Source organism: Streptomyces sp. 4N509B, assembly GCF_052245655.1.
Classification (GTDB): domain Bacteria; phylum Actinomycetota; class Actinomycetes; order Streptomycetales; family Streptomycetaceae; genus Streptomyces.
Window position 1 is genome coordinate 114,485 of the sequence record NZ_JBQQBZ010000006.1, and the last position, 56,088, is coordinate 170,572.

General features: G+C 74.1%; 52 protein-coding genes (1 of these 52 running past the window's edge). 27 read left to right on the forward strand and 25 right to left on the reverse strand.

Annotated features, from left to right (window positions below; genetic code table 11):
• Positions 1-426: the end of a pyruvate, phosphate dikinase gene (gene ppdK, locus ACTWP5_RS09245; RefSeq protein WP_443220391.1), read on the forward strand. It extends 2,202 nt beyond the left edge of the window; only the last 426 of its 2,628 coding nucleotides appear in the window; the start codon falls outside the window, past its left edge; the stop codon is at positions 424-426.
• 386 nt (positions 427-812) lie between these two features.
• Positions 813-1,172 carry a VOC family protein gene (locus tag ACTWP5_RS09250; protein WP_443220301.1) on the forward strand — a complete coding sequence of 120 codons (360 nt, stop codon included), beginning with the start codon at positions 813-815 and terminating at the stop codon, positions 1,170-1,172.
• A 183-nt stretch (positions 1,173-1,355) separates the two neighbouring features.
• Here the strand turns inward: ACTWP5_RS09250 and ACTWP5_RS09255 are convergent, their stop codons facing one another.
• Positions 1,356-1,961 (reverse strand): TetR/AcrR family transcriptional regulator, encoded by a 606-nt coding sequence (locus tag ACTWP5_RS09255; protein ID WP_443220302.1) that lies wholly within the window; start codon positions 1,959-1,961, stop codon positions 1,356-1,358.
• A gap of 203 nt (positions 1,962-2,164) precedes the next feature.
• Between ACTWP5_RS09255 and ACTWP5_RS09260 the strand changes: the two genes are divergently transcribed.
• Positions 2,165-3,337 carry an FAD-dependent monooxygenase gene (locus ACTWP5_RS09260; protein WP_443220303.1) on the forward strand — a complete coding sequence of 391 codons (1,173 nt, stop codon included), beginning with the start codon at positions 2,165-2,167 and terminating at the stop codon, positions 3,335-3,337.
• A 73-nt stretch (positions 3,338-3,410) separates the two neighbouring features.
• Positions 3,411-4,925, forward strand: coding sequence for an MFS transporter (locus tag ACTWP5_RS09265; protein WP_443220304.1), 1,515 nt, complete (start codon positions 3,411-3,413; stop codon positions 4,923-4,925).
• Between the two features lie 85 nt (positions 4,926-5,010).
• On the opposite strand, the gene ACTWP5_RS09270 is transcribed toward ACTWP5_RS09265, so the two are convergent.
• The gene (locus ACTWP5_RS09270) at positions 5,011-5,583 is read right to left on the reverse strand and encodes a dihydrofolate reductase family protein (protein ID WP_443220305.1); all 573 of its coding nucleotides are present in this window, start codon (positions 5,581-5,583) and stop codon (positions 5,011-5,013) included.
• A gap of 193 nt (positions 5,584-5,776) precedes the next feature.
• On the opposite strand from ACTWP5_RS09270, the gene ACTWP5_RS09275 reads away from it, so the two are divergent.
• Positions 5,777-6,085, forward strand: a complete 309-nt coding sequence (locus ACTWP5_RS09275) for a hypothetical protein (protein WP_443220306.1) — start codon at positions 5,777-5,779, stop codon at positions 6,083-6,085.
• 21 nt (positions 6,086-6,106) lie between these two features.
• Positions 6,107-8,314 (forward strand): ATP-binding protein, encoded by a 2,208-nt coding sequence (locus tag ACTWP5_RS09280; RefSeq protein ID WP_443220307.1) that lies wholly within the window; start codon positions 6,107-6,109, stop codon positions 8,312-8,314.
• On the opposite strand, the gene ACTWP5_RS09285 is transcribed toward ACTWP5_RS09280, so the two are convergent.
• The 7 genes from ACTWP5_RS09285 to ACTWP5_RS09315 all read right to left on the reverse strand — a co-directional run bounded on the left by ACTWP5_RS09285 (position 8,296) and on the right by ACTWP5_RS09315 (position 17,697).
• The gene (locus ACTWP5_RS09285) at positions 8,296-9,225 is read right to left on the reverse strand and encodes an oxidoreductase (RefSeq protein WP_443220308.1); all 930 of its coding nucleotides are present in this window, start codon (positions 9,223-9,225) and stop codon (positions 8,296-8,298) included. The two genes, ACTWP5_RS09280 and ACTWP5_RS09285, sit on opposite strands and share 19 nt — an antisense overlap.
• A 49-nt stretch (positions 9,226-9,274) precedes the next feature.
• Positions 9,275-11,635, reverse strand: coding sequence for a beta-xylosidase/alpha-l-arabinosidase (locus tag ACTWP5_RS09290; protein WP_443220309.1), 2,361 nt, complete (start codon positions 11,633-11,635; stop codon positions 9,275-9,277).
• Between the two features lie 51 nt (positions 11,636-11,686).
• Positions 11,687-12,511, reverse strand: coding sequence for a carbohydrate ABC transporter permease (locus tag ACTWP5_RS09295; protein WP_443220392.1), 825 nt, complete (start codon positions 12,509-12,511; stop codon positions 11,687-11,689).
• A 131-nt stretch (positions 12,512-12,642) separates the two neighbouring features.
• Positions 12,643-13,608: a carbohydrate ABC transporter permease gene (locus ACTWP5_RS09300; RefSeq protein ID WP_443220310.1), complete on the reverse strand. Its 966-nt coding sequence runs from the start codon at positions 13,606-13,608 to the stop codon at positions 12,643-12,645.
• On the reverse strand, positions 13,589-14,896 hold the full coding sequence (locus tag ACTWP5_RS09305) for an extracellular solute-binding protein (RefSeq protein WP_443220311.1): 1,308 nt from the start codon (positions 14,894-14,896) through the stop codon (positions 13,589-13,591). The genes ACTWP5_RS09300 and ACTWP5_RS09305 overlap by 20 nt, the downstream gene beginning before the upstream one ends.
• 218 nt (positions 14,897-15,114) lie before the next feature.
• A complete protein-coding gene (locus ACTWP5_RS09310) occupies positions 15,115-16,392 on the reverse strand; it encodes an extracellular solute-binding protein (RefSeq protein ID WP_443220312.1) in 1,278 nt (425 codons plus the stop codon).
• Between the two features lie 213 nt (positions 16,393-16,605).
• Complete coding sequence (locus tag ACTWP5_RS09315) at positions 16,606-17,697, reverse strand: LacI family DNA-binding transcriptional regulator (RefSeq protein WP_443220313.1); 1,092 nt, start codon at positions 17,695-17,697, stop codon at positions 16,606-16,608.
• 194 nt (positions 17,698-17,891) lie between these two features.
• On the opposite strand from ACTWP5_RS09315, the gene ACTWP5_RS09320 reads away from it, so the two are divergent.
• Together ACTWP5_RS09320 and ACTWP5_RS09325 are read left to right on the forward strand one after the other, a co-directional pair.
• Entirely contained in the window at positions 17,892-18,968 is a 1,077-nt protein-coding gene (locus ACTWP5_RS09320) for an endo-1,4-beta-xylanase (protein ID WP_443220314.1), read from the forward strand.
• A 232-nt stretch (positions 18,969-19,200) separates the two neighbouring features.
• Positions 19,201-20,604 carry an endo-1,4-beta-xylanase gene (locus ACTWP5_RS09325; protein ID WP_443220315.1) on the forward strand — a complete coding sequence of 468 codons (1,404 nt, stop codon included), beginning with the start codon at positions 19,201-19,203 and terminating at the stop codon, positions 20,602-20,604.
• A gap of 105 nt (positions 20,605-20,709) precedes the next feature.
• Here the strand turns inward: ACTWP5_RS09325 and ACTWP5_RS09330 are convergent, their stop codons facing one another.
• A complete protein-coding gene (locus tag ACTWP5_RS09330) occupies positions 20,710-21,519 on the reverse strand; it encodes a TetR/AcrR family transcriptional regulator (protein ID WP_443220316.1) in 810 nt (269 codons plus the stop codon).
• A 184-nt stretch (positions 21,520-21,703) separates the two neighbouring features.
• On the opposite strand from ACTWP5_RS09330, the gene ACTWP5_RS09335 reads away from it, so the two are divergent.
• On the forward strand, positions 21,704-22,105 hold the full coding sequence (locus ACTWP5_RS09335) for a nitroreductase family deazaflavin-dependent oxidoreductase (RefSeq protein WP_443220393.1): 402 nt from the start codon (positions 21,704-21,706) through the stop codon (positions 22,103-22,105).
• Between the two features lie 107 nt (positions 22,106-22,212).
• Here ACTWP5_RS09335 and ACTWP5_RS09340 read toward each other — a convergent pair whose 3' ends face one another.
• On the reverse strand, positions 22,213-22,521 hold the full coding sequence (locus tag ACTWP5_RS09340) for a DUF6881 domain-containing protein (protein WP_443220317.1): 309 nt from the start codon (positions 22,519-22,521) through the stop codon (positions 22,213-22,215).
• Positions 22,522-22,679: 158 nt separating this feature from the next.
• Between ACTWP5_RS09340 and ACTWP5_RS09345 the strand changes: the two genes are divergently transcribed.
• The 3 genes from ACTWP5_RS09345 to ACTWP5_RS09355 all read left to right on the forward strand — a co-directional run bounded on the left by ACTWP5_RS09345 (position 22,680) and on the right by ACTWP5_RS09355 (position 26,867).
• On the forward strand, positions 22,680-23,378 hold the full coding sequence (locus tag ACTWP5_RS09345; protein ID WP_443220318.1) for a helix-turn-helix domain-containing protein: 699 nt from the start codon (positions 22,680-22,682) through the stop codon (positions 23,376-23,378).
• A gap of 208 nt (positions 23,379-23,586) precedes the next feature.
• On the forward strand, positions 23,587-24,324 hold the full coding sequence (locus ACTWP5_RS09350; protein WP_443220319.1) for an HAD family hydrolase: 738 nt from the start codon (positions 23,587-23,589) through the stop codon (positions 24,322-24,324).
• Complete coding sequence (locus tag ACTWP5_RS09355) at positions 24,321-26,867, forward strand: glycoside hydrolase family 65 protein (protein ID WP_443220320.1); 2,547 nt, start codon at positions 24,321-24,323, stop codon at positions 26,865-26,867. The genes ACTWP5_RS09350 and ACTWP5_RS09355 overlap by 4 nt, the downstream gene beginning before the upstream one ends.
• 129 nt (positions 26,868-26,996) lie before the next feature.
• Here ACTWP5_RS09355 and ACTWP5_RS09360 read toward each other — a convergent pair whose 3' ends face one another.
• Positions 26,997-27,881: a universal stress protein gene (locus ACTWP5_RS09360; RefSeq protein WP_443220321.1), complete on the reverse strand. Its 885-nt coding sequence runs from the start codon at positions 27,879-27,881 to the stop codon at positions 26,997-26,999.
• Positions 27,882-28,062: 181 nt separating this feature from the next.
• Here ACTWP5_RS09360 and ACTWP5_RS09365 point away from each other — a divergent pair, with 181 nt between their 5' ends.
• Positions 28,063-29,229 carry an endo-1,4-beta-xylanase gene (locus ACTWP5_RS09365; RefSeq protein WP_443220322.1) on the forward strand — a complete coding sequence of 389 codons (1,167 nt, stop codon included), beginning with the start codon at positions 28,063-28,065 and terminating at the stop codon, positions 29,227-29,229.
• Between the two features lie 54 nt (positions 29,230-29,283).
• Here the strand turns inward: ACTWP5_RS09365 and nirD are convergent, their stop codons facing one another.
• The 3 genes from nirD to ACTWP5_RS09380 are packed head-to-tail and all read right to left on the reverse strand — an operon-like array spanning position 29,284 to position 33,744.
• A complete protein-coding gene (gene nirD / locus ACTWP5_RS09370) occupies positions 29,284-29,694 on the reverse strand; it encodes a nitrite reductase small subunit NirD (RefSeq protein ID WP_443220323.1) in 411 nt (136 codons plus the stop codon).
• The gene (gene nirB, locus ACTWP5_RS09375) at positions 29,694-32,366 is read right to left on the reverse strand and encodes a nitrite reductase large subunit NirB (RefSeq protein ID WP_443220324.1); all 2,673 of its coding nucleotides are present in this window, start codon (positions 32,364-32,366) and stop codon (positions 29,694-29,696) included. Before nirB ends, nirD begins: the two co-directional genes overlap by 1 nt.
• 4 nt (positions 32,367-32,370) lie before the next feature.
• The gene (locus tag ACTWP5_RS09380; RefSeq protein ID WP_443220325.1) at positions 32,371-33,744 is read right to left on the reverse strand and encodes an NAD(P)/FAD-dependent oxidoreductase; all 1,374 of its coding nucleotides are present in this window, start codon (positions 33,742-33,744) and stop codon (positions 32,371-32,373) included.
• A gap of 129 nt (positions 33,745-33,873) precedes the next feature.
• On the opposite strand from ACTWP5_RS09380, the gene ACTWP5_RS09385 reads away from it, so the two are divergent.
• On the forward strand, positions 33,874-34,908 hold the full coding sequence (locus ACTWP5_RS09385) for a sulfotransferase (RefSeq protein WP_443220326.1): 1,035 nt from the start codon (positions 33,874-33,876) through the stop codon (positions 34,906-34,908).
• A gap of 58 nt (positions 34,909-34,966) precedes the next feature.
• Complete coding sequence (locus ACTWP5_RS09390; RefSeq protein ID WP_443220327.1) at positions 34,967-36,445, forward strand: AAA family ATPase; 1,479 nt, start codon at positions 34,967-34,969, stop codon at positions 36,443-36,445.
• An 18-nt stretch (positions 36,446-36,463) separates the two neighbouring features.
• Here ACTWP5_RS09390 and ACTWP5_RS09395 read toward each other — a convergent pair whose 3' ends face one another.
• Together ACTWP5_RS09395 and ACTWP5_RS09400 are read right to left on the reverse strand one after the other, a co-directional pair.
• A complete protein-coding gene (locus tag ACTWP5_RS09395) occupies positions 36,464-37,237 on the reverse strand; it encodes a hypothetical protein (RefSeq protein ID WP_443220328.1) in 774 nt (257 codons plus the stop codon).
• Positions 37,238-37,363: 126 nt separating this feature from the next.
• A complete protein-coding gene (locus ACTWP5_RS09400; RefSeq protein ID WP_443220329.1) occupies positions 37,364-40,090 on the reverse strand; it encodes a hypothetical protein in 2,727 nt (908 codons plus the stop codon).
• A gap of 147 nt (positions 40,091-40,237) precedes the next feature.
• On the opposite strand from ACTWP5_RS09400, the gene ACTWP5_RS09405 reads away from it, so the two are divergent.
• The 10 genes from ACTWP5_RS09405 (at position 40,238) to ACTWP5_RS09450 (ending at position 45,498) form a co-directional block, all read left to right on the forward strand.
• On the forward strand, positions 40,238-40,897 hold the full coding sequence (locus ACTWP5_RS09405; RefSeq protein ID WP_443220330.1) for an SIMPL domain-containing protein: 660 nt from the start codon (positions 40,238-40,240) through the stop codon (positions 40,895-40,897).
• Between the two features lie 221 nt (positions 40,898-41,118).
• On the forward strand, positions 41,119-41,781 hold the full coding sequence (locus ACTWP5_RS09410) for a maleylpyruvate isomerase N-terminal domain-containing protein (RefSeq protein ID WP_443220331.1): 663 nt from the start codon (positions 41,119-41,121) through the stop codon (positions 41,779-41,781).
• A gap of 114 nt (positions 41,782-41,895) precedes the next feature.
• Complete coding sequence (gene gvpO / locus ACTWP5_RS09415) at positions 41,896-42,207, forward strand: gas vesicle protein GvpO (RefSeq protein WP_443220332.1); 312 nt, start codon at positions 41,896-41,898, stop codon at positions 42,205-42,207.
• A gap of 54 nt (positions 42,208-42,261) precedes the next feature.
• Positions 42,262-42,723 (forward strand): gas vesicle structural protein GvpA, encoded by a 462-nt coding sequence (locus tag ACTWP5_RS09420; protein WP_443220333.1) that lies wholly within the window; start codon positions 42,262-42,264, stop codon positions 42,721-42,723.
• On the forward strand, positions 42,720-43,469 hold the full coding sequence (locus tag ACTWP5_RS09425) for a GvpL/GvpF family gas vesicle protein (protein WP_443220334.1): 750 nt from the start codon (positions 42,720-42,722) through the stop codon (positions 43,467-43,469). The genes ACTWP5_RS09420 and ACTWP5_RS09425 overlap by 4 nt, the downstream gene beginning before the upstream one ends.
• Positions 43,466-43,732, forward strand: a complete 267-nt coding sequence (locus ACTWP5_RS09430; protein ID WP_443220335.1) for a gas vesicle protein GvpG — start codon at positions 43,466-43,468, stop codon at positions 43,730-43,732. Before ACTWP5_RS09425 ends, ACTWP5_RS09430 begins: the two co-directional genes overlap by 4 nt.
• On the forward strand, positions 43,729-44,058 hold the full coding sequence (locus ACTWP5_RS09435) for a gas vesicle protein (RefSeq protein WP_443220336.1): 330 nt from the start codon (positions 43,729-43,731) through the stop codon (positions 44,056-44,058). Before ACTWP5_RS09430 ends, ACTWP5_RS09435 begins: the two co-directional genes overlap by 4 nt.
• Entirely contained in the window at positions 44,055-45,014 is a 960-nt protein-coding gene (locus tag ACTWP5_RS09440) for a GvpL/GvpF family gas vesicle protein (protein WP_443220337.1), read from the forward strand. Before ACTWP5_RS09435 ends, ACTWP5_RS09440 begins: the two co-directional genes overlap by 4 nt.
• Positions 45,011-45,187: a gas vesicle protein gene (locus ACTWP5_RS09445; RefSeq protein ID WP_443220338.1), complete on the forward strand. Its 177-nt coding sequence runs from the start codon at positions 45,011-45,013 to the stop codon at positions 45,185-45,187. Before ACTWP5_RS09440 ends, ACTWP5_RS09445 begins: the two co-directional genes overlap by 4 nt.
• On the forward strand, positions 45,184-45,498 hold the full coding sequence (locus ACTWP5_RS09450) for a gas vesicle protein K (protein ID WP_443220339.1): 315 nt from the start codon (positions 45,184-45,186) through the stop codon (positions 45,496-45,498). Before ACTWP5_RS09445 ends, ACTWP5_RS09450 begins: the two co-directional genes overlap by 4 nt.
• Positions 45,499-45,520: 22 nt before the next feature.
• Here ACTWP5_RS09450 and ACTWP5_RS09455 read toward each other — a convergent pair whose 3' ends face one another.
• The 5 genes from ACTWP5_RS09455 to ACTWP5_RS09475 form a co-directional block, all read right to left on the reverse strand.
• A complete protein-coding gene (locus ACTWP5_RS09455; RefSeq protein WP_443220340.1) occupies positions 45,521-46,297 on the reverse strand; it encodes an ABC transporter ATP-binding protein in 777 nt (258 codons plus the stop codon).
• Complete coding sequence (locus tag ACTWP5_RS09460) at positions 46,294-47,304, reverse strand: FecCD family ABC transporter permease (RefSeq protein WP_443220394.1); 1,011 nt, start codon at positions 47,302-47,304, stop codon at positions 46,294-46,296. The genes ACTWP5_RS09455 and ACTWP5_RS09460 overlap by 4 nt, the downstream gene beginning before the upstream one ends.
• A 62-nt stretch (positions 47,305-47,366) precedes the next feature.
• Positions 47,367-48,341, reverse strand: coding sequence for a FecCD family ABC transporter permease (locus ACTWP5_RS09465; protein WP_443220395.1), 975 nt, complete (start codon positions 48,339-48,341; stop codon positions 47,367-47,369).
• A gap of 58 nt (positions 48,342-48,399) precedes the next feature.
• Positions 48,400-49,236, reverse strand: coding sequence for a siderophore-interacting protein (locus tag ACTWP5_RS09470; protein WP_443220341.1), 837 nt, complete (start codon positions 49,234-49,236; stop codon positions 48,400-48,402).
• Positions 49,233-50,246 (reverse strand): ABC transporter substrate-binding protein, encoded by a 1,014-nt coding sequence (locus tag ACTWP5_RS09475; protein WP_443220342.1) that lies wholly within the window; start codon positions 50,244-50,246, stop codon positions 49,233-49,235. Before ACTWP5_RS09475 ends, ACTWP5_RS09470 begins: the two co-directional genes overlap by 4 nt.
• A gap of 99 nt (positions 50,247-50,345) precedes the next feature.
• Between ACTWP5_RS09475 and ACTWP5_RS09480 the strand changes: the two genes are divergently transcribed.
• Positions 50,346-51,443: a helix-turn-helix domain-containing protein gene (locus ACTWP5_RS09480; protein WP_443220343.1), complete on the forward strand. Its 1,098-nt coding sequence runs from the start codon at positions 50,346-50,348 to the stop codon at positions 51,441-51,443.
• Here the strand turns inward: ACTWP5_RS09480 and ACTWP5_RS09485 are convergent.
• A complete protein-coding gene (locus ACTWP5_RS09485; RefSeq protein ID WP_443220344.1) occupies positions 51,401-52,300 on the reverse strand; it encodes an NmrA family NAD(P)-binding protein in 900 nt (299 codons plus the stop codon). The two genes, ACTWP5_RS09480 and ACTWP5_RS09485, sit on opposite strands and share 43 nt — an antisense overlap.
• 83 nt (positions 52,301-52,383) lie before the next feature.
• Here ACTWP5_RS09485 and ACTWP5_RS09490 point away from each other — a divergent pair, with 83 nt between their 5' ends.
• Positions 52,384-53,370 (forward strand): cupin domain-containing protein, encoded by a 987-nt coding sequence (locus tag ACTWP5_RS09490; protein WP_443220345.1) that lies wholly within the window; start codon positions 52,384-52,386, stop codon positions 53,368-53,370.
• Positions 53,371-53,409: 39 nt separating this feature from the next.
• Here ACTWP5_RS09490 and ACTWP5_RS09495 read toward each other — a convergent pair whose 3' ends face one another.
• Both ACTWP5_RS09495 and ACTWP5_RS09500 read right to left on the reverse strand, forming a co-directional pair.
• A complete protein-coding gene (locus ACTWP5_RS09495; protein WP_443220346.1) occupies positions 53,410-53,781 on the reverse strand; it encodes a cupin in 372 nt (123 codons plus the stop codon).
• An 18-nt stretch (positions 53,782-53,799) separates the two neighbouring features.
• Entirely contained in the window at positions 53,800-56,076 is a 2,277-nt protein-coding gene (locus tag ACTWP5_RS09500; RefSeq protein ID WP_443220347.1) for a molybdopterin oxidoreductase family protein, read from the reverse strand.
• Between the last annotated feature and the right edge of the window lie 12 nt (positions 56,077-56,088).

The window sequence follows — 56,088 nt, forward strand, 5'->3', positions numbered from 1 at the left end:
TTGACGATCCCGCTCGGCACGATGATCGAGCTGCCGCGCGCCGCCCTGACCGCCGGCGAGATCGCCGGCTCGGCCGACTTCTTCTCCTTCGGCACCAACGACCTGACCCAGACCGTGTGGGGCTTCTCGCGCGACGACGTCGAGTCCAGCTTCTTCGCCGCCTACCTGGAGAAGGGCATCTTCCCCGCCTCCCCGTTCGAGACCCTCGACACGGAGGGCGTCGGCGCCCTGGTCCGCACCGCCGTCGAGAAGGGGCGCGCGGCCCGGCCGGACCTCAAGCTCGGCGTCTGCGGCGAACACGGCGGCGACCCGGACTCGGTCCACTTCTTCCACGCGGCGGGCCTGGACTACGTCTCCTGCTCGCCGTTCCGCGTCCCCGTGGCCCGCCTGGAGGCCGGCCGGGCGGCCCTGACGCCGCCCACCTAGGCCAACGAGCCAGCCGGGGCCCGTCGCCTCCTCTCCGAACCCTCACCGGCGACGGACCCCGGCCTTCCCCAGGGGGGCGGCGCCTGTGCGGAGGCGCCGCCCCCCGCCCCCTCGCATCGCCGCCCGCACCGCCGTCCGACCGTTCGTGGGAGTTCCACTCGGCTGGGACGGGGCCGGTGAACCACAGGGTGGCGACGCCGTCGACGAGGGCCCCGGTCTCGATCGAAATCCTGTGGATATCCGCGGATGTTCGCCGAGAATGGTCGCGAGCGGCGAGGTTCGCGAGCGACCGGTGCCGACAGAGGATCGGAGACGAGGACCGAGACGGACGGGCCGCGGAGGCCCGAACCGACGGCATCGCCCGCCACCACAGGAGAGCTGACGCCATGGCGAACCGCTGGGCCGGAGTGACCATCGACTGCGTCGACGTGGAACGCGTCGCGGACTTCTGGAGCGCGCTGCTGGACCGCCCGCGCACGCCGTCCCGCCCGGGCTGGGTCTACCTGGGCCGCTCCGGCGACCCGCAGCCCCGCCTCACCTTCCAGCCCGTGACCGAGCCGAAGCGGGGCAAGGCGCGCCTGCACCTGGACGTCGTGGTCGACGACATCGACCGGGGCGTCGCCCAGGTCGTCGCCCTCGGCGGCCGGTTCACCGGCGAACGGCACGACTACGACGAGGGCGTGGTCGTCGTGATGACCGATCCCGAGGAGCACGAGTTCTGCCTGGTGCAGTACTACGGACAGTGAGGGGCGCGCGTGACGAGCGAGGACACGCGGTGTGGCCCATGGTGCCGGGCGACGTCGAGGTCGTCCGGGTGCTGGAGTGGCACCGGCCGTTCGCGCCGACCTCGTGGGGGCCTCGCGCTCGGCGGTGGGGGCTCGGGTCCTCGGCCTGAACGGCGCGGCTGGGGGTGACCGCTCAGCGGGTGCTCAGGCGTGCGGGGCCGCCGCCCGGACGCCGGCGAGCACCACGCTGACGATGCGCTCCGCGTCCGTGCGCGTGAACGGGCGCATGCCGCGGTTGACGATGAGGTGCACCGGGCCGGAGATCATCTCGCCGAGGAAGGAGCTGTCGACCGGGGGGAGTTCGCCCCGCTCGACGGCGGCGTCCACGCGTCGCCGCATGGCGGCCACGCGCTGGTCGAGGATCCTGCTCAGCGCCTGGACGGTGGAGCTCTGGCGGGCGGGCTGGACGGCCTGTTCGAGCGTGCGGCCGAAGGGCGTTTCCAGGCCGCCCGCGAGGGCCACCAGGAAGTCCACCAGGTCCCGGTGGATGTCGCCGGTGTCGGCGACCGAGGCGAGGTCCTCGGCGTAGCGCAGCAGGGCCTCGACCACCAGCTCCTCGCGGTCGGGCCAGTTGCGGTAGACGCTCGTCTTGTGCACGCCGGCGTGCTCGGCGACCTCCTCGTAGCGGAAGCCCGCGATGCCGTCGCGCGCCACGAGCTCGACGGTCGCGGCGAGGATCTGCGCCCTCACCCGCGCGTTGCGGCCACCGGGGCGCCGTGCGGCCGGCCGGTCCGCGGTCCCGTCGGTCATCGCCGCGCTCACCTCCTGCTCCTTCGCCGGGGTGCCGATTGTCGTCACGTGCGGCGTTGCGGTGCAAGCCGGTGGTAGGTACGCTCGCTAAAAGCGACAGATTGTTTCTTTAAAGTCGGATCGCCGTCGCGTCGGTCTGCCCGGCCGGCGAGCGGTGGTCGATCCGATCGCCCACCCACCTCGGCGGAACCTGGAGCGCACACGTGAAGATCCTCGTCTCGGGAGCCGGTATCGCCGGGCTCGCCTGCGCACGCGAACTCGGCACCCGCGGCCACGACGTCACCGTGGTCGAGCGCGCCGGCCGCCTCCGAGTCACGGGCACGCCGATCGACATCCGCGGTGACGCGATCGAGGTCGTGGACGGGATGGGGCTGCTCGCGAAGATCCGGAAGCAACGGGTCCGGATGTCCGAGCTCACCCAGTTCGTCGACAGCCGGGGTGAGCCGGTGGCCCGGATCCCGTTGGCGGAGATCAGTGACTCCGACGACGACATCGAGCTCCTCCGAGGGGACCTCGTGCGGATCCTCGCCGACGCGCTCCCGGCCACCGTGGCGATCCGCTTCGGCGACGCGATCGGGACGCTGACCGACGCCGACGCCGACGCCGACGCCGACGCCGACGGCGACGGCGACGGGAGCGGGGGCGGCCGGGGCGGGGGCGTCGACGTGCGGTTCGTCTCCGGACGCACCGGGCGGTACGACCTCGTGCTCGGTGCCGACGGCCAGCACTCCGCGGTCCGCGGGCTGGTCTTCGGCCCCGAGGAGGACTACCTGCGGCACCTCGGTGTCTACCTCGCCCTCGCCGACCTGCCCGGCGAGGCGCGATCGGAGGGCCCCAACGCGATCCACAACGTCCCCGGCCGGATGGCGGGCGTCTTCCGGTACGGGGGCGGGGCCGTCGCGGTCTTCCAGTTCCGCTCGGAGGTGGTCGGCCACGACCACCAGGACCTGGCCGCCCAGAAGAGGATCCTCCTCGACGCGTTCGCCGGCCAACGGTCCTGGCGCATCCCGGAACTGCTCGACGCCGCCCGCGCCGACCCCGCCTTCTACCTCACCCCCGCGAGCCAGATCCACCTGCCCGCCTGGCACCGCGGCCGCGTCGCCCTCGTCGGCGACGCCGGATACAGCCCCGCCTTCCTGTCCGGCCGGGGCACCTCACTCGCCCTCACCGGCGCCCGCTTCCTCGCCGAGGAACTCGAACGGTGCGGCGACGACCACACCGCCGCGTTCACCCGGTACGAGGCCCGGCAGCGCCCCTACGTCACGTTCGCCCAGGGCCGCGTCCACAGCGGTCGCGACCGCATGCTGCCTGCCACCTGGGCCGCCATCGCCGCCCGCAACGAGGCGCTGCGCGCATCCGGCGCCGGCGCGTCCTGAAACCCGCCCGGACACGGGGCGTGCCGTTCGCCGGGACGTCATCCCCCTGCGCCGAAGCTGAAGAGAGAGCAGAGTGAACGACACGCCGGAAAGGCCCGCCCCCGTCGCCCTGGAGCACCGCTGGAGCAGGCGGCTCGTTCTCTGGGCGGCCGTTCTCACCCTCGCCAACGTTCTCGCCGACGTGGCCATCGGCTCGCCCATGATGGTCCTGCCCCAGCTGATGGAGCGCTTCGACACCGACCAGGCCGCGTGGCTGAACGCGAGCGCGATGCTGGCCGGGGCCCTCTGGTCGCCGCTGCTCGCGCGGAGTTCCGACGTCTTCGGCAAGCGCCGGACACTCGTCGTCACGCTCCTCCTCGCCTGCGCGGGGGCGCTGGTCTGTTTCGCCGCCCCCAACGTCTGGCTCTTCCTGGTGGGGCGCTTCCTCCAGGGCGCCGCCTTCGCCGCGATCTTCATCACGGTGGCCCTCGCACGCCAGATCTGCACCCCGCGGGTGGCGATGGCGCTCGTCGGACTCGTGACGTCGGGCTCGTCGATCGTCGGAGTCGTCGAGCCGTTCCTGATGGAGCCGGTCATCGACGTCTTCGGCTACCGGAGCGTGTTCGTCGTGGCGGCGCTGCTCGCCGCGGCGGCCGCGTTCTGCGTGCGCTCCCTCATCCCGGAGTCGCCGATCCGCGGCACCGGCCGGATCGACGTGGGCGGGGCGCTCCTGCTCGGCGGCGGCCTCGGCGCGGTGCTCGCCTACGCCAGCCTCGGGAGCGACCTCGGATGGCTGTCCGCCGGGATGGTCACGCTGTTGGTGGCCGGTGCCGCCGCGTTGGCCGCCTGGGCGTTACTCGCGCGGCGGGTCGACGAACCCATCGTCGACCTCCGGGCCCTCAGCCGCCCGGTGCTGCTGACGCTGCTGGCCCTGGTGCTGGCGGCGGGCTCCTTCCGGAGCATGCTGCAACTGACGAGCGTCGTCGCCCAGGTCCCCGCCGACCTGGGGCTCGGCTACGGTCTCGGCGACGGAGAGGCGGTCGCGGTGCTGCTCGCCGCGCCCAACGTCGGCATCGTCGTCGGCGGCACGTGCGCCGGCTGGCTCGCCGGACGGTTCGGCCCCGCACCGCCCCTCCTCGGCGGCATCGCCCTGGGGGCGGCGGCGACCTTCGCGATGCTGGCGGGTGTGTCGGTGCTCCCGCTGGCGATCGCCTGCGGCGCGCTGGTCGGCGTGGCCGCCGGCGCGATCGGCGCCTCCGGCTACAACCTGGCGACCAGTGCCGAGGCGCCCGAGCGGCAGGGCACGACCGCCGGCCTGGTGTCCGTCGTGCTCGCCCTCGGCTCGGTCGTCTTCACCTTCGCCGGGGGCGAGGTGCTCAAGGCCACCCACAGCTCCGAGACCTTCGCCGGCGGCGCCCCGGCGAGCACGGCGACCGGCGTGTACCTCTACGTCGCGATGGCCGGGGTGCTCTTCGTCCTCGCCGTGGTGCCCGCGGTCATGCTGGCGCGCCACCGGCCCGCCGCGCCGGTGGAGCCCGGGGCACCCCGGCGTCCGGGCCGGTCCGCGGCCGACACGCCGGGTGAGCCGGTGGGCCGGCGAACCGGGTGAGCCGACAGCCCGGACGCCCGACGCCCGGCCCCCGGGGGCATGGTGCGCGACCACCGGGCGTTCGGGCGTGACCCGCCGCGGGCGCTCACCGGACGACGTCGAAGACGTTCTTCTGGATGCCGTTGGCGTACGCCTCGCTCTCGACGAGCCTCAGCTTCTGGGTGTCCTTGTCCGTGTCGCTGAACAGGCGCTTGCCGGCGCCGAGCAGCAGCGGGAAGACCAGCAGGTGGTAGCGGTCGATGAGGCCGGCGTCGGAGAGGGAGTGGTTCAGGGTGGCGCTGCCGTGGACGATGATCGGGCCGCCCTCGGTCTCCTTCAGCGCGGCGACGTCGTCCAGCGAGCGCAGGATCGTGATCTCGTTCCAGTTCGAGACGAGGTCGTCCTCGGCGAGGGTGGTGGAGACGACGTACTTCGGCATCACCCTGTACTCGGCGAACTCCTCCATGTCCGGCCAGACCGGGCTGAACGCCTCGTAGCTGACGCGGCCCATCATCAACGCGGCGGCCTCCTCCTGCTCCCGGCCCTTGAGCTCGTACGCCTCGGGCAGGAACTCGACGTCCTTGAACGTCCAGCCGGAGTTCCGGTACCCGGGCTCGCCCCCCGGGGCCTCCACGACGCCGTCGAGCGAGACGAAGGCGGTGCTGATCAGAGTGCGCATCTCGGGTCTCCCAAGTGAGTGTGGGGCGGGCTCCAGCCCGTTGTCGTCTGTAGGACCCGGGGGCGTCGCGAAACTCATCGGTCGTCGGAGCGAGGTCCCCCGGCAGGGTGAGGAGAAGTGGCTCGGGCGGGCGCTGGGCCGGTGTAGCGTCGTCTCGAGGGGACGGGGCGTTTGAAGGGGAGCGCACCATCTGATGCGTCTGTTACCGCTGTACGCGCAACTCGTCGCGATGACCCTGGTGTACGCCTGCCTGTACGGCGTGGTCGTCGTGGGTGTCGTGGCGCTCACCATGGTCTCCGGAAGCGGCGACGCGAACGTGGTGGCGGGCGCCTTCCAGTGGACCTCGAAGCGGGACCAGGGCGCCGCCGCGGAACGCGGACGCTGGTCCTACGGCGCCCGCCTGCGCGCCCTGGCCGTCCGCACCCTGCGTGACCTGCTCGTCTTCGGGCCCGTGCGGCGGAAGTTCGAGGAGATCAGGTACGAGCGGGACCGCCGGTGGTGACCGGGTGGGCGAGGTGACCTGGTGGGCGAGGTGACCGGGCCGGGCGCGGCGGGCGGGGAGCGAACGCCGTCCGACGTCGCCAACACGGTGGCCGCGCCGGTGTACGGGGTGACCGCCCAGGCCGGGCGCGACGTCCACCTCACGACGGTGGTCGCCCCGCCGACGGCGCTGGCCGGGCTGCCGCCGCTCGACGGCGGTTTCGTCGGCCGGCGGTCGGAGCTCGCGCGGCTGGCCGCCGCGCTGCGTCCGGACGCCGACGGCGGCACTCCCGCCGCCGTCTGTGTGGTCGCCGGCCTCGGCGGGGTGGGCAAGACCGCGCTCGCCGTCCACGCCGCCAGGAGCGCCGTCGACGCCGGCTGGTTCCCCGGCGGCGTCCTCTTCCTGAACCTGGAGGGGTACGCGCCCGACGACGCCACCGTCGCGCCGTTCGCCGCCCTGGCGACGCTCCTGCACGCGCTCGGCGTGGCGGGCACGGACATCCCGCCCGAGCAGGCCGCCCGCGAGGCGCTGTACCGGAGCAGGCTGGCGGAGCGCGAGCGGCCCGTGCTGATCGTGCTGGACAACGCCTCGTCCTCCGCGCAGGTCCGCCCGCTCCTGCCGGGCGGCCTCCCGCACCGTGTGCTGGTGACGAGCCGGCACACCCTCGCCGACCTGGGCGCCCGCCAGTTCGACCTCGACGTGCTCACCCAGGCCGAGGGGGAGTCCATGGTGGCCGGGGCCCTGCGGACGGCGTTCCCCGGGGACCAGCGGGGAGCCGAGGCCGGGGGGATCGCCGAGCTGGTGCGGCTGTGTGGCCGGCTGCCGCTGGCGCTGGGCATCGTCGGCGCGGTCCTCGTGCGCGACCGCGACCGGACGGTGCGGGAGCTGGTGACGTCGCTGGAGGACGAGACGACGCGGCTCGGCCGCATCTCCTACGGCGGGAGCGCCGGGGTGCGCGCCGCGTTCGACCTCTCCTACGGTCTGCTCGACCCGGACGAGGCCCGGCTCTTCCGCCTCCTGCCGCTCCACCCCGGCCAGGAGTTCGGCGCCGAGGCCGTGGCGGCGTTGGCGGACCGTCCCCTCGGCCAGACGGTGGAACTCCTCCGCTCGCTGCGGAGCGCGCACCTGGTTCTCACGGGCGACCGGTCCGGCCGGTACCGGATGCACGACATGGTCAGGCTCTACGCGACGGAACGGTCCCGGGAGGTGAGCGCGCGGGGACGCGACCGCGCCCGGCACCACCTCTGCGACCACTACCGCGAGGCCGCCTCGTCCGCGGTCACGTGGCTGGAGGGGGACGCGCGGACGTACGCGGACCGCGGCCGGTTCGCCGGCAGGGCCGACGCGGTCACGTGGCTGGGGCGGGAGCGGGGCAACCTGACCGGGGTGGTCCACCTCGCGCACGCGATGCGACGCGACGCCGTCGTGGAGGACGTCACCTACGCCCTCGCGGCGTTCCTCGTCAACGACGGGCGGCCCGGCGAGTGCGTGCCCCTGTACGAGCTCGCGGTCGACGCGGCGCGGCGGCGCGGGGACCCCGTCAGCGAGGGCAACCTGCTCGGTTTCCTGGGGTGGGCGCTGCGCGAGCAGGGGCTGCCCGAGGCCGCCGCCGAGCGCTTCCGGCGCGCGCTCGCCCTGGCCCGGCGGAGCGGCAGGCGCGAGCAGGAGGCGTACGCGCTGGACTGGCTGGGCCTGGCGGCCACGGCCGCCGGCGACCTCGACACGGCACGCGACCACCACCTGCGGGCTCTCGCCCTCCACCGGCGGCTCGCCAACGACGACGGCGAGGCGGTGACGCTGGTCAACCTCGGCGAGGTGGAGGGCATGAGGGGACGCTACGAGGAGGCGTGGGCGTGCCTGGAGCGGGCGCTGGCCCTCTACCGCGGGGCGGAGAACCGCTACGGCGAGGCGGAGACGCTGATCCACATGGGGGAGGCGGCCTTCGCCCAGGGGGACTTCGCGTCGTGCCGCCGGCACCACGAGGAGGCGGTGGGCATCCTGGAGGACCTCTGCCTGTGGCACCGCGCCGCGCGGACGTTGGTCGAGCTGGGAGTGATGGCGCGCGACGCGGGCCGGGCGGGCGCCGAGGAGCGCGCGGGTCCCGAGGACTTCTGGCGGCGCGCGGTGGAGGTCGCCGCACGGGACGGCGATCCCGAGGTGGCCCGGAACGTCACGGCACGGGTGGCGCGGCTGCGCGGCGCGCCCGCCGCGTCGGCGTCCGTCGCGGGGCCCTATCCCAGCGCCTCGTAACGGATGCCGGTGAGCTCCTCCGAGGCCCGCCACAACAGCTCGGCGACGCGGTCGTCGCGGGTCCACGGCGCGCGCCAGGGGCCGGAGACGCCGCCGCGCAGGCGGTGGGCGCCGATCACGCTGGGGCCGGTGAAGGAGTCGGGGCGCACCCCCGGGGCGGTGGCGGCGTAGAGGGTGGGCGTGGCGCCGGCCTCGGGCGGGGCGGCCAGGGAGCGGTCGCTGAGGCGGGCCACGCGCTCCCGCAGGCGGCTGCCGGTCAGCCGCGCGCGCTGGCTGGTCAGCCCGCTGGCGGTGTAGCCGGGGTGGGCGGCGGCGGCCAGCACGTCGTGGCCGCCCCGGCGGGCGCGGCGCGCCAGCTCGTGGGTGAACAGGAGGTTCGCGGTCTTGGAGCGGCCGTAGGCCAGCCACGGCCGGTAGTGGCGCTCGGAGTTGAGGTCGCGCAGGTCGATCGTGCCCAGCGCGTGCAGCAGGCTGGAGACGGTCACCACGCGCGCGCCCGGGGTGGCCAGCAGCCGCTCGAAGAGGAGGCCCGTCAGGGCGAAGTGACCCAGGTGGTTCACGCCGAACTGCATCTCGAAGCCGTCGGCCGTCCGCGCCCTCGGGACGGCCATCAGGCCGGCGTTGTTGATCAGCACGTCCAGGCGGCGGGTGCCGAAGTCGGCGGCGAAGGTCCGCACGGAGGCGAGGTCGGCCAGGTCCAGCAGCCGCAGTTCGGCGCGAGCCTCCGGAACCTGGCCGAGCAGCCTGTCGAAAGCCTCCTGCCCGCGCCGCTGGCTGCGGCACGCCAACACGACGTGCGCGCCGCAGCGCACCAGTTCGCGGGCGGTGACATATCCCAGGCCGCCGTTGGCGCCGGTCACGATGGCGATACGGCCCCTGAGGTCGGGAATGTCGCGAACCGTCCATCCCATGAGCTCCAGCGTAGAGCGGCGCCGGGGCGCATGGCGACGGGCGGACGGATCAGCTCGTGACTCCCTCCGTCGTGATCGTCGTCGCGCAGTGCATCCGGCGGTCGTAGCCGACGGTGCGCTCCGGTCCGGTCAGGGCCAGCGGCAGGGCGTGACGGATGTCGCCGCTGGAGGCGGCCAGCCGCAGCTCCAGGTCGCCCGGCTCCACGATCCGCTGCTCGGCGCTGAGCGCGTACGAGGACAGGTCGGCGTCGAACGTGAAGGCGACCCGCGCCGACTGGCCGGGGTCGAGGGTGACCCGGGCGTAGCCGACGAGGCGGTTGACGGGGCGGGTGATGCGGGCCACCGGGTCGTGGAGGTAGAGCTGGACGATCTCGGTGCCGGCGCGCTCCCCGGTGTTGGTGACGGTGACCCCCACGGTGGTGGAGCCGTCGGTCGGCACCGCGTCCGCGTCGATCGAGGCGCCGTCCCACGCGAACGTGGTGTACGACAGGCCGTGGCCGAAGGGGTACAGCGGCGTCGGGTCGACGTTGCTGGCGTCGCCGCGCTGGCCGAGCGGCGGCGCCAGGTAGCCGTAGGGCTGGGCCCCGCTGTGCCGGGGCACGCCGATGGGCAGCCGGCCCGAGGGGTTGATCCGGCCGGAGAGCACGCCCGCGACGGCCGGGCCGCCCTCCTCGCCGGGGAAGAACGCCTGGACGACGGCGGCCAGTCGCCCCTCCCACCGGCCCAGGGCGTAGGGCCGGCCGGTGAGCAGCACGAGGACCACCGGCACGCCGGTGGCCAGCGCCGCGTCGACCAGCTCGCCCTGCCCGTCGGGCAGCTCCAGGTCGAGCGCGTCGCAGCCCTCGCCGGAGGTGCCCCGGCCGAAGAGGCCGGAGCGGTCGGCGGCCACGACGACGCACACGTCGGCCTCGTCGGCGAGCTCCGGCAGGTGCACCGGGTCGCTGACGTGCGTGATCTCCGCCTCGGGCAGCTCGGCGCGCAGCGACTGGAGCACCGTCGGGATCTCCACGCCGATCGGCAGACCCTCGTGGAGGATGCCGATGTGGCGGGGGAAGGTGTAGCAGCCGAGCATGGCGGCCGGGTCGTCGGCGAGGGGACCCACGACGGCGATCCGCCGGCCGGGGTGGACCAGCGGCGACAGCGGCAGCACGTCGCCGTCGTTGGCCAGCAGCACCACCGACTCCTCCGCCAGGCGTCGCGCGACGTCGCGCAGCGCGGGCGGGTCGAGGTCGACGGGCCCCTCGACGGTGGTGGGCTGCCAGTCGGCGTCCAGCAGGCCGAGCTCGGCCTTCTGCGTCAGCAGGCGCAGGGCCGCCCTGTCGACGAGCTCCTCCGACACCTCGCCCGACTGCACGGCCTTCAGCAGCGGCGTGCCGAAGGCGCGCTGCGCCGGCAGCTCCACGTCCACACCCGAGGCCAGGGCGAGCGCGGCGGCCTCGGCGGCGGAGCCGGCCACGTGGTGGGTCAGCTCCAGGAAGGAGACGGCGAAGTAGTCCGAGACCACGGTGCCCTCAAAGCCCCACTCCTCGCGCAGCAGCGTCTTCAGCAGCCAGGCGTTGGCGGTGGAGGGCAGGCCGTCGATGTCGTGGTAGGCGGGCATGACGGAGCGGGCCCGGCCGTCACGCAGCGCCATCTCGAACGGCGGCAGCACGAGGTCGGCCAGCTCGCGCGGGCCCATGGAGACGGGCGCGTGGTTGCGTCCCGCGCGGGAGGAGCCGTGGGCGGCGAAGTGCTTGAGGGTGGCGACCAGGCCGGTGCTCTCCAGGCCCCTCACGTAGGCGGTGGCCACGGTGCCGACCAGGTACGGGTCCTCGCCGATGGTCTCCTCGGTCCGTCCCCAGCGCGGGTCGCGCGCCACGTCCAGCACCGGGGCCAGGCCCTGGTGGATGCCGACCTCACGCATCGAGGTGCCGATGAGACGGGCGGCCTCCTCGACGAGCCCGGGGTCGAAGGAGGCGCCCCAGGCCAGCGGGATCGGGAGGATCGCCGCCTGCCAGGCGGCGAAGCCCGTCAGGCACTCCTCGTGGGCGATCGCCGGGATGCCGAAGCGGTTGGCCGAGGCGATGCGGCGCTGGTCCTCGGCGAGGGCGCGGGTCTTCTCCGTGGGATCGACCGGGGCGCTGCCGAACGGCCGGGTGAGCTGGCCCAGGCCGTTGGGCAGCAGCGTGTCGAGGTCGGGAGGGAACGCGTTCAGCTCGTCCTGCATCGGGGCGACGTTCTGGTTCTCGCCGAACGCCGTCTCCTCGGCACCGGACTCGGAGCCGGAACCGGACTCGGTGTCGGAGTCGGGCTCCGAGTCCGGCCAGATGCTCACTATCTGGGCGAGTTTCTCCTCCAGGGTCATCTGTGACAGCAGGTGCGCGGCGCGGGTCGCGGCCGGGAGGGCTGGGTCCTGCCAGGGGTGGTGCATGAGGCTCCTTGTCTGAGGGGCGCGCGCCTCAGCTGCGCGTCCGTGCGGCGGTCACTTCCCGCCCACGCCCATCAGGCCGTTGATCAGCTGGCGGCGAGCGAGGAGGTAGGCGGTGAAGATCGGCACGATCGACAGCACCACGGCGGCGAGCAGAGCCGGGATGTCCGTGCGGTACTCGCTGACGTAGTCGTACAGGCCGAGGGTCAGCACCTTGTTCTCGGGGGTCTGGGTGAGGATCAGCGGGTAGAGGAAGCCGTTCCAGGCGCCGAGTGCCGAGAAGACACCCACGGTGGAGATACCCGCTCGCGACATGGGCACGACGAGTTGGAACAGCATCCGGGTCGGGCTCGCGCCGTCGAGAGCCATCGACTCGTAGAGCTCCTCGTCGATGTCGCGCATCGTGCCGACCAGGATCAGCACGCTCACCGGGAGGGCGAACGCGGCCTGCGGGAGGATGATCGCGAGGAGGGTGTCGTACAGCTGGACCTCGGTGATGATCCAGTACACGGGGATGATCGTCGCCTGCGCCGGGATCGCGAGGCCCAGCAGGAAGAGCTGGAAGAACCGCATGGACAGACGGGAGCGGTTGCGCACCACGGCGTAGGCGATGGACACCGACGCCGCGATCGCGATGGCCGCGCAGGCCGCGGTGACGATCGCCGTGTTGAGCAGGTAGCGGAAGAAGTCACCCTCGAAGACGGTCCGGTAGCTGTCGAACGAGATCTCGCTCGGCAGCGCCAGCGGCCCGTTCTCCAGGTAGTCCGCCCGGTCCTGGACGGTGGAGATGATCATGCCGTAGAGCGGCACCAGCACGATGAGCAGCCAGATGGTGGTGGCCACACCGGCGGGGATGTTGGCCCGCCGCAGCTTGTACAGCCGCCGGGTGAACGCGCCGGGGGGCGTGCCGCCCGGCCGCGCCGCGGAGGCGGCGGGGCCGGCGGGAGGGGTCTCCTTCTCGACGTCGCTGTCGTGTCCGGAGTTCTTGCTGACGGTCTGACGCACCTGGCTCACATCCCCTCCCGGGTGCTGCGCATCCGGTTGAAGCCGGTGAGCTTCACCAGCAGCAACGAGATGGCGGTGGCGGTGATGACGAGGGCGGTGGCGACGGTGCTGGCGTAGCCGAAGTCGGCCGCCTTGAAGCCCTGGTCGTACATGAGGAACGGGACGATCGTGGTGGCGTCGCCCGGTCCGCCGTCGGTCAGGACGAGGACGGTGTCGAAGTACGTCAACGCGCCCACGATCATGATCACCGTGGAGGTGACGATGGTGTTGCGGAGCTGCGGGAGGGTGATGGCGAAGAACTGCCGAACCGTTCCCGCGCCGTCGATGGTGGCGGCCTCGTAGAGGGACCGGGGGATCTGACGGGCACCGCCCTGGTAGATCAGGGTGTGGAACGGGATGAACTGCCAGGCGGTGACGAAGAGCACGGCGGCCAGGGCCCCCTGCTCGCTGCCCAGCAGGTCCCGGCCCTCGATGCCGAACCAGCCGATCATGGTCTCGTACCAGCTGTAGCGGGCCAACCCGAAGTTCGGGTCGAACAGCGTTCCCCACATGAGGGCCAGCGCGACGGAGGACGCCAGCAGCGGGACGAAGAAGATCGACGACAGGATGGCGCGGTTGCGCTGCCGACCGGCTGCCCAGACGCCCAGCAACAGGGCGATCGGGGTCTGGAACACCCAGGTGAAGACGGTCAGCAGCAGGCTCAGCCAGATGGCGTTGCGCATGCCGTCGTCCTCGATGAGGCGGGACCAGTTGTCCATGCCCACCCAGGAGGGGGAGGCGATGCCGTCCCAGCTGGTGAAGGACAGGTACAGGACCACGAACATGGGGACCGCGGCGAACGCGAGGAAGAAGAGAACGCCGGGGATCGCCCAGGCGATGCCTGGGCGACCGGCGCGCGGGGGCGCGGAGGTGATGTCGGTTTTCACGAGATCTGCATGCCTCGGGTGGGGGCTAGAGGCTCGACATCTCATCGACGAACTCCTGCGGGCCGATCTGGCCGGCGAAGAGTTCCTGGATGGCGTTGAGCATCGGCTGGGCGTACTGGGGGGTCAGGGCCTGGTCCCAGGAGAGCTGGAAGCTCGTGGCGTTGTTGATCATCTCGTACTGCCAGGTGGCGAACTCGGGGTTCGGCGCGCTGTCGAGCAGGTCGGCGGCGTTGGAGGTGGCCGGGATGTCGCCGTTGTCGATCAGGGCCTGGGCGTAGTCCTCGGTGGCCATGAGCTTCATGAACTCGACGGCCGCGTCCAGACGCTCACCCTCGACGTTGGAGTGGATCGACCAGTAGTTGGTCGGGTTGCCCACGACGCCGTTGGGGTCACCCGCGCCGCCCTCGATGACGGGGAAGGCGGTGTACGCGAGGTCGGCCTCGGCGAACTCGGGCTGGTTGCCGAGCTGGTTGGAGTACTCCCAGGCGCCCATCAGGTGCATGGCCGCGTCGCCACGGGCGAAGAGGGTGGAGGCCGCGTCGTTGCCGTACTGCACCGAGCGGAAGTTGTCGCCGAACGCGCCGGCGTCCACCAGCTGCTCGACGTTCTCCGCCATGGAGAGCACCGCCGGGTCGTTCCAGGCGCTCATGTCGCCGCCCTGGATGGTCTGGAAGACCTCGGGGCCGCCCTCGCGGTCCAGCAGGTACTCCAGCCACATCAGCTCGGTCCAGGGCTCGGAGCCGGCGAGCGCGAAGGGGGTGATGCCCTCGGCGGTCAGCGTGTCGACCGCGTTGTACAGGTCGTCCAGCGTCTGCGGCGGCTCCAGGCCGTTGTCCGCGAAGAGGGTCTGGTTGTAGAAGAGGATCACGGGCTGCACGCCGCGCATCGGGATGCCGTAGCGCTGGCCGTCCACCGCGCCGGCGTCGAGGATGGTGTCGACGAAGCCGTCGCGGAGCTCCGCCTCCTCCTCGATGATCGGGGTGAGGTCCACCAGCATGTCCTGCTCGACATACTCGCTGATGCTGCCGCCGCCCCAGTTGAAGAAGATGTCGGGCGCGTTCTCGGTGCCCATCGCGGTCCGCAGGCGGTCGGTGTAGCCGTCGTTGGCGATCTCGGTGATGCGAATATCGATGTCGGAGTCCGCGTTGAACTGCTCGACGAACTCACGCTGGATGTCCGTCGAGGGGTCCTGCAGGGTCCAGACGTTCAGGGTGTCGCCGCTGGGGCCTGAGCTCCCGCAGGCAGCCAGACCCGAGGCCGCGAGGACCGTTGCGCCCACAGCGGCGAGGGCACGTACGTGCCGGGTGTTACCCCGGCGCTGAGCAGATGGCATCGTCCACACCTTCCGGAAACTCGCCGAAAATTATCGGACCAGGTGCGGAAGAAAATTACGGGGGTGTGCCCGGTGCGTCAACGGTGCCGCACATATCAAGATGGTCAAGATGGTTCGCCCCCGTCCACCGGTGTCCGTACCGTGGGAGTACGGAGAGGGCGAACGGGGGCGAAACGGGCGCGCTGTGGGGTCTGTGGGAGGTCTGCCCGGACGGGGTCTCAGACGTTCCGCAGCATCTGGTCGATGAACTCGTCGGGGCTGATCTCGCCGCTGAAGAGCTGCTGGATGGCCGCCATCATGGGCTCCGCCTGTCGGGGCGGCAGCGCCTGGTCCCAGGACTGCTGGAAGCTCGGGGCCAGGGAGACCAGGTCGTACTGGAAGCGCGCGTACTCGGGGTTCGGGTGGCTGCCGAGCATGTTCTTGGCGTTGGTCGTGGTGGGGACGTCGCCGTTGTCGATCAGCGCCTGGGAGTACTCGGGGCTCGCGGAGAGCTCCAGGAACTCCAGGGCGGCCGCCAGGCGGTCCTCCTGACCCTCCTCGCCGAGGCTGGCGTGGACCGACCAGTAGTTGCTGGGGTTGCCCACCACGGTCCGCGCGTCGCCGCCGGGGCTGTCGCTGATCTCGGGGAAGGGCATGTACGCCAGGTCGTTCTCGGCGAACTCGGGCTGGTTCGCGAGCTGGTTGGCGTACTCCCAGCTGCCCATCAGGTGCATCGCCGCGTTGCCCTCGGCGAAGTAAGTGGAGGCGGCGTCGTCGGTGTAGGTCAGCTCGGTGTAGTTGTCGCCGAAGGCGCCGGCGTCCACCAGCTGCTCGACCATGTCGACGGCCCAGCGCATGCCCTGGTCGCCCCACAGGCCCGTCTCGCCGTTCTGGATGTGGCCGAAGACGTACGGTCCCGCGTAGCGGTCCAGGAGGGTCTCCAGCCACATCAGCTCGGTCCAGGCGTCGCCGCCGCCGAGCGCCACCGGGGTGACGCCGAGGGACGAGAAGGTGTCGACCAGGCCCAGGAAGTCGTCGAAGGTCTCGGGCGGCTCCAGGCCGTTGTCCGCGAAGAGCGTCTGGTTGTAGAAGAGGATCACGGGCTGTACGCCGCGCATTGGCACGCCGTAGTAGTGCCCGTCGATGACCGCGCCCTCCAGGATGTTCGGGACGAAGGCGTTCTCGAAGTCCTGGTCGCTCTCCAGCTGGTCGCTGAGGTCCAGCAGCAGTCCGTCCTCCACGAACTCGCTGATGCTGCCGGAGCCCCAGTTGAAGAAGATGTCCGGCGGGTTGGCCTCGCGCATCGCCTCGCCCACCCGGACCTGGTAGGTGTCACCCGGCACCGGGACGAGGTTGATGTCGATGTCCGACTCGGCGTTGAACTGCTCGACGAACCTCTCCTGCACGGCTGTGGAGGCGTCCTGGTAGACCCACACGTCCAGCTCTTCTTCCGAGCCGGAGCCGGAGCCGGAGTCGCCGCAGGCCGCCAGTGTCGCCGCCACGAGGGCGGATACCATGACAAGCACGACGGCACGTGAAGATCGGGGCATTACGCGACACCTTCCCCTGAATCGCCTGAAAAGTTTTCGACCAGATGTCCGGGAAGCTACGGCGGTGTGGCGAACGGGTCAACGGACGGTGCGTCTCAGGATGATTACGGTGGCGACCCTGTCTCTTACTGTCCGGTACTCGGTCAGTCACGCCCGGGGACGTCGCTCGCCGTGCACGCACTATGCACCCTCGGTGGCGCCCTCCCCTTCCCGTGCCTCGGCGGGCACGACCGCGGCGGCCACGGCCGGGGAGCCGTCGTGGCCGGGTGGCGGGGCCGTGGAGGCACGGACGACCAGCTCGGTGGCGAGCTCGACCCGCGGCGAGTCGATCTCCTTGCCCCGGGCCTGCCGCAGCACCGTGCGCGCCGCGACCTTGCCCATCTCCGCCAGCGGTTGGCGCACGGTCGTCAGCGGCGGAGCCGACCACCGCATCTCCGGCAGGTCGTCGAAGCCGACGATGCTCACGTCCTGCGGCACCCGCAGACCCCGGCGGCGCAGCGCCTCGATCGCGCCCATCGCCATCTGGTCGTTGGAGGCGAAGATCGCGGTGGGCGGGTCGGCCAGGGCCAGCAGCCGCTCGCAGCCGGCCACGCCCGCCTCGTGGTAGAAGTCCCCGGGCGCCAGGAGCGACTCGTCGACCGGGATGCCGGCCGACTCCAGCGCGGCCCGGTACCCGTCGAGCCGGGCCCGGCTGCACAGCAGCCGGGGCGGCCCGGAGATGAAGCCGATCCGCCGGTGGCCGAGCTCCAGCAGGTGCTCGGTGGCCGCGAGGCCGCCGGCCCAGTTGGTGGCCCCGATGGTGGGGGCGTTGAGTGCCGGGGAGCCCGCGGGGTCCACCACCACGATCGGCACGCCCAGCCGGTGCAGCTCCTTGTGCAGCACCGGCTCCAGCGCCGAGGTCACGAGGATCACGCCGTCCGAGGCGCGGGCGCGGAGGTTGGTCATCCACTGCCGGGCCGCGCCGGCGCGGTCGTGGATCGCGGAGACCACGGTGCCGACGCCGGCGGCGTGGGCGACCTCCTCCACGCCGCGGATGATCTCCACCGCCCACGGGCTGTCGAGATCGTTGAAGACCAGGTCCAGCAGGGCGGCCCGGTCGCCGGGCGCGCTCGTGCGGCGACGGTACCCGTACTGTCGTAGCAACTCCTCCACCCTCGCGCGGGTCTCGGGCGCGACGTCGGAGCGACCGTTGACCACGCGGGACACGGTCGGCACCGAGACGCCCGCCTCCCGGGCGATGGCCGTGATGGTTACCTTGCGTTCCCCTGTCATGCGCACCTCTTTGCTCGGTCTCCCACATGGGAGTATCTCCCCGGCCCCCGGGCAGCTCGTTTGCTGGGTGGAAAACGCTCGGCCCTCCCGGAAGATTTTCAATGTTATTCCGGAAGGGTTGACTGTCCCAAGAGGGGCGCCATAAAACGGACGGGTCAAGCCAGCGGGGGCGTGACACGAAAGGGGACCTCCCCATGTCTCCCCACGTGCGCAAAGCCGCCGTCGTCGCCGCGGCCGGGACACTCGTCGCCGGCCTGGCGATCTACGGCAGCGCACAGGCACAGGAGGAACCGGTACAGCCCCACGACCCGCCCGTGACCCAGCAGTCCACCCTGCGCGCCGCAGCCGAGGCGTCGGGCAGGTTCGTGGGGACAGCGATCAACGACGGCCTGCTGTCCGACCCCACGTACTCCTCGATCGCGTCGAGCGAGTTCAGCAGCGTCACCGCCGAGAACGTCATGAAGTGGGAGGCGGTCCAACCGAGCCAGGGAAGCTTCGACTTCTCCGGCGGCGACCGCCTGGTGGACTTCGCCCAGGCCAACGACCAGCAGGTCTGGGGTCACACGCTCGTGTGGCACAGCCAGCTGCCGGGCTGGGTGTCGGGCGGCGGCTTCGGCGCCGACGAGCTGCGGGGCGTCATGAACGACCACATCGCCGAGGTCGCCGGCCACTTCGCCGGCGAGGTCGCCTACTGGGACGTGGTCAACGAGGCGTTCAACGAGGACGGCACCCGCCGCCAGTCGGTCTTCCAGACCACGCTGGGTGACGGGTACATCGCCGAGGCGTTCCGGGCGGCCGACGCCGCCGACCCGAACGCGAAGCTCTGCATCAACGACTACAACATCGAGGGGGTCAACGCGAAGAGCGACGGCGTGTACGAGCTGGTCAGCTCGCTGCTCGACCAGGGCGTGCCGATCGACTGCGTCGGCTTCCAGTCCCACCTCATCGTCGGCCAGGTGCCGGGCGACCTCCAGCAGAACATCGAGCGCTTCACCGAGCTCGGCGTCGAGGTCGTCCTCACGGAGATCGACATCCGGATGACCATGCCCTCGGACGCGGCGAAGCTGGAGCAGCAGCGCCAGGACTACGAGACGGTCGTCGCCGCCTGCACCGCGGTGCCCGGGTGCGCGGGGGCGACGGTCTGGGGCATCAGCGACCGGGACTCCTGGGTGCCCGACGTCTTCCCCGGCGAGGGCGCGGCCTGCCCCTGGGACGAGAACTACCAGCGCAAGCCCGCCTACGACGGCATCGTGGCGGGCTTCGGGAGCTAGACCCACTCCGAGAACCCGTCGTGGCCCGGCGACGCTCCTCCCTCCGTCGCCGGGCCACGGCGTGCTCCGGTGCGCCCGAGCGCGCCGAGCGGCCGGAAGTTTTTCAGTTTACTTCCGGAAGGATTGACGCCCTTCGTCGGCCCTCGTAGAACAAGTGCCGTCAACCTGCGGGGGCATGACAGAAAGGTACATCCGCGTGTCTTCCCTTACGCGAACAACGGCGCGATCGGCCGTGGGGCGAACGGTACGAAGAGCCGCCGTCGGCCTCACCGCCGGCGCGCTCGTGCTCGGCTTCCCGGTCGCTGTCAGCGCCCAGGCCGGCGAGCCGGCCGAGGCCACGGCGGAGACGCTCCAGGCCTCGACGCTGCGCGACGCGGCCGCGTCGCAGGGCATCTTCGTGGGCACCGCCGTCAACGACGGCCTGCTGTCGAACTCGACCTACTCCTCGATCGCCTCGGACGAGTTCAGCAGTGTCACCGCCGAGAACGTGATGAAGTGGGAGAGCATCCAGCCCAGCCAGGGCAACTTCAACTTCGCCGGCGGCGACCGGCTGGTGAACTTCGCGCAAGCTAACGACCAGCAGGTGTGGGGTCACACGCTGGTCTGGCACAGCCAGCTGCCGAGCTGGGTGCGCGACGGCGGCATGAGCGCGTCGCAGCTGCGTCAGGTGATGAACACCCACATCACCACCGTCATGGACCACTACGAGGGCGACGTCGCCTACTGGGACGTGGTCAACGAGGCGTTCAACGAGGACGGCACCCGCCGCCCGTCGGTCTTCCAGACCACGCTGGGCGACGGCTACATCGCCGAGGCCTTCCGCACCGCCGACGCCGCCGACCCGAACGCCAAGCTCTGCATCAACGACTACAACATCGAGGCCGACAACGCGAAGAGCGACGGCATGTTCAACCTGGTCAGCTCGCTGCTGAACCAGGGCGTGCCGATCGACTGCGTCGGCTTCCAGTCGCACCTCATCCTCGACCAGGTGCCCAGCACCTTCCGGTCCAACCTGGAGCGCTTCACCAACCTCGGGCTGGAGGTCGTCATCACGGAGCTCGACATCCGGGTCAGCATGCCCGCCGACTCCGCCGAGCTCCAGCGCCAGTCCCAGCAGTTCGCCAGCGTCACCTCGACCTGCCTGGCGGTCGAGGGCTGCGTCGGCGTCACGGTCTGGGGCATCAGCGACCGGGACTCCTGGGTCCCGGACGTCTTCCCCGGCGAGGGCGCGGCCTGCCTGTGGGACGACAACTACCAGCCCAAGCCCGCCTACACCGGCATGCTGACCGCCCTCGGCGGCGAGCCGGGAGGGGGCGAGCCCGAGCCGCCCACCGGCTGCTCGGTCTCCTACGTCGTCAACCGCTGGAACACCGGGTCCGTCGTCGAGGTCCGGATCACCACCAGCACCGCCCTCAACGGCTGGTCGGTGAACTTCACCCTCCCGGCCGGGACCATCACCAACCACTGGAACGCCCAGATCACCCAGTCGGGCACCACCGTCAGGGCGGCCAACGCCGCCCACAACGCGAACGTCGCGGCCGGCGGCTCCTTCGGCTTCGGCTTCCAGACCAACAGCGGCGCCACCTACACCACGCCGACGATCTCGCTCAACGGGGCCAACTGCACCACCGCGTAGCCCCCGCGTAGCCCGCCACCCGGACTCGGGAGCCCAGCGAGACTCCCGAGTCGTCCCACGAGGTTACGAAAGGTGACGGCTGTGGGCCCGGCACGCCCGCCGGGCTCACAGCCCCACGCCGTGGGCCAGCCCCGTCGCGGTGTGGTCGAAGAACGCCTCCCGCGTCTCGTCCGCCGTCACCCCCGTGAACTGCCCGAAAACCTCGAACGCGACCAGGCCCACCAGCTGCGCCCAGGCCGCGACCACCGCCGCGAGCACCTCCGGCGGCAGCTCGGGCGCGTACTCCTCGGCCAGCCGCGCCATGTCCGCCCACACCTCCTCCGGCAGCGGCCCGCCGACGGGCGCGCCGAGCCGGCCCTCCCGCGACGCCTCCCTGACCAGCCCGAGCAGGGCGATCGGCAGCCGGGTCCCCGGGCCGACGGTGTCGCGCGGCGCCGCGTACCCCGGCACGGGCGTGCCGTGGATCAGCGCGAACTCGTGCGGGTGCGCCAGGGCCCAGGCGCGCACCGCCCGGCACAGCGCGACCCAGCGCGCCACGGGGGACGCCTCGGGTGACACCTCGGGTGACGCGTCCGGCGACGCCTCGGGTGACGCGTCGGCCTCGTCGCCGCCCCGCGTCAGGGCGCGCTCGGCGGCGTCGCCCATCGCGTCGTAGGCGTCGACGATCAGCGCGGTCAACAGCTCGTCCCTGCTGGGGAAGTACCGGTACAGCGCGGAGGAGACCATGCCCAGCTCCCTCGCCACGGCCCGCAGGGAGAGCTTCGCCGCGCCCTCGGCGGCGAGACGCCGCCGCGCCTCCTCCTTGATCGCGGCCGTCACCTCCCGCCGCGCCCGCTCCCTGACGCCCTGGATCGGCGTCCCCGACGGTTCCGGTGTGCCCGACGTCTCCGGTGTGGTCGCTCTCGTCCGTCCCATGGGGGCAGTCTGCCACGGAGCAGATCAGTGACCAACATCGAGAGCAGTGCTCTTGTCATGCGAGCCGCTTCGTGTAATCATCGATCTCAAGCGAGAGCACTGATCTCACAACGGAGCGGAGTACCCCGTGCAGACCACGTCCCAGCCCCACGTCAGGAAGCCCGGCCGCATCACCCGCCGCGTCATGAACCCGTTCGTCACCTTCCTCACCCGGCGCGGACTGAGCGTGTGGGGCTCGCGCGAGCTGGCCGTCCGTGGCCGCAGGAGCGGTGAGTGGCGCCGTACCCCCGTCAACGTGCTGACCGTCGACGGCCAGCGGTACCTCGTCGCCCCGCGCGGCCACGTCCAGTGGACGCACAACATGCGCGCCGCCGGCGGCGGCGAGCTGCGGCTGGGCAGGCGGCGGGAGGTCTTCACCGCCGTGGAGCTCGCCGACGACGACAAGCCGGAGGTGCTGCGCGCCTACCTCAAGCGGTGGAAGGCCGAGGTCGGCGCGTTCTTCGACGGCGTCGGCCCGGACTCCCCCCGGGAGGAGCTGCGCCGCGTCGCCCCCAGGTACCCCGTCTTCCGCATCACCGCCGGCTGACGCCCCGACTGTGGACCGGCGTCGCGGGAGGGGACACCGTCGAGGGCCCGGTGGGCCGGCACGGTCGGCGGCGCGGGCCCCCGAACGGGTGAACGGGTGAGGGGCCGTCAGTCGGGAGAGCCGGCGTCGCGTTCACCCGTGGACCGCCTCGCCCGCAGCCACACCCCCTCGAACTCCTCCCGCAGGATCGAGAACGCCGTGAACTCCGGCTGGGTCGCCACCGTCGCGAGATCGCCCGGCGGCACCTCCGCCAGCGCGCAGCCGCCCACCTCCCGCTCGGGGTCGGCCCACCCCACGCGCGCGCCGGGGAACTCTTCCACACGGCGGCACTCGTGGCCGTCCGGCCCGACCTCGCTGTAGATCGCCACGGGCTCGTCGGGGAAGTCGTGGTGCCAGTACACCTTCCAGTACCTCACGGCCTTCAGACGTTCGCCCCCTCCCCGAGGTTTCCCCGACCGTCGGTCCCCTTCCGACCCGTTATGAGATCGTGGCTCCCCGGTATGACTCCTGTGGCCCACGGGGGCCGTGTGCCCCATCCTTGAGTCGGGGGACGGGCGAAGGAGGTGGCCGGAACGTGAACGGTGCCGGGGCAACGGAGGCGGACGGGCAGGCGAACCACCGCAGCGACGTGGGCCGGCGCGTCGCCCAGCGCCGCGAGGAGCTGGGGCTGAGCCGGGAGGCAGTCGCCGAGCGGGCGGGCGTCGCCCCCGAGTACCTGCGGTACCTGGAGGAACACCAGTCGTCCCCCAGCGTGCCCTCCCTCACCCGGGTGGCGCGGGCCCTCCAGACCACCGTGGCCGACCTCAGCGGCGTCACGGCGCTGAGCGCCGCCCCCGCGTCGCGGTCCGGCCGGACCGAGCCGACGGAGCTGAGCCCCGAGGAGTGCCGGAAGCTGCTCGCATCCCACAGCGTGGGGCGCGTCGCGGTCTCCGCCCCCACCGGGCCCGCCATCGTCCCGGTGAACTACACCTTCACCGAGGAGGAGGACGCCGTGATCTACCGGACGGAGCTCGGGTCCACCTCCGCCGAGGCCGAGGGGGACGAGGTCGCCTTCGAGGTGGACCGGCTCGACGAGACGCTGCGCGTGGGCTGGACCGTGATGGTTTCCGGTGAGGCCAGACGCGTCACCGACCCGGCCGAGGCCGAACGGCTCGCGTCGCGGGCGCGCGCCCAGGAGTGGGAACACAGCGGCGGTCCGGCCGAGACCCGGCGCTGGCTGTGGATGCGGGTGGCGGCCGAGCGGGTCTCGGGCACCCGCGTCAGCCTCGGCTGAGGCGTCCGGCTGCGGTGTCCGGCCGAGGCGTACCGCACGCCGTTCGTCACCGCCCGCCGGTTGCCGGGGCCGCGGCCTCGCGGTCCCATGGAACGACGGGCACCGTGGGGACGTCGTCCGCCGGAGGTCCGTCCCGGTCTCACCGGGAGTGTCGCCCTGGGACCCACGCCAGCGCGGGGTCCGCCGGGACGGGAGGAGATGAGGCGAGGTGCGTGCGCGCGAGCTGTCGGCCTGCCGGGCCGTGGTCCTCGACACCGACGGCGTGATCGTCGACTCCGCGCGGGTGCACGCCGCCGCGTGGAAGGCCGCCTTCGACACCGTCCCCGAGCTCACCCCGCCCTTCGACGAGGACGTCGACTACCGGCGCCACGTCGACGGCCGCTCCCGCCACGACGGCGCCGAGGCGTTCCTGCGCGCCCGCGGCCTCGACCTGCCCGTCGGCGACCCGGACGACCCGCCCGGCACCGACACCGTCTGCGCCGTCGCCGCCCGCAAGGAGGAGTTCTTCACCGAACACCTCAGGGAGCGCGGCGTGTCGGCCCTGCGCGGCACCGTCCGGCTGCTGCTCGCCCTCCACGAGGCCCGGGTCCGCTGCGCCGCCGTCTCCGCCTCCCGCCACGCCCGTGAGCTGCTGGTCCACTCCGGCGTCCGCTCCCTCCTCCAGGCCGTCGTCGACGGCACCGACGCCGCCCGCCTCCACCTGGCCGGCAAGCCGGACCCGGCGCTCTTCCTGGAGGCGGCGCACCGGCTGTCCGTCGACCCCCACGAGGCCGCCGTCGTGGAGGACGCCCTGCCGGGCGTGGCGGCGGGCCGGCGCGGCGGCTTCGGCCTGGTCGTCGGCGTGGACCGCGCGGGCACCCCCACCAGCGCCGAGGAGCTGCGCGCCCACGGCGCGGACCGCGTGGTGGCCGACCCGGGAGAGCTGCTCGGCGAGGTGACGCCGTGACCGGCGGTCAGCTGGACCCGGTGAGCTGGACCTGGGCGTACGAGGGGTACGAGCCGCGCGCCGAGCGGCTGCGCGAGGCGCTGTGCACCCTCGGCAACGGCTACCTCGCCACGCGCGGCGCCGCGCCCGAGACCACCGCCGGGCTCGCCCACTACCCCGGCTGCTACGTCGCCGGCGTCTACGACCGGCTCGACACCGTGCTCGACGGCCGGCGCCTGAGCCACGAGGACATCGTCAACCTGCCGAACTGGCTGCCGCTGCGCTTCCGCCTGGTGCCCGACCCCGGGCAGGGTCCCGAGGGCGACTGGTTCACGCCCGACGAGCACGTCGACGGCCTCCTCCTCTACCGGCAGGTGCTCGACCTGCGCGGCGGCACCCTCACCCGGACGCTGCGCCTGCGCGACGAGCACGGGCGGCACCTGGGCGTCGAGCAGTGCCGTCTGGTCCACATGGGCGACCCGCACCTCGCCGCGCTTCGGACCACGTTCTCCGCCGAGGACTTCACCGGCTGGGTGGAGGTGGAGTCGGCGCTGGACGGCGCGGTCCGCAACGACGGCGTCGCCCGGTACAGCGAGCTGGCGGGCCAGCACCTCGTCCGCTTCGACACCGGCGAGGAGCCGCCCCCCGACGGCGCGGAGGACGTCACGGGGGACGCAGTGGCCGACGACGGGGAGGCGCGCGAGCACGGGGGAGTGCTGTGGCTGCGCTGCCGGACCACGACCTCGGACATCAGGATCGTGGAGGCCGCCCGCACCCGCCCCGCCCCGGGCACCGAGGCGAGGCGGCGGCGCACCCGCCTGGCGGAGGAGCGCGCGTCGCACCGCCTGGCGGTGCGCGTCGAGCCCGGCCTGCCCGCCACCGTGGAGAAGACCGTCGCGATCCACACCTCACGCGACACGGCGATCACCGGGCCGCTGCCCGCCGCCGTCGAACGGGCGCGCCACGCGCCGGACTTCGACACGCTGCTGGCCGGGCACCACGCCGCCTGGGACCGGCTGTGGCGGCAGGCCGAGCTGTGGGTGCCGGGCGAGGCGGGCCTGGTGCTGCGGCTCCACCTCTTCCACGTCCTCCAGACCCTCTCGCCGCACACCGCCGAGCTCGACGTCGGCGTCCCGGCGCGCGGCCTGCACGGCGAGGCGTACCGCGGCCACGTCTTCTGGGACGAGCTGTTCGTCCTGCCGTACCTGAACCTGCACTTCCCCCAGGTCTCCCGGGCGCTGCTGACCTACCGTCACCGGCGGCTGCCCGCGGCGTGCCGGGCCGCCGCCCGCGCGGGCGCGAGCGGGGCGATGTTCCCCTGGCAGAGCGGCAGCGACGGCCGGGAGGAGACGCCGCGGGTGCACCTCAACCCGCGCTCGGGACGCTGGCTGCCCGACCACTCCCACCTCCAGCACCACGTCGGCTCCGCCATCGCCTACAACGCGTGGCGGTACGGGCAGGCCACCGGCGACACCGAGTTCCTCCACACCAGGGGCGCCGAGCTGATCCTCCAGATCGCCCGCTTCTGGGCGGGCTTCGCCCGCTACGACGAGGCGGAGCGGCGCTACCGCCTCCTCGGCGTCGTCGGCCCCGACGAGTACCACGAGGCGTACCCCGGCTCCGAGCGCCCGGGACTGGACGACAACGCCTACACCAACGTCACGGCCTCCTGGGTCCTGGCCCGCGCCGTGGAGCTGGGGCGGACGCTGCCGGTCTCCCGCCGTCAGGAGCTCTTCGAGCGAATCCAGCTCGCCGACGGCGAACTGGACGCCTGGGAGGAGGTCTCGCGGCGGCTGCGGGTGCCGTTCCTCTCCGACCACGCCAAGGGCCGCAGGGACGTCATCGCGCAGTTCGACGGCTACGAGCGGCTGGCCGAGCTGGACTGGGAGGGCTACCGCGCGCGGTACGGCGACATCCGGCGGCTCGACCGGATCCTGGAGTCCGAGGGTGACACGGTCAACCGCTACCAGGCGAGCAAACAGGCCGACGTGCTGATGCTGGGCTACCTCTTCTCGCCCGCCGAACTCGCCGGCATCTTCCACCACCTCGGGTACCGCCTCGACGACGAGACGTGGCGCCGCACCATGGACTACTACCTGGCCCGCACCAGCCACGGCTCCACGCTGAGCGCGCTGGTCCACGGCTGGGTGCTCGCGCGCGCCCGGCGCGCCGACGCGTGGGAGCTCGTGCGGGACGCGCTGGCCAGCGACGTCGCCGACGTGCAGGGCGGCACCACGGAGGAGGGCATCCACCTGGGGGCGATGGCCGGAACCCTGGACCTGGTGCAGCGGGGGCTGACCGGCCTGGAGTTCCGGGAGGACGGGCTGTGGCTCGACCCGGCGCCGCTGCCGGAGATGTCGGAGTTCGGCTTCACCGTGCGGCACCGCTGCGGCGCGGTGCGGCTGCGGATGAAGCCGGGACAGCTGTCGATCGGTGTCCCGCCGTGGGAGGAGACCCCGGCCCTCGTCACCCTCGCGGGCGGACCGGCCGTCGAGGTGTCACCGGGCGAGGACCGCCTGCTCCCGCTCCGGGGCGAGACGCCGTGGGACGGGGGCGGCCAGTAGGCCGGCGCCCGGGGCCCTGACGGCCGCCGACCGGCGCCGGGCGGACCGGCGCCCGTGGCGCGACGTCGGGACGCCGGCCCCGCGGTGGGTCCGTCGTGTCAGCCGTGCAGCCAAAGTCGGGCGGCCGTGTCAGTCGTAGGGGACGACGGCGACCGGGGGAGTGGCGTGGTGCAGCGCCGCGTGCACCACGGGGCCCACGCGCAGGCCGAGCCTCGGGCGGCGCCGACGGCGCCCGACGACGACGAGGGCGGCGCGGAACGACGCGGCCGTCAGCAGCACCTCGGACGCGTTGCCGAAGCGGAGGTGCTCGACCACGGGCACGCCGGGGAAGCGCTGCCGCCACGGGTCGAGCAGCTCCGCCAGCGCCCGCCCCTCCTGCTCCTCCAGGTCGCGGTGGGCCCCGCTCTCCAGCTCGTGGGGCACGTCCGCGCCGAAGAGCGACGGCGCGCCCCACGCCCGCACCACCCGCACCGCGGCGCTCCGGGCGGCGGCGGAGGTGAAGGCGAAGTCGAGGACGCGGGCGGCGGCCGGGTCGAAGTCCTTCAGCCCGACCACCACCTCGTCGCCCTCCTCGACCGCCTGCCCCTCCCCGGGGCGGGGCCGCACCAGCACCACCGGGTTGCTCGCGTGGGCGATGACCGGCAGCCCGACCGAGCCGAGGAGGAAGCCGACGATCGCGCTGTGGCCGCGTGAGCCGAGCACCAGCATGGTCGAGCGGTCGGCCTGCTCGGTCAGGCCGCTCGCGGCGGTGGCGGGCAGCAGCTCCGTGGTGACGGCCAGCCCGGGGAAGCGCCCCGCCGCCTCGGCCTCCGCCGAGTCGAGCAGGCGCGCCGCGGCCTCCCGTTCGGGCGTGGGGGGCGCGTAGAGGGGTTCGTCGATCCACGCGTGCACCAGGTGGAGCGGCAGCGCCCGGTACACGGCCTCGTTCGCCGCCCAGGCCACGGCCGCCCGGCTCTCCGCCGACGCGTCGACGCCCACCGCGATGGGCCGCGTCTCGCTCCCCGTGTCGTCCATGATCGCCACCTCGCGCCGAACCGTCGTCGTTCGCTATGTCCGAGTCTGCACCCGTCGGTGGCCGACCGCGACGTTGGCGGCGGCCGGTGGGGCGCGGATAGTGGGAACGTCAGCCTGCGGGGGCTGCGACCGAGAGGCACGTGATTCCCCCATGCCCCGACCGATCATGCCCCGACCGATCGTGTCCCGACCGATCCGCCCCCGCGTCGTGCCGCCGCCGACGCGAAGAGCCCCGGCCCGGAACGCGCGCGTCCTGATCGCGCGCGTCCTGATCGCGCGCGCCCGGATCGCCCGCGCCGTCGTCGCCACGGCCGTCGCCGTCGTGGCCGCGCTGCCGCTGGCCGCCCCCGGGGTGGCCACCGCGGCACCCGAGCCGGCACCCGGGCCCGTGGCGCAGGAGCCGACGCTGCGGGAGGCGGCCGCCGCCAGCGGCCGGGTCGCGGGCGTCCGGGCCCAGGGCGCCCTGCTGGCCGACCCCGCCTACCAGGTCGTGGCGGGCACCGAGTTCGGCGGCGTCGACCCCGGCGAGGAGGCGGCGTGGGACGTCGTCAACCCGGGGCTCGGCCGCCACGACTTCTCCCGCCCCGACCGGGTGGCGTCCCTCGCCCGCGCCCACGAGCAGCCGTTGCACGGCTTCCCCCTCCTCCGGCACGACCGGCTGCCCGCCTGGCTGTCCCAGTCCGGCCTCACCGACGACCAGCTGCGCCAGGCCGTGACCGACCACCTCCACACCGTCACCAGCCGGTACGCCGGACAGGTGGGCCGCTGGGACGTGGTGGTGAACCCGCTGACCGACGCCGGCCAGCTCCGCGACACGCCGCTGCTGCGGCGGCTCGGCAGCTCCTACCTCGCCGAGTCCTTCCGCGCCGTCGACGCGGCCGACCCCAACGCCCCGCTCTACCTCGCCGAGACCGGCGCGGGGGACGTCGGCGTCAAGGGCGACGCGCTGTACGAGCTCGCGGCCGAGCTGGTCGCCGCCGGCGTCCCCCTCGACGGCGTCGCGCTCCAGCTCACCGTGGCGCCGGGCGAGGTGCCCGCGGGCCTCGCGCGGACCCTCCAGCGCTTCGCGGACCTCGGCCTCGCGGTGGCGATCACCGGCCTCGCCGTGCCCGTGACGCTGACCGACGGCGAGCCCACCGACGGCGCCCTGGAGCAGCAGGCCAGGGACTACGCCGCCGTCGTCGAGCACTGCGTGGCGCAGCCGGCCTGCACCGAGGTCAGCGTGGGCGGCGTCACCGACGAGCCGGACTCCTGGCTCCCGCCGGGAACCCGCTCCTCCGACTACCTCTTCGACCAGGACTACGCGCCCAAGCCCGCGTACGGCGCGGCGCGCGACGCGTTCCTCTGACGCCGCCCCGCCGCGGTGGCTCGCCGCGGTGGCTCGCCGTTCGCGGGAGTGGCCTCAGCGCACCCGCGTGGCGTAGACGGGAACGGACTGCTCCTCGTCGTCCAGGCAGCGGCCGGACGCCAGGTCGAAGCGCTGCTTCAGCAGCGGGGAGGCCACGAACGGCCGGCCGCTGTTGCCCGTGGAGCCGAGCAGGCCACGGGAGAGCACGTAGGCGCCGGTGAACGGGTCCCGGTTGCCGACCGCGTGGGTGCGGCCCGAGCGGTCGAGGAAGAGCGCCACCTGCCGCCCGTCCGGCAGCATCGCCGCCACCCCCCGCCCCGGCACCAGGTCGGCCAGGGCGCAGACCCTGACCCAGCGGCCGTCCGCGCACTCGACCTCGACCCTCGCCGTCGTGGTCGCCGTCGTGGTCGTGGTGGCCGTGGCCGCCGCCGTCGGGATCGTCGTGGTGTCCGTGACCGTGGTCATCAGCGGGTGCTCCCTTCCAGGTCGAGCAGGTCGTACTCACGGGCGCGGACCGGGATCTCCGGGCCCGCCAGGATCGTCAGGTCGGGCTTGACCTGGTCCCGTTCGGCGACGAAGCGCACCGTCGGGTCGGGTGCGTCCGGCGCGTTCACGAACGACACGAAGCGCCGCAGCTTCTCCGGGTCGTCCAGGGTCGCGGCCCACTCGTCGCGGTAGTTCGCGACGTGCGCGGCCATCAGTGCCTCCAGCTCGTCGCAGATCCCCAGCGAGTCGTGGACCACCACGTCCTTCAGGTGCTCCAGGCCGCCCTCCAGCCGCTCCAGCCACACCGAGGTGCGCTCCAGCCGGTCGGCGGTGCGGATGTAGAACATGAGGAACCGGTCGATCAGCCGCACCAGCTCCGCGTCCGACAGGTCCTGCGCCAGCAGGTCCGCGTGGCGGGGCGTCGCGCCGCCGTTGCCGCCGACGTAGAGGTTCCAGCCGTTGGCCGTCGCGATGACCCCGAAGTCCTTGCTCTGCGCCTCGGCGCACTCCCTGGCGCAGCCGCTGACCGCCGACTTCAGCTTGTGCGGCGAACGCAGCCCCCGGTACCGCAGCTCCAGGTCGATCGCCATCCGCACGCTGTCCTGCACCCCGTACCGGCACCACGTGGAACCCACGCAGGACTTCACCGTCCGCAGCGCCTTGCCGTACGCGTGGCCCGACTCGAAGCCGGCGTCCACCAGCCGCGCCCAGATGGCGGGCAGCTGGTCCACGCGGGCGCCGAACAGGTCGATCCGCTGCCCGCCCGTGATCTTCGTGTAGAGGCCGAAGTCCCGCGCCACCTCGCCGATCACGATCAGCTTCTCCGGCGAGATCTCGCCGCCCGGCACCCTCGGCACGACCGAGTACGAGCCGTTGCGCTGCATGTTGGCGAGGAAGTGGTCGTTGGTGTCCTGCAACGACGCCTGCTCGCCGTCCAGCACGTACCCGTCGGCGCCGATGCTCGGCGCGAGGGAGGCGATGATCGACGCCACCGTCGGCTTGCAGACCTCGCAGCCGTCGCCGCCGCGCGCCTCCGGGCGGCCGTGGCCGTCGAGGAGCTGCTGGTAGGAGGTCAGGCGCAGCGCGAGGACGATCTCGTACAGCTCCTGCCGGGTGTGCGAGAAGCAGCCGCACAGGCCCTGGTCGATCGTGACGCCGCTCGCCGCGAGCTCCTCGTTGACGAGCTGGGTGAGGACCTTCACACACGAGCCGCACCCCGTGCCGGCCTTGGTGCACTTCTTGACCTCCGGCACGCTGCCGCAGGAGTGCTCGGTGACCGCCGCGCGGATCGCGCCCTTGGTGACGTTGTGACAGCTGCAGATCGTCGCCGCGTCGGGCAGCGCCGACGGGCCGATCGCGGTGGGCGGCGCGAGGCCCGCCGGGAGCACCAGCTGCTCGGGCGCGGCCGGCGGCACCGAGCCGGTCAGGGGGCGCAGCAGCCCGTAGGAGTCGGCGTCGCCGACGAGCACGCCGCCCAGCAGGGTGCCGTCCCTGCCGACGACGAGCTTCTTGTAGACGCCGGAGCGGGAGTCGGAGTACACGACGTCCAGGCAGCCCTCGCTGGTGCCGTGCGCGTCGCCGAAGGAGGCCACGTCCACGCCCAGCAGCTTCAGCTTGGTGGAGGTGTCGGCGGTGGTGAACCGCGGCCCGTCCGCGTCGTCCGCCGCCGCCTCGCGCGCGACGACGTCGGCGGCCGTGGCCGCCATCTCGTAGCCGGGCGCCACCAGCCCGTACACCATGCCGTCCACCGCGCGGGCGCACTCGCCGATGGCGAGGACGGCCGGGTCGGTGACGGTCCGGCAGCGCTCGTCGATGACGACGCCGCCGCGCTCGCCGACCTCCAGGCCCGCCTCGCGCGCCAGCTGGTCCCTGGGTCTCACGCCCGCCGAGAAGATCACCATGTCGGTGGCGACGTGCGAGTCGTCCGACAGCCGCATCCCGGTGACGGCGCCGTCCTCGTCGACGGTGATCTCCTGCCCGGCGACGCCGGTGTGGACCACCAGCCCCATCTCCTCGACGGTGCGCCGCAGCGCCGCGCCGCCGCCCTCGTCGACCTGGATCGCCATCAGACGCGCGTTGAACTCCACGATGTGCGCCTCGATGCCCAGGTCCCTCAGCGCCCCGGCGGCCTCCAGGCCGAGCAGTCCGCCCCCCACGACGACGCCGCTGCGGGCGCCCTTGGCGTACTCCTCGATGGCCTGGAGGTCCTCGACCGTGCGGTAGACGAAGCAGCCGGTGGCGTCCTTGCCCGGGACCGGCGGCACGAAGGGATAGGAGCCGGTGGCCAGCACCAGCGTGTCGTAGGTGACGGTCAGGCCGGAGCTGGCCGTGACGGTGCGCGTGGCACGGTCCACCGCGACGGCCGGGTCACCGAGGTGCAGCTCGATGCCGTGGCGCTCCATGAAGCCGTCCTCCACCATCGACAGCTCCTCCGGCGTGGTGCCGGAGAAGTAGGAGGTCAGGTGGACCCGGTCGTAGGCGGGGCGCGGCTCCTCGCACAGCACGACGACGCGGGCCCGCGTCGTGACGCCCCGGTCGACCAGCTCCTCCAGGAAGCGCTGGCCCACCATCCCGTGCCCCACCAGCACGATCGTCCGCGCGTTCGGCGGGGCCTGCGTGGCCCGCGTGGTCTGCGTGGGTTCCGTGACCATGTGACTACAACCCTCCGTGGTGGGCGTCGTGAGTGAGCAGGTGCAGCAGGGGAGCGGTGGCGGGAAGCGGCTCGTCGCCCTCCCAGGTGCGGGCGAGCGTGCCGACGCTGCCGAGGTCGCCCACGAGGACACCGCCGCGCAGCCGGTCGCCGCGGACGATGATCTTGCGGTAGGCGCCCCGGGTCGCGTCGGCCAGCTGCACGACGTCGTCCCCCGGGGCCGGCGTGGTGTCGCCGAACGCCGCGACGTCGAGCGGCCCCGGTCCCTCGCCGCCCAGCGTCAGCCGCACCAGGGCCCGCGTCCCGCCGTAGCGGTGGGCGGTGGGCGCGGCGCCGTCGGCGGCCCCGTCCCTCCCGGCGCGGGCCTCCGCGAGGAGCACACGGGCCAGCACGTCCGCCTGGTCGTGTGCCGCCCCCGCCAGTCCGTAGAGCACCCCGTCGTGCTCCGCGCAGTCTCCGAGGGCGAAGATCCGTGGGTCGCTGGTGCGCAGCTCGTCGTCGACGAGGATCCCGCCGCGCACGCCGACGGCCAGTCCCGCCGCCCGCGCCAGCCCGACCCGGGGGCGCACCCCGCAGGCCAGCACGACGAGGTCGGCCGCCAGCACGTAGCCGTTGGCCAGCTCCACGCCCCGCACCCGCCGTCCCGGCGCGCCCTCCGTGCGCAGACGGCGGACGCGGCACTCGGTGTGGACCTCCACCCCCCGCTCCGTCAGGTGGGAGCGGAGGAGCCCCGAGGCCGCGGCGTCGAGGTGACGTTCCATCAGGTGTTCGCCCTGGTGGGCGAGCACCACCCGGGCGCCGCGCCCCGCGAGGGCGCGGGCCGCGGAGACGCCCAGCAGCCCGCCGCCGATCACGACCGCCTGGCAGGCGTCGCCGCCCTCGGCCGTGGGCGCCTCGTGGGCGCGGATCGTCTCGCTGAGCGCCAGGCAGTCGTCCATGGTGCGGAACGCGTGCACGCCCTCGGGCAGGTCCCCGCCGTCCGGCGGGAAGAGGCCCTGGAGCGGTGGCAGCACCGGGTTGGACCCCGTGGCCAGCACCAGCGTGTCGTAGGGGACCACGCGGCCGTCGTCGCAGACGACCTGGCCGCCGCCGTCGCGCACCCCGGGGGCGGACCGGTCGATCCGCACCACCCGCACGCCCGACAGCCAGGCGACGCCACGCGGCGGGCCCGGCAGGGCGATCACCTCGGGCGCGTACTGGCCGGCGAGCACCTCCGCGAGGAGCACCCTGTTGTACGCGGCGTGTGGCTCCTCGCCCACCACGGTCACGGCCACGGCACGCCCCGTGCCCTCGCCCGCGCCGCCCCCGCCAAGGTGCTGCGCGAGCCGGGCGCCGGCCATCCCGCCGCCGACGATCACCACACGCCTCGTCGTCCTCATGTCATCGAGGGTGCGGGGAGGCTGTTTCCCGGCAGCATCGCGTCCGTTTCCCTCACGCAACGCTGCCCTCAGCGAGGCACCCCGGGCGCTGTGAGAGTCCTGTGAGCCACCCCGATATACGCTGCGGGAATGTCGTCGCTCCCGAGCCCTCTGACCTTCGTCGTCGGCACCGGCCGCAGCGGATCCTCCGCGCTGTCGCGCATCCTGAACCTGCACCCGGACGCGCTCAGCCTCAACGAACTGCTCGCCACGCTCGTCGGGCCGGCCCGCGCCCTGCCGGAAGAGCCCATGTCCGGCGAGGAGTTCTGGCGGATCTTAGCCGAGCCCAGTCCCGTCTTCGACAACATGATCCGCAGCGGCGCCGCGCTGCCCGAGTTCCTCGATCCGCGGCCCGGCGTGCCCGCCCTCCACCTGATGGTGCTGCCGCACCTCACCGACGATCCCGACGCGCTCTTCGCCGAGCTCGCCGAGATCGTCCCCGGCTGGCCCCGCCGCCCCGCCCCCGACCACCACCGCGCGTTCTTCGAGCTGCTCCGCGTCCGCCTGGGCCGCGCCGCCGTGATCGAACGGTCCGGGTACTCGGTGGGCTGGGTCCCCGCGCTGCGCGACGCCTTCCCCGAGGCCCGCTTCGTCCACCTCCACCGCACGGGGCCCGACTGCGCCCTGTCGATGAGCCGCCACGTGGGCTACCGCTTCATCGTGCAGCTCCACGAGATCTTCGAGCTGTCCGGGGTGACCAGCATCGAGGAGGTCACCGAGGAGCACGTCGCGGCCCTGCCGCCGCACCTGGCCGGCCTGCTCGGCGAACGCTTCGACCCCGCCCTCGTCTGGGACAGGGACATCCCGCTGACCCGCTTCGGCGAGCTGTGGTCGCAGCTGGTCACCGAGTGCGCGCGGCTGCTGGCCGAGCTGCCGGGGGAGCGGTGGACCACCCTCGGATACGAGGCGCTGCTGGACGACCCCGACGCGGCCCTGACTCACCTCGCCGACTTCACGGGGCTCGCTCCCACCCGGGACTGGCTCGCCGCCGCCCGTCCCCTGCTGACCGCGAGCCGCCGCGACACGGCTGCTCGCACCCTGCCGCCCGTGGTGTACGCCGCCCTGGAGGAGTCCTGCGCCCCGGGCACCGCGGTCCTGGCGGGGCAGGCGCCCGAGTCGGAATAGAGAAGTACACTTAATGAAAACGTACCTCTGTTTCTGACACCTGGGTGGGCGGTGGCGCATGGACAAGCCCGTCGAGATGTTCGACCGCGACCACGAGTGGGCGGCGCTGAGCCGGTTCGTCACCGACCCGGAGCCCGGCGCCACCCTCGGCGTGGTCTCCGGGCGCCGCCGCCAGGGCAAGACGTTCCTGCTCGGAGCCGTCTGCCAGGCCGCGGGCGGCTTCTACTTCGGCGCGACCGAGGCCACCGACGCCGAGTCGCTGCGACGGATGGGCCAGGCGCTGACCGAGCACGTGCGGCCCCCCAGCCCGTACCACTTCGCCCGATGGTCGGAGGCCGTCGACGTCCTGCTCTCCCTCGGACGTGAGCGGCCCGTGCCCGTCGTCATCGACGAGTTCCCCTACCTCGCGCGGGCCAACCCGGAGCTGCCATCCGTCATCCAGGAGGCGCTGCGGCCCCTGAGGCCGCAGCGGACCGCCTCCCGCACCCGGCTGCTGCTGTGCGGCTCGGCCCTGTCGTTCATGGGCAGACTGCTGGCGGGCAACGCGCCGCTGCGCGGCCGGGCCGGCCTGGAGCTCGTGGTGCGCCCCCTCGACCACCGCCTCGCCGCGCGCTTCTGGGACATCACCGACCCGCACCTCGCCCTCCGGGTCAACGCCGTCGTCGGCGGCACCCCCGCCTACCGGCGGGAGTTCGCCCGCGGCGACAGCCCGACGGGCCCCGACGACTTCGACGCCTGGGTGGTGCGCACCGTCCTCAACCCCGAGACCCCCCTCTTCCGCGAGGCCCGCTACCTGCTGGCCGAGGAACCCGACCTGCGGGACACCGCCCTCTACCTCTCCGTGCTCGCGGCCGTCGCGGAGGGGAACACCACACGGGGCGGCATGGCCGGCTACCTGGAACGGAAGGCCACCGACGTCGCCCACCCCATCACCGTGCTGGAGGACGCCGGCCTGCTGCGCCGAGAGGCGGACGTCTTCCGCGACAACCGCCCCACCTACCGCATCGCCGAGCCCCTGATCGCCTTCCACCACGCCGTCATGCGCCCCGTCTGGCCGCAACTGGAGCGCCCGGGGGCCGCCCCGCGCGTCTGGCGTGCCAGCGGCCGGCGTTTCCTCAGCAACGTGCTCGGCCCGCACTTCGAGCAGGTGTGCCGCGACTGGGCCCTGCACCACGCGGACCCCGACGTCCTCGGCGGGCTCCCGGCCAGGAGCGGGCACGGCGTCGTCCACGACCCGAGGGCCCGCGCCAGCCACGAGGTCGACGTCGCGGTCGTCGGCGTCGCCGACGGCTCCGCGCGGGCGCCGCTGCTGGCCGTCGGCGAGGCGAAGTGGAACGACGTGATGGGCCTTGGCCACCTCGAACGGCTCCGCCACGTCCACGAGGTGGTCACCCGGGCCGGCCGCTACGACACGCGCGACACCCGCCTGTTGTTCTTCAGCGGCGCGGGCTTCAACGACGCCCTCCGCGAGGCCGCGCGCCGTGACCCGTCGCGGGTCGTGCTCGTCGACCTGCCCACCCTGTACGGGGTGGGCTGACGTCGCCGCCGCCGGGGGCTACGGACGCTCGGCCGCCACCGTCGGCGTCTGTCCCGCGACCGCCTGCGCCATGCGGCCGGTGAGCATGTCGCTCAGCGCGTGGATCAGCGCGCGGTCCCCGAGTGCCGCCGCGTCCACGCCGCCGTGCGAGAGGCCGCCGAGGTACGGGCCCTGGGCGATGAGCGTGACCTGCGCGTCCAGGGTGTCGCCCTCGGCGACCTCGTAGGCGATGCTGTCGTCGCCGTAGGTGTTCGCGCCGGTCGGCGCGCGGTAGGCGTCGTCGGCCTCGAAGATCGCCTCGAACTCGTCGAGAGCCGCCCGGGCGTCGGCCGGGGTGGGATAGGCCAGGACCCCGAAGAGCGCGCCCTGGTCGCCCGCCTCGTTCCCGTAGGCGATCTGCGCCTGCCTCTCCGCGTTCGCGCAGACCTCGGCGTAGTCCTCGCACAGGCTCGTCTCGTGGGCGACCGGACCTGCCGCGTTGGTGAGGATGGTCCGCGCCAGGGCCGCGTCGTCCGGCAGGATCGCGTCGACCGTGTCCTGGTCGTGCGGCGAGGCGTCGGCCGACGCCTCGTCCTCACCGCCACCACCGCTTCCGCTTCCGCCGCCGACGTCCGGGACGTCCACGTCGTCGTCGTGGTCGTGGTCGTCGTCCTTGTCGACCGACGAGTCGCCGCCGCCCCCACTCGTGCCGCCACCACGTCGCCCGCCGCCGTCGCCGCCGCAGGCCGCGAGCACCATGGCGCACGCCGCGACGAGCGCCGCCACCACACCGAGCCTCAGTCGAAGCCTCACCTCTACGCCCTTCCTCCGGGACCCCGTTCTCGGTCCGTGTCGACCGCTGTACGGGGGGCTAGGACGTGCCCTGTCGCCGTTCAGTTCCCCACCTCCTGTGGGGAGTCGGCGAAGAGGGCGTGGAGGCTACGGGCAGTCGTGGGCGCCGTCGGGCCCCCACGTGTCGACGGGTTCGACCCGCGTGAACGTGCCGCAGTACAGCACAGGCCACGAGCCGCTGGCGACGTGGTGGAGGATGACGACCGGCTTGTCGAGGGGGACCGGAGCGTCGCCCTGGAAGTCCAGGTAGCCGCTGGCTCCCTGCCGCTGGACGAGCTCGATGTTGTCCTGGAGGTCGATGGCGTCCAAATCCTCCCCGGCCGTGGTGTAGACGTCGTTGGCGGCGTCGGACAGCACGTGGACGGCGTCGTAGGCCAGCGCCGCGTGGCCGTCGTGGCGCCAGACGTCGTTGCGGTCGTAGTGCTCGGCGTAGGTCCGGTTGAACGTGTCCGCGGCCTCGCTGAGCGCCTCGTGGCCCACGGGCAGCACGTGGGTGGTGTGGTAGAGCCGCAGCCACCGCCTGCTGGCGTAGGGCTCCGACAGGACGGCGTTGGTCAGCTCGTTGCCGCCGACCACCGTGAGAGGTTCCTCCGAGCACTCCGAGGAGTCGCCGTAGTGGTTGAGGAAGTTCTGGAACTCGGCGGCGCGCGCCGCCCAGTACACGATCGTCCGCGGCTCCCGCGTGACCGCCGCGCAGATCGCGTCCGAGACCTCCGCCGCGGTGTCCGCCACCGTGACGCCCTGTGAGCCCGGGTTGGACGGCGGCTCGCCGCCCCGGAACTGGTGTACCTGCTCCACGGCTCCACCATGCTCGCGGAAGGACGCGGCGAAGTGGCGTCCGATGCTGTCGCTGTAGAGGTCGGAGGGATCCTTCACGACCACCGCCGCCCGTGCCGGGACGCACTCCCCGGGCGCCTCCTCGACGATGTTCGCGCGCCGCGCGAAGGCGCTGACGACGGCGGCCTCGCGGCTGTTGGGCGGCGCCATCGCGTGGAAGAACGTGCCGGGGTTCATCTCGTCCGCGGTCGCCGAGGTCGTGACCACGGGGAGCTTGGCCTCGGCGAGGGCGTAGACGGCCGCCCGGGTCTCGTCCCGGCTCTGGGCGAAGCCCACCACCCCGACGACGTCCGCCCAGGCGGTGTCCGCGCCCTCGTCCTCGCTCGCGGCCCTCGCGTCCCGCACGATCGTCTCGGCGACGTCGACGGCGTCCGCGTACCGTTCCCCCGCCCCGTCGTAGATCTCGATCCGGAGCAGGACCTTGTCCGGGTCGCCCTCGGCCTCCTGGTTGAGGTGCCGCTGGGCCAGGGCGACACCCCGCAGCTCGGGCACCGCCCCGTCGGACCGTCGGACCATCTCCGCCTGGCTCCGCGTCGCTCCCGTACCGACGTACGCGATCGTCCTCACCTCGCGGCCCTCCCTGTGCAGGGCCTCGGCCGCCGCGTTCTGCTCCTCAATGTCCCGCTCCACGTCGGCGTACGCGGCGTCGGGTGGCGGCAGCTCGCCCTCCGGGCCCGGCGCGTCGACGGGCCCGGAGGAGCCGAGGCAGGCGGGGGCATCGGGGAGCGGCACGCCGACGAACCACAGGGTGGACGCCGCCGCGACCGCCGCCACCGCGCCCCACGCCGTCGCCTCGACACCGGGGCCGACCCGCGACATGACCGGCGGACGGGCCTGCGGCGGGTCGGAGGAGGGAAGGTCCCCCGGCAGCGTGACGAGGAGGGGGCGGAGGCCGCCCCCCGCCTCCGCCGGGCGGCGGAGCCGGACGGCGGCCTCCGCCAACGTCCGTGACACCGCGCCCTCGACGGCGAGCCCCGACGGGCCGTCGACCGCGAGCAGCACCGCCCCGCATCCCGTGGCGGACACCGCCCCCGCGTACTCCTCGACGAACCGCGCCGCCCGCTTGGCCGCCTCGGTGTCGGCGTCCGCCTCCACGCGGAGGAAGAGCACGAAACGCGTCACACGCCTGCGGCGCCACGGCGAGAGGCGGCCGGGCCGTGCCCAGCGGCGCAGGTCCGACAGGAGGGCGTGCAGCAGCAGCCGCTCCAGGGTGCGTTCGCGGTGGTCGGCGGGCCTGCCGTCGCCCTCGACCAGCCGGGTCACCCAGGAGTGGATGTCCTCGAAGAACTCCCCGGCGTGGAGCGGGGAACCGTCGTTGCGCAGCTTCGCGTACCAGCCCGTGCGGCGCGAACGCATCAGTCGGCGGGTCTGGCCGCGCGCCCACAGCCAGCGCGGCAGCTGCTGGAAGAGCGGACCGGCGAGCCGGTTCCACGCCTGGGCGACCGCTCCCGGGGCCTGCGCCTCGCCCCCCAGGACCGCCAGGCCGCGCCGCGCGGGGCGCAGCACGTCGTAGCAGTGGTCGCGGAGCGCGTCGGCGGGGCGGGCCGTTGGCTGCGGGCTCGGCGACGCGTCGGCCGACGGGGGCCTCCTCACCTGGTCGACCACGGCTTGGACCAGGGTGAGGGCGGGCAGCCTCAGCCGCCCGGTCCTGCGGGGCGCCCGCGTGGCCAGCTCGGCTGCCCCGACCGCGCACAGGACCGGCGAGACGCCCTCCACGGGATCGGTGTCCCGGGGGCGGATCGTCACGGCGGGTGGGTCGCCGCCGTCGATCCGGGGCACGCAGAGGTCGAGCCTGCGGGTGGCCTCCTGGACCGGCCGCTCGGACAGGAACACCACGGGCGGCAGCACCTCGTCGGCCTTCCGGCGACGGTCGGGTCTTCCCGTCGGCTCGCGCGTCGGGGCGACGGCCTTCCGGAAGGCGGTGGCGACGTCGTCCCAGTCGGCGTGCCAGCTCTCGTACCGTGTGGTGTCCGCCATCGTCGGTCCCCCCGTCTCGTGGTCACGGACGCGCGGGCGGGCGCCGGCCGTCCGTCGTCTCCGATGCGCCAACATCCCCACTGCCATTGTGCGTTGACCGACCGGGAACCCTCCCGGCGGCGTTTTCTCGACTGGTTGGATGGTCGTATGAGAGAGCTGTCCATCACCGCACCCTGGGGTGTGTCCGTCATCGGGATCGCGCGACGGGAGGCCGTGCCGGACGTCGCCCGCGTGCGGGTGGCCGTGCGCGAGATCCGGGCGGAGCCGTCGGAGGCGTTCGAGGTGACCCGCGGCGTGCTCGCCCGGGTCCGCGCGTCCCTGCGTGACCACGGCGTTCCCGAGGAGGCGGTCTCCACCTCCCGCCTGAACCTGGAGTCCACCTACGACTACGACGAGGGCGGCGGCGACGGGCGGCGCCTGCGGGGCTACCGGTGCGCGGCCTCGCTCGTGGTCGAGGTGCGGGACCTCGACGGTCTGGAGTCCCTCCTGACGGACGTGGTCGGGGCGGGCGCCAACCACGTCGACGGCGTGACGTTCGACGTGAGCACGCGCGCCGCGCTGCGGGCCGAGGCGCGGGACGCCGCCGTCGCGTCGGCGCGGGAGAAGGCCGAGCGGTACGCCGCCGCCGCGGGGGTGCGGCTCGGGCGCGTCCTCCACATCGAGGACCTCGACACCGAGGGCGCCGAGGTCGGGGGCCGTTACGTCACCGTGGGCGGCGTGCCGGAGAGCGGCGGGCGGGAGCTGGCCCCCGGGGCCATCACGGTCGCGACGGGGGTGCTTCTCGGCTTCGCGCTGGAGACCGACTGACGCGCACGCCTCCGTCACGCCCGTCGTCGGTGGGTGTGTCGGTGTCCGCGTCCACGTTGGCGCCCGTCAGGACGGCGGCCGCCCATGTCATCCCCGATCCCGACCCCTTCCCGCGGCTCCGGCTCCGGGCGGCGGGACGCGGACGGGCCGCGCCCGGAGGGCTCCCGGGAGGCGGCACTCGCCGGCTGGTCCGGTGCCCGGGCGGGGGCTACCGTGCGGGGGTGGATCTCTTCTCGCGCTCCTGGACGGCGTTGCGCGCCGCGGTCGCCGCGCTCCGGGACGAGGACTGGGAGCGGCCGTCCGGATGTGCTGGCTGGCTCGTGCGGGACCTGGTCTGTCACCTGGTCATCGACGCGCAGGACGTCCTGATCACGCTGGCCACGCCCGCCGACACCGAGCCGACCGTGGACGCGGACACCTACTGGCGGCTGGTCGATCCGCCGACCGGCGAGGATCCGCTCGACGCGCTGATCCCGCGGCTGGCCGCCGCGTACGGCGATCCCGCGCTGCTCGCGTTCCACCTCGACGACGTCGGGTCCGCCGCCGGGCGGGCCGCCGAACGCGCCGACCGCGACGCCCGGGTCGGCACCCGCGGCGAGGTGCTGACCGTCGACGCCTACCTTTCGGCGTACGTCCTGGAGTGGACGCTGCACCACCTCGACCTCCTCGCCCACCTGCCCGCGGCGGCCCAGATCGCGGAACCGCCCGCCGAGACCCTCGCGGCGGCCCGCGCGGCCCTGGAGCGGATCGCCGGGGCGCCGATCCCCGCGTCGTTCTCCGACGCCGACGCGCTGCGGGTCGTGACGGGGCGCCGGCCGCCGACGGACGCCGAGCGGGCGGAGTTGGGCGAGCTGGCCGGGCGGCTCCCGCTCGTCCTCGGCTGAACGCCGGGCCGTCGCCCGGCCGTCGCCCGGTCCTCGGCCAGCCACCTGCCGGATCGCACGCCGGCGCGCGGCCGGACGTTTGCGCCGGCTCAGGCAAGGAACCCGGCGGGGGCCATGGCTGAGAAAGCGGAGAAGACGAAGCGACCGGACGAAGAGCGAGCGGGCGGCGCCGACACCGCGGTGGACGTGCTGCGCGCGGCGGGCGCGGAGTTCGTCGGCCTGACCGGGCTGCGCCCGGAGGCGGTGACCCGGCTCGAACGCACCGAGAGCGGCTGGGTCCTCGACGCCGAGGTGACCGAACTCGCCCGCGTCCCCGACTCGATGAGCCTGATGGCCAGCTACGAGGTCACGGTCGACGAGCGGGGCGGCATCACCGGCTACCGCCGAGTCCGCCGCTACGAGCGGGGCCGGCCGGACCCCCGGTGAGCCGCGGACGCGACGGACCGGGCCGGCCCCCCACACGACGGCAGGAGACATCCGATGACAACAGCAGTCGCAACGGCGGCACCGTCAGCGGCCGCGACGCGCCCCAACAGCAGCGGCCTGTACGACGTCCTCGAACTGATCCTCGACCGCGGCCTGGTGATCGACGCCTTCGTGCGCGTCTCCCTGGTCGGCATCGAGATCCTGAAGATCGACGTGCGGGTCGTGGTGGCCAGCGTGGACACGTACCTGCGGTTCGCGGAGGCTTGCAACCGCCTCGACCTGGAGGCGGGCGCCAGCAAGGACCCCGGCGTCCCCCAACTCGTCGGGACCGTGACCGAGTCGGGCGCGAAGGGCAAGTCGAAGGGCGCCATCGCGGGCGCCGCCGAGTCGATCGCCGACGCCTTCCGCTCCGGCGGGTCCGGCGGGGACTCCTCGGACTCCGACGAGGCGGAGAAGGAGCCGCGCAAGGCCCGCCGCACGACCGGCGCCCGCCGCGAGAAGGAGGGCGACGCATGACCACCTACGTCTACGGCGTCACGCGCGCCGAGCTGTCCGGCCTCCCACCCGGCCTGGCCGGGGTGGGAGACCCGCCCCGCCCCGTCCGGGTCGTGCGGGAGGGCGGTTTGGCCGCGGTCGTCAGCGAGTGCCCCGACGGCACGCGGCCCCGGCGGCGTGACCTCTTCGCCCACCAGCGGGTGCTGACGATGATGGTCGGCGCCGGCCCCGTGCTGCCGCTGCGCTTCGGCAGCGTCTGCCCGGACGACGGCGCGGTGCGCGAGACGCTCGCCGAGTACGCCGACCTCTTCCGCGAGCAGCTGGAGTCGGTCGCCGGACGGGCCGAGTACAACGTCAAGGCCAGCCACCACGAGGAGGTCGTGCTGCGCTCTCTGCTCGCCGAGGACCCGCGGATCCGCGAGCTCAACGAGGCCACCCGGCGGCGCGGTGACGGCGCCTACCGGCAGCGCGTCCAGCTGGGGCAGCTGCTGGCCGAGGGCGTGTACCGGCACCGGGAGCGCGACGCCAGGGCGGTGGAGGAGACGCTCACCCAGCACGCGGTCCGGACCCACCGGGGCCCGGAGGGCACCGACGTGATCCTGAACCTGTCGCTGCTGGTCGAGCGGGACGAGGCCCCGGGCCTCCTCGCGGCCGTCGAGAAGGAGCGCGAGGCCAGCCCGCACCTCGACCTGCGCGTGATGGGCCCGTTGCCGCCCTACAGCTTCGTGTGGGCGCCGGCGGCCCGGCAGGAGGAGGTGGCACGGTGACGGGACTCCTGCGCGAGCTCCTCCTGCTGCCCCTGGCGCCGGCCCGTGGCGCGGGCTGGGTCGTGGGGCAGGTGGTCAGGGAGGCGGAGCGGCGGTACTACGACCCCGCGGTGGTCCGAGGCGAGCTCGTGGAGCTCGAACGGCGACTCGTCGGCGGGGAGATCGACCTGGCCGAGTTCGAGCGCCGCGAGGAGGAGCTCCTCGACCGGCTCGACCACGGTGCCGGAACGGGCCACGGCGCCGGGACGGGAGCGTGGCCGTGAGCGCCCCGGTCCCCGGTTCCTACGGCGCGGCCCTGGGCACCGGCGGTGGCGGCGGGACGAACCTCGCCGACCTCCTCGAACGGGTGCTGGACAAGGGCGTGGTGATCGCCGGGGACATCCGGGTCAACCTGCTCGACATCGAGCTGCTGACGATCAGGATCCGGCTGCTGGTGGCCTCCGTCGAGCGGGCCAGGGAGATGGGCATCGACTGGTGGGAGCACGACCCGGCGCTGTCCTCCCGGGCCCGGTCCCGCGAACTGTCCGACGAGACCGAGCAGCTGCGCCGACGCGTCGCGGCCCTGGAGGAACGGGAGCGAACGCCATGAGGAACACCGTGAGCGACGAGGCACGCGACGACGTCCGGCGCGACGGCGGGACGGACGGCGGACGGGAGGGGCCGCGGCCCCAGCTGTGGTACGTCTACGCGGTCACCCGGGCCACGGCGGCAGGAGCCACCGTCCCCGAGCTGCGCGGGCTCGACGACGCCCCCGTCCACACGCTGGACGACGGCGGCCTGGCGGCCGTGGCGAGCCCGGTGCGGGCCGAGGACTTCGCCGAGGAGCCGTTGCGGGCCCACCTCTCGGACCTGGACTGGCTGGAACGGACCGCCCGGGGACACCAACGGGTCGTCGACGGGCTGCTGTCGACCGGGTGTGTGCTGCCGCTGCGCCTGGCCACGGTCTGCCGTGACACGACGGGGGTCCGCCGGCTGCTGACCGGGAACCGGGCGGGTCTGGAGGCGGCCATCGAGCGCCTCGACGGATGCGCCGAGTGGGGCGTCACGCTCTACGCCGACGCACCCGCGACCGACGCGGCCGCGACGGACGCGGACGCGGGCGTGCCGTCGAGCCGGCCCCCGGAGCGGGGCACGCCGGCCGCCCCCGCCTCCGGGAGGGAGTACCTCCGACGGCGGCGGGCTCGGGCCCGGGCGAGTGAGGACGCGGAGCGGCGGGCCACCAGGACGGCCCGCGCGACGCACGAGGCGCTCAGCGCCGCCGCCGAGCGGTCCCGGCTGCACCCGCCGCAGGACGCCCGCCTCTCCGGCGAGCCGGGCCAGAACCTGCTCAACGCCGCCTACCTGGTCCGCCGGGACCAGGAGCGGCGGTTCACCGCCCTGGCGGGACGGCTCGCCGGCGGCGGCCTCGGCGGGCAGCGGATCCGGCTCTCGGGCCCGTGGGCGCCGTACTCGTTCACCGCGGCGGCCCTCGACGAGGCCCTCGACGGCGGGACGGGCGGCGGGACGGGCGGCGGCCCGGACGGCGTGGACGGGAGCCCTCAATGACGACTGAGCCGATGACGCGGCAGGTCGCCCTCGTCGACCTGCTGGACCGCCTGCTGGCGGGCGGCGTGGTGCTGGCCGGTCACCTCACGCTCTCGATCGCCGACGTCGACCTGGTGCGCGTCGACCTCAACGCCCTGATCAGCTCCACGGCGACCGTCCGGGAGCCGCTGTGAGCGGCGCGCACCGGGCCGGGCGGGCCGGGCGGCGGATCGAGCTGGACGAGGAGACCGTCGAGCGCGACCTGATGCGCCTGGTGCTCACGGTCGTGGAACTGCTGCGTCAGCTGATGGAGCGGCAGGCGCTGCGCCGCGTTGACCTGGGCGACCTCACCGAGGACCAGGAGGAACGGATCGGCCTGACGCTGATGCTCCTCGAACGGCGCATGGCCGAACTCCGCGCCCGCTTCGGCCTGACCCCCGAGGACCTCAACCTCGACCTCGGCCCGCTGGGGCCCCTGCTGCCCAGGGAGACCCCCTCCGCGTGAGGGCGCCCCGAGCCGGGGGCCGCTACGGCGTCGGGACGACCATCGGCCCCCCGGTGGCGGGGTCGGGGACGACGAGGCTCGGGAGGTCGAACACCTCACGCACCAGCGCCGCGTCGACGATCTTCCCGGGCGGGCCCTCGGCGACGACGCGGCCCGCCTTCATCGCCACCAGGTGGTCGGCGTAGCGGCACGCCTGGTTGAGGTCGTGGAGGACCGCGACGACGGTACGGCCGGCGTCGCGGAGGCGGGCCAGCAGCGTGAGCAGCTGGTACTGGTGGGCGATGTCGAGGAAGGTCGTCGGCTCGTCGAGCAGGAGGTAGGGCGACTCCTGGGCGAGGACCATGGCGATCCAGACCCGCTGGCGCTGCCCGCCCGAGAGGCTGTCGACCGTGCGCTCGGCGAGGTCGGCGACGCCCGCGTCGGCCATGGCCTCGGCCACGGCCCGCTCGTCCTCGGGCGACCAGCTCGCCAGCAGCGACTGGTGCGGGTACCGGCCGCGGGCGACGAGCTGGCGGGCGAGGGTGTTCTCGGGGGCGGTGAGGGTCTGGGGGAGGAAGCCGATCTGCCGCGCGATGGCCTTCGGCCGCCACACGGCGACGTCCCGGCCGTCGAACGCCACCGTGCCGGCCGCCGGCCGCAGCAGCCGGACGAACGCCCGCAGCAGCGTGGACTTGCCGGAGGCGTTGGCGCCGACGACGGCGGTGAACGCGCCGTCGGGCACGTCGAGGGTCAGCCCGGTGGCGACGGTCCGCTCCCCGTAGGTGAGGGTGAGGTCCCGGGCGGTCAGGCGTGCGGTCACGAGCGGGTGACCTCCTTGTAGAGCAGCCAGAGCAGGTAGCAGCCGCCGAGCGCCGTGGTCACCACGCCGACGGGCAGGACGACGGGCGCGAGTACCGTCTGCGCGACGAGGTCGGCGGCCAGCAGCAGGACCGCGCCGGTCAACGCGGCGGGCAGCAGCGGCACCCCCGACGCGCCGGCCAGCCGGCGGCCGATCTGCGGGGCGGCGAGCGCGACGAAGATCACGGGACCGGCGACGGCGGTCACGGCGGCGGTGCAGCCGACGCCCGCCATGACGCTCAGCAGCCGCAGCCGGGGGAGCCGGACCCCCGTGGTGACGGCGAGTTCGTCGCCGAGCGCCGCCTGACGGGTGGCCTGGGAGCAGACGGCGAGCAGCAGCGCGAGGGCGGCGATGCTGAGGAACGACAGCCGCACGTCGTCCCAGCCCAGGCCGTTGAGGGAGCCGGCGTGCCAGCTGGTGGCGGCGATCGCGACGTCCAGCTCCGAGCGGAGCACGATCCAGGAGTTGAGCGCGGTGAGCACCGCGTTGACGCCGATGCCGATGACGACGAGCCGCAGGCCGTTGAGCCCGCTGTCGAGGGCCAGGACGTAGACGACGGCGGCGGTGAGCAGGCCACCGGCCGTGGAGGAGAGCGCGAGCTGGGCGGGGGTGCCGGACAGGAGCGTGAGCGCCACGAGGGCGCCCGTGTAGGAGCCGGCGTCCAGGCCGATGACGTCGGGGCTGCCGAGCGGGTTGCGCGTGAGGTTCTGGAAGACGGCGCCGGCCAGGCCGAGGGCGGCGCCGAAGACGAGGGCGGCGGCGACGCGGGGCATCCGCCACTCGCGGACGACGAGGACGGCGTCGCCCTGGCCGGCCAGCGCCGTCAGCACCTCGACGGGGGAGTCCCAGTCCTGGCCCCGGCACAGGCCGGCGACGGCGAGCACCAGGGCGAGGGCGAGCAGGGCGAGCGTGGCGACGGCGCCGCGGCGTTCGACCTGGGCGGAGAACGGGCCGAGCCGCAGCGTCAGGGGCGGCGCGACGCGGCGAGCGTCGTCGACGGAGCCGGTCACGGGGCGGGTCGCACTGCGGGTCACAGGGCCACCGCCCCACGGCGGCGGACGGCCCAGATCAGCACCGGGCCGCCGAGGAACGCGGTGACCACGGCCACCGGGACCTCGCCCGTGGGCAGCAGGACCCTGGCGGCGACGTCCGCCGCCAGGAGCAGCAGCGGCCCCAGCAGCATCGTGTACGCCATCAGCCAGCGCAGCGACCCGCCGGCCGCGCGGCGCGCCAGGTGGGGGACGATCAGTCCGACGAACGCGATGGGCCCGGCGACGGCGGTGGCGGTCCCGGCGAGGACCGTCACGAGGGCGAGGACCGCGACACGGGTCCGCGTCACGTGGGCGCCGAGCGTGTGGGCGACGGTCTCGCCGAGCCCGAGGGCGTTGAGCGGCCCCGTGACGGCGAGGGCGCCCACGAGGGCGAGGGCGATCAGCAGCAGCGGCAGGGTGAGGGCGATCTGCTCGCGGCCCGCGAGGGAGCCGACGGACCAGAAGCGGTGCCGGTCCAGGACGTCGGGGTCGAGCAGGCGCATCCCGAGGGCGAGCCCGCCGAGCACGAAGCTGAGGGCGGTCCCGGCCAGCAGCAGCCGCAGCGGCGAGGTGCCGCCCACGGCGTGGACGAGCACCGCGGCGAGCAGGGAGCCGACGAAGGCGAGCGCGAGCTGCGTGGCCTGCGAGCCGGCGACGCCGAGCGCGGCGCCCAGGCTGATGGCGAAGCCGGCGCCGAACGTCACGCCGAGCACGCCGGGTTCGGCGAGCGGGTTGCGCGTCAGCGTCTGGATCAGGGTGCCGGCCGCGCCCAGCGCTGCCCCGACGGCCACGGCCAGGACGGTGCGCGGCACGCGCACCTCGCGGACGATGAGCCGCGCGTCGCCCCCGGCGGGGCCGTCGCCGTCGGTGAGCGCGGGCCACACCGCGTCCAGCGGCACGGTCCCGGCGCCGACGCACAGGCTCGCGCCGGCGGCGGCCAGCAGCGCGACGGCCGACAGCAGCAGGAGCGCCACGCGGCCGGCCGCCGGCCGGGCGGCGGCGGGGGGCGTGGCCTCGGCGGCGGTGGGGTGCTCAGTCCTCAAACCCGGCGACTCCACGCTTCCAGTAGCCGGTGAACAGCGCGTCGACGCCGCCGGCCCGCCCCGTCTCCCGGTGCCAGGCGCGCAGCGCCCGCAGGTCCTCCGACTCGCCGGCCGCCCAGAGGAAGCAGCGCCCCGGGGTGGGGAGGGCGAGGCCGGCGACGGTGGCGGCCAGCGCGGAGCGGCCGTCGGCGCGGACGAGGCGGTGGACGGTGACGCCCGCCGGAACGGTGAGCGGGTAGGCGTGCTCGGCCTCGTCGTCGGTCTCGACCACCAGGTCGGCCGAGACGCCCTCGGGCGCCTCCTCCAGCCAGCGCGCCGCGGCGGGCAGGGCCGTGGCGTCGGCGGCGAGGACGTAGCGGTCGTAGGTGAGGGGGAAGACCTTCGCGCCGGGCGGGCCGGCCACGACCACCTCCTCGCCGACGGCGGCCCCTCGCGCCCAGGTGGAGGCGACGCCGCCGTCGTGGAGGACGAAGTCGAGGTCGATCTCGCGGGCGGCGGCGTCGTGGCGGCGCACGGTGTAGACCCGGGCGGTGGGCAACGGGAGCGGCCAGTCGAGCATCTGCCGGTCGTTCGGCACGGGGTCGCGCCGGGTGCCGTCCGGGTCGGGGAAGATGATCTTGACGTGGTCGTCGGGCTGGTAGGTGTGGAAGCCGTCGAGGGCGGGGCCCCCGAGGGTCAGCCGCAGCATGCGGGGCGTCAGCCAGGTGCGCGCGCGGACGGTGAGGGTGCGGATGCCGATCGGGTAGCCGATGCGGGTGACGCCCGTGCCGGCGCGGCGGTGGGCGGCGACGCGACCGCCGGGGTCGCTCCGGTCGATGGCGGTCACGCGGTCTCCTCCAGCAGCGGGGCGAGGGCCTCGTCCAGGGCGTCCAGGGTGCGCAGGGCGGAGGCGTAGGTGGCGGCCTCGGTGTGGCGCAGGGGGTAGACCCGGCCGGCCTGGACGGCCGGGAGGCTCTGCCACAGCTCGGAGTCGAGGACGTACCGCACCGCCTCGCCGGGGGTGCCGTCGGGGCCGACGGTGTAGGTGATGGCGTCCACGTCGCCGAGGCTCTCGGGCAGCTCCTCGATGGAGGGGTACTCGGAGACGGCGGCGCTGCCCTCGCCCGGGTCCTTCGGCTCGCCGGGGTAGCGCGCGCCGATGTCGCCGGCGATGTTGGTGCCCCAGGAGTCGGCGAACTCCCGCATGAAGGTGCCGGCGGCGGCGTCGCCGTAGGACCCGACGTGCCCGAGGTCCACGTCGGCCAGGGCGTCGGCGTACCGGTCGGCGAGCTCGGCGGCCCGCTCCTCGTAGGCCGCCTTCGCCTCCTCGAAGTGGTCGAGGCGGCCCGCGGCGTCGGACTGGCGCCGCGACAGCTCGCGCCAGGCGCTGGGCACGGTGGGGCCGATGGCGACGACGGGGGCGAGGGACGAAAGGCGCTCGATGTCGACGTCGCCGAGGACGGGGGCGGGGACGCCGATGACGATGAGGTCGGGGTCGGCCTCGGCAACGGCCTCGTAGTTGGTCTCGGCGGCGGTCTCCCCGGCGATCTTCGGCAGCTCCTCGTAGGTGGCGCGGTCCTCGTCGGTCATCAGCTCGACGCCCCGCTCCCAGGTGGAGATGCCGACCAGGGCGGCGTCCGCCTCGATGAGGACGGGCACGGCGTAGCCGGTGGCGACGACCCGCTTCGGGTCCACGGGGATGGTGATCTCGCCGTTGTCGGCGGAGAAGACGCGGGTGGCGGCCTCCCCGTCGCCGCCACCCCCGTCCCCGTCGCCGGAGGAGGAGCAGCCGGCCAGCAGGGTCAGGGAGAGGGCCAGGGCGGCGGTGAGACCCCGTCTGGGGAGGCGAGAGCGCATGGGGGGTGGTCCTTTGGTGGTGCAGCGGTGGTGCGGTCGGAACGGCTAGTTAGGCTAGCCTTACCTGATTTGGTTCGGATATCGCTGAGAGGTCACCCCGTGACGGTCACAGGACATCGCGGCACGGATCCCGTGCGCTGCGAGGAGTTCGGCTACGGCCTCGGACGTCCCGAGGGGATCCTCGTGCTGCGCTACCGCGCCGCCGGAGCCCTGGACTTCGGCGCCTGCCGGCAGGACTTCCTCCACCAGCTGTACGTCTCGCCCGGCGGGGTGCTGACCGTGCTGCACGGCTCGCGGGTGCTGTTCACGGGCGAGGGCGAGGGGTTCTGGGCCGAGCGGGCCGTCACGCACGAGGTCCGGGCGGGGGACGGCGACGTCGTCCACCGCGTCTTCCTGCGGGAGGTGCCGCGGGCGCTGGCGGGGCTGCGGGCCGGCGTGGTCTCGGTGAGCCCGGAGGCGACGCGGCTGCTGGCGGCGATCACCCGCCCCGACTGCGAGGAGGAGGCGGCGCTCGGCGCCCGCCGGGGCCTCATGGACGGGCTCGCCGCCACCACGGAGGACTACGTGGCCCACCACGCGGCCGGCAGGGGCGTCGCCCTGGTGGTGGCGCGGGAGCTCTCGCGGGACCCGGCCGACCCCACCCCGCTGGGCGAGTGGGCGCGGCGGCTGCACGTCAGCGTGAAGACGCTCCAGCGGGACTTCCTGCGCGAGTTCGGCGTCTCCTACTCGCGCTGGCGCACGCTGCTGCGGCTGCGGGCGGCGCGGGTGCTCCTCGGCGGGAATCCGGTCACCCGCGTCGCCCGTCTCGTCGGCTACGCCAGCCCGTCAGCGTTCGTCGCGGCCTTCGCCAAGGAGTACGGGTACACCCCGGGGCGGCACGCGGAACGCCAGGCGGACCAGGCCGAACAGGACGACCAGGCGGAACAGGCAGACCAGGCGGAACAGGCAGACCAGGCCGAACAGGCGGAACGAGCCGTCCAGACGGGCCAGAGCGTCCCGGCAGGCGAGGCCGGTCCGGCCGGTGACGCGGCTCCGCCCGCTCAGGCCGGTCTGCCCGGTCGGGCCGGGGCGGCGGCCTCGACCGGGCGGACGCGTCGTCCCGGGGGCGTCGCTCGGGCCGGGCACGCCGGCCCGCCCCTGGCGGGCGAGGTGGGTCAGGCGTCCCAGGCGCCCTCGGCCGCCGCCCGCCGGACGTAGTCGGAGAAGTCACGCGCCTCGCGGCCCAGGGCCTGCCGGACGCCGTCGGTCGGAGCCACGTCCACGCCGTCGAAGGTCTCGGCGAAGATCGTCGCGACCATCTCGGCGAGGTCGGCCGGCACACCCATCGCCACCATGCCCTGACGGAACTCCTCGGGGCTGACGGGCACGTACCGCAGCTCGCGGCCCGTGGCCCGCGCGATCTCCGCCGCGGCCTCCGCGACGGTGAGCGCGCGGGAGCCGGAGAGCTCGTAGACCCGCGAGGCGTGACGGCCGGTGTCGTCGAGCAGCGCGGCCACAGCCACGTCCGCGATGTCCTCGGCGTCGAGGAACGGCTCGGCCTGCTGGCCCGTCGGCAGCGCCAGCTGCCCCGACAGCACGAGGTCGCGGATCATCTCCTCGCTGAAGTTCTGCGCGAACCAGCCGCAGCGCAGGATGGTCCACTCCTTCGCCACCTCCTGGACGGCGTCCTCCGCCGGGAGCGCCGCCTCCATGCGGGCGGAGAGGAGGACCAGCCGCCCGACGCCGTGGGCGCGGGCCCGTTCGGCGACGGCCCGCACCGCCTCCGCGGCGCCGGGGACGGAGATGTCGGGGGCGTAGGCGAGGTAGGCGGCGCGGGCGCCGCCGGCCAGCGCCGCGTCCCAGGTGGCGGGGTCGTGCCAGTCGAAGGACGGGGTGGCGGAGCGCGAGGCGATCCTGACCGGCACGCCGCGCTCGGCCAGGCGCTCCGCGACGCGGCGGCCCGTCTTGCCGGCGCCGCCCAGCACCAGGACCGGGGCGCGGCCGTCGTCGTCGCCCCGGGTGCTCTCGTTCGTGGTCCCGTTCGCGGTCTGGTTCGTGGTCTGGTTCGTCGTCATGACGGCAGTCCATCGCGGCCGGGGGTGTCCCGACCATCGGCGAGGGACGCACCCGCATAAGCGAGCGTCTACGCTCGTGGCCCATGGACGCGCTGACGAGTCTGCTGGAAGGGCCGCGCGCCCGCGGCGCCTTCCTCCTCCGGGCGGTGCTCGACGCGCCGTGGGGCCTGCGCGTGGAGGACGGCGCGCCGCTGACGGTCATCGCGGTGGCGCGCGGCGAGACGTGGATCGCCCCCGACGACGGCCAGCCCGTGCGGCTGCGCGCCGGCGACGTCGGGGTGATGCGCGGCCCGGCCCCGTACACCGCCGGTGACCTGCCGGGGGCCGAGCCCCGCGCCGTGGTCGTGCCCGGCGGCTGCGCGATGTCGCCCGACCGGCGGGTCGACCTGTGCGAGGTGATGGAGCTGGGGCCGCGGACGTGGGGCACGAGCCTTAAGGGCTCCACCGTGCTGCTGGTCGGCAGCTACCAGATGCCGCAGGCCGTCAGCCGCCGGCTGCTGGGCGCGCTGCCGCCGCTGCTGGCGCTGCGCGAGAACGAGTGGGAGTCCGCGCTGACGGGGCTGATGGAGCGCCAGATCGCGCGCGACGACCCGGGCCAGGACGTCGTCCTGGACCGCATGCTCGACCTGCTCCTGATATCCGTGCTGCGGGCGTGGTTCGCCCGTCCCGGCACCGAGGCCCCCGCCTGGTACCGGGCCCAGAGCGACCCGGTGGTGGGGCGGGCGCTGCGGCTGATGCACGAGCAGCCCGCCCACCCGTGGACGGTGGCCTCGCTGGCCGTGCGGGCCGGGGTGTCGCGGGCGGCACTGGCACGGCGGTTCGGCGCGCTGGTCGGCGAGCCGCCGATGGCATACCTCACGGCGCAGCGGCTGGCGCTCGCCGCGGAGCTGCTGCGGGAGCCGGACGCGACGCTCGACGCGGTGGCCCGACGCGTCGGCTACGGCAGTGGCTTCGCCCTCAGCGCCGCGTTCAAGCGGGAGCGGGGCGTGAGCCCCCGCGCGTACCGCGAGGGCGCGACGGCGGCGGTCGCCGTGGGGACCGCCGGTGCCGGGAGCACCGGCCCGGCCTGAGCCGCCCCGCCACGCGGCACGGTCACACGCGGCGCCGCGTCACGCCGTCGTGGGGGAGCGCCGCTCGTCGTACACGACCAGCGGCTCGGGGGTCGCGGTGACCGAGGTCAGCAGGACGACGGAGTCGTCGATGGCGTGCAGCGAGTGGCGGCCCTGCGGGATGTCCGTGATCTGGCCGGCGAGCAGCTCGGCGTCCCCGGCGTCCGGCGAGGCCAGCCGCACCCGCCCCAGCAGCACCTGGAGGCTGGCGGCCGGCGGCGCGGTGTGCTCCTCCAACTCGGCACCCCCGCGCAGCGCGATGACGCTCTGCCGCAGCGGCCCGTCGCGCAGGAACAGGTGCGCGCTGCGCCCGTGCTCGCCCTGCCGGGCCCGGGTCAGGTGCTGTTCCGCGAGCAGCGTCAGGTCTTCCATGCCCCCATGCTGCCCCCCTCAGCCGCCGGCCGCATCCGCTCCCCGACCGCCCGGGGCCGCACCCGGGGCCGCGCCCGCCCCCGCGTCGAGGGCCGCCTTCGCCCCCGCGCCCGCAGCCGCGTGGTCCGCCAGCTCCACGCGGACCGCGCACACCTTGAACTCCGGCATGCGGGAGGTCGGGTCGAGCGCCGGGTTGGTGAGGGTGTTGGCGCGGCCCTCGCCCGGCCAGTGGAACGGCATGAAGACGGTGTCGGGCCGGATGTCACGGCTGATGCGGGCGGGCGCGACGGCGCGGCCCCGGCGCGAGGTGACCGCGAGGCGGTCCCCCTCCGCCGCGCCCAGCCGTTCGGCCAGGCGGGGATGGAGCTGGACGAACGGCCCCGGCGCTGCGGCGTTGAGGCTGTCGACGCGACGGGTCTGGGCGCCGGACTGGTACTGCGCCAGCACCCGCCCCGTGGTCAGCAGCAGGGGGTACTCCGGCGTCGGCTCCTCGGCCGCCGGCCGGTGGGTGACGGGCGCGAAGCGGGCGCGGCCGTCGGGCGTGGCGAAGCGGTCGAGGAACAGCCGCGGGGTGCCGGGGTGCGGAGCACCCGGGCGGGGTGCGGGGGAGGGGGCGTCCTCGGCCGCCTGGGGCGGGGCGGGCGGCGTCTCCGGACAGGGCCAGAAGACGCCGTCCTCCTCGGCGACGCGGCGGTAGGTGATGCCGGAGTAGTCGGCCTTCCCGCCGGCCGAGGCGCGGCGCAGCTCGTCGAAGACCTCCTCGGGGTCGGTCGGGAAGCCCTTCTCCCAGCCGAGCCGGGCCGCGAGGTCGTGGAGCACCGCCAGGTCGCTGCGGCAGCCCGGCGGCGGGTCGACCGCCTTGCGGCGCAGCAGCACCCTGCCCTCCAGGTTGGTCATGGTCCCGGTCTCCTCCGCCCACTGCGTCACGGGCAGCACCACGTCCGCGAGCCGCGCGCTCTCGGAGAGGACCACGTCGGCCACGACGAGGAGGTCCAACGCCCGCAGCCGCTCTGTGACGTGGGCGGCGCGGGGCGCGGAGACCACGGGGTTGGAGGCCATCAGCAGCAGCGCCCGCACCCCGTCGGGGGTGTCGCGGCCCAGCGCGTCGAGCAGCTCGTACGCGCTGCGCCCGGGGCCGGGGAGGGTGTCGGGGTCGACACCCCACACGCCGGCGACGTGCGCGCGGGCCTCGGCGTCGGCGAGCATGCGGTACCCGGGCAGCTGGTCGGCCTTCTGGCCGTGCTCGCGCCCGCCCTGCCCGTTGCCCTGCCCCGTCAGGCAGCCGTAGCCGGACAGCGGGCGGCCGGCGCGCCCCGTGGCCAGGCACAGGTTGATCCACGCGCCGACGGTGTCGGTGCCCTTCGACTGCTGCTCGGGGCCGCGCGCGGTGAGCACCATCGACGACGCGGGCTCGCAGAACATCCGCACCGCCTCGCGCAGCCGTGGCACCGGCACGCCGGTGAGTCGCTCCACCAGCTCGGGCCAGTGCGCCATGGCCGCCGCGCGCGCCTCCTCCCAGCCGGTGGTGCGGGCGGCGACGAACGCCTCGTCGACACGGCCCTCGGCGACGACCAGGTGCAGCAGGCCGAGCGCCAGCGCCAGGTCGGTGCCGGGGCGGGGAGCGAGGTGGAGGTCGGCGTGCTCGGCGGTGCGGGTGCGGCGGGGGTCGACGACGATCAGCCGGCCGCCGTTCTCCCTCAGCTCGGTGAAGTACCGCAGCACGGGCGGCATGGTCTCGGCGAGGTTGGAGCCGACGAGGATGACGCAGCCGGTCCGGGGGATGTCGGCGAGCGGGAACGGCAGGCCCCGGTCCACGCCGAAGGCGCGGTTCCCGGCGGCGGCGGCCGAGGACATGCAGAAGCGGCCGTTGTAGTCGATCTGCGAGCTGCCGAGCACCAGCCGCGCGAACTTGCCCAGCGCGTATGCCTTCTCGTTGGTCAGCCCGCCGCCGCCGAAGACGCCGACGGCGTCGGGGCCGTACCGCTCCCGGGTGCGCGCGAGTCCCTCGGCCACGCGGTCGAGGGCCGCGTCCCAGCCGGCGGGGGACAGCTCGCCGGTGGCGGGGTCCCGCAGCAGCGGCGTGGTCAGGCGGGTGCCGGGCGCCAGCAGCTCGGGGGCGGTCTGCCCCTTGCCGCACAGCGCGCCGCGGTTGACGGGGAACGCGGTGCGCGGCACCACCTCCAGGCCGCCGACCGCGCCGGGGGCGGGCCGCAGCGTCATGCCGCACTGCAGGGCGCAGTACGGGCAGTGCGTCGGCGTGCCGTCCGTCCCGGTCCGCGCCGCTTGGTCCGTCATGCTCACCGGCCC

Excerpts from the sequence above, each read along its gene's own strand:
- ACTWP5_RS09490 (WP_443220345.1), top strand. The coding sequence starts at position 52,384 with ATGGACGCGCTGACGAGTCTGCTGGAAGGGCCGCGCGCCCGCGGCGCC.
- ACTWP5_RS09290 (WP_443220309.1), bottom strand. The coding sequence starts at position 11,635 with ATGCACCACCCCTGGCAGGACCCAGCCCTCCCGGCCGCGACCCGCGCC.
- ACTWP5_RS09305 (WP_443220311.1), bottom strand. The coding sequence starts at position 14,896 with ATGCCATCTGCTCAGCGCCGGGGTAACACCCGGCACGTACGTGCCCTC.
- ACTWP5_RS09425 (WP_443220334.1), top strand. The coding sequence starts at position 42,720 with ATGACCACCTACGTCTACGGCGTCACGCGCGCCGAGCTGTCCGGCCTC.
- ACTWP5_RS09270 (WP_443220305.1), bottom strand. The coding sequence starts at position 5,583 with ATGCGCACTCTGATCAGCACCGCCTTCGTCTCGCTCGACGGCGTCGTG.
- ACTWP5_RS09275 (WP_443220306.1), top strand. The coding sequence starts at position 5,777 with ATGCGTCTGTTACCGCTGTACGCGCAACTCGTCGCGATGACCCTGGTG.
- ACTWP5_RS09335 (WP_443220393.1), top strand. The coding sequence starts at position 21,704 with ATGAACCCGTTCGTCACCTTCCTCACCCGGCGCGGACTGAGCGTGTGG.
- ACTWP5_RS09485 (WP_443220344.1), bottom strand. The coding sequence starts at position 52,300 with ATGACGACGAACCAGACCACGAACCAGACCGCGAACGGGACCACGAAC.
- ACTWP5_RS09420 (WP_443220333.1), top strand. The coding sequence starts at position 42,262 with ATGACAACAGCAGTCGCAACGGCGGCACCGTCAGCGGCCGCGACGCGC.
- ACTWP5_RS09495 (WP_443220346.1), bottom strand. The coding sequence starts at position 53,781 with ATGGAAGACCTGACGCTGCTCGCGGAACAGCACCTGACCCGGGCCCGG.
- ACTWP5_RS09320 (WP_443220314.1), top strand. The coding sequence starts at position 17,892 with ATGTCTCCCCACGTGCGCAAAGCCGCCGTCGTCGCCGCGGCCGGGACA.
- ACTWP5_RS09405 (WP_443220330.1), top strand. The coding sequence starts at position 40,238 with ATGAGAGAGCTGTCCATCACCGCACCCTGGGGTGTGTCCGTCATCGGG.
- ACTWP5_RS09400 (WP_443220329.1), bottom strand. The coding sequence starts at position 40,090 with ATGGCGGACACCACACGGTACGAGAGCTGGCACGCCGACTGGGACGAC.
- ACTWP5_RS09330 (WP_443220316.1), bottom strand. The coding sequence starts at position 21,519 with ATGGGACGGACGAGAGCGACCACACCGGAGACGTCGGGCACACCGGAA.
- ACTWP5_RS09380 (WP_443220325.1), bottom strand. The coding sequence starts at position 33,744 with ATGAGGACGACGAGGCGTGTGGTGATCGTCGGCGGCGGGATGGCCGGC.
- ACTWP5_RS09445 (WP_443220338.1), top strand. The coding sequence starts at position 45,011 with ATGACGACTGAGCCGATGACGCGGCAGGTCGCCCTCGTCGACCTGCTG.
- ACTWP5_RS09300 (WP_443220310.1), bottom strand. The coding sequence starts at position 13,608 with ATGAGATGTCGAGCCTCTAGCCCCCACCCGAGGCATGCAGATCTCGTG.
- ACTWP5_RS09500 (WP_443220347.1), bottom strand. The coding sequence starts at position 56,076 with ATGACGGACCAAGCGGCGCGGACCGGGACGGACGGCACGCCGACGCAC.
- gvpO (WP_443220332.1), top strand. The coding sequence starts at position 41,896 with ATGGCTGAGAAAGCGGAGAAGACGAAGCGACCGGACGAAGAGCGAGCG.
- ACTWP5_RS09440 (WP_443220337.1), top strand. The coding sequence starts at position 44,055 with ATGAGGAACACCGTGAGCGACGAGGCACGCGACGACGTCCGGCGCGAC.
- ACTWP5_RS09285 (WP_443220308.1), bottom strand. The coding sequence starts at position 9,225 with ATGGGATGGACGGTTCGCGACATTCCCGACCTCAGGGGCCGTATCGCC.
- ACTWP5_RS09385 (WP_443220326.1), top strand. The coding sequence starts at position 33,874 with ATGTCGTCGCTCCCGAGCCCTCTGACCTTCGTCGTCGGCACCGGCCGC.
- ACTWP5_RS09315 (WP_443220313.1), bottom strand. The coding sequence starts at position 17,697 with ATGACAGGGGAACGCAAGGTAACCATCACGGCCATCGCCCGGGAGGCG.
- ACTWP5_RS09360 (WP_443220321.1), bottom strand. The coding sequence starts at position 27,881 with ATGGACGACACGGGGAGCGAGACGCGGCCCATCGCGGTGGGCGTCGAC.
- ACTWP5_RS09250 (WP_443220301.1), top strand. The coding sequence starts at position 813 with ATGGCGAACCGCTGGGCCGGAGTGACCATCGACTGCGTCGACGTGGAA.
- nirB (WP_443220324.1), bottom strand. The coding sequence starts at position 32,366 with ATGGTCACGGAACCCACGCAGACCACGCGGGCCACGCAGGCCCCGCCG.
- ACTWP5_RS09390 (WP_443220327.1), top strand. The coding sequence starts at position 34,967 with ATGGACAAGCCCGTCGAGATGTTCGACCGCGACCACGAGTGGGCGGCG.
- ACTWP5_RS09310 (WP_443220312.1), bottom strand. The coding sequence starts at position 16,392 with ATGGTATCCGCCCTCGTGGCGGCGACACTGGCGGCCTGCGGCGACTCC.
- ACTWP5_RS09475 (WP_443220342.1), bottom strand. The coding sequence starts at position 50,246 with ATGCGCTCTCGCCTCCCCAGACGGGGTCTCACCGCCGCCCTGGCCCTC.
- ACTWP5_RS09255 (WP_443220302.1), bottom strand. The coding sequence starts at position 1,961 with ATGACCGACGGGACCGCGGACCGGCCGGCCGCACGGCGCCCCGGTGGC.
- nirD (WP_443220323.1), bottom strand. The coding sequence starts at position 29,694 with ATGACCACGGTCACGGACACCACGACGATCCCGACGGCGGCGGCCACG.